This is a genomic window from Curtobacterium sp. MCLR17_055 (assembly GCF_003234305.1).
Lineage (GTDB): Bacteria > Actinomycetota > Actinomycetes > Actinomycetales > Microbacteriaceae > Curtobacterium > Curtobacterium flaccumfaciens.
Map to the genome: position 1 here is coordinate 1 of NZ_QKSX01000021.1, position 56,417 is coordinate 56,417.

54 protein-coding genes and 3 tRNA genes (1 of these 57 running past the window's edge) are annotated in these 56,417 nt (G+C 71.2%); 33 read left to right on the forward strand and 24 right to left on the reverse strand.

The annotated features are described in order from the left end of the window. Nucleotides 1–394 precede the first annotated feature (394 nt). From DEJ09_RS15770 to DEJ09_RS15810, 9 genes are all read left to right on the forward strand, one after another. Complete coding sequence (locus DEJ09_RS15770; protein ID WP_111089181.1) at nt 395–2,011, forward strand: ABC transporter substrate-binding protein; 1,617 nt, start codon at nt 395–397, stop codon at nt 2,009–2,011. Nucleotides 2,012–2,095: 84 nt separating this feature from the next. After that, nucleotides 2,096–3,205 (forward strand): ABC transporter permease, encoded by a 1,110-nt coding sequence (locus tag DEJ09_RS15775; protein ID WP_372439454.1) that lies wholly within the window; start codon nt 2,096–2,098, stop codon nt 3,203–3,205. Nucleotides 3,206–3,207: 2 nt separating this feature from the next. Continuing rightward, on the forward strand, nt 3,208–4,242 hold the full coding sequence (locus DEJ09_RS15780; RefSeq protein WP_111089182.1) for an ABC transporter permease: 1,035 nt from the start codon (nt 3,208–3,210) through the stop codon (nt 4,240–4,242). Continuing rightward, nucleotides 4,239–5,936, forward strand: coding sequence for an ABC transporter ATP-binding protein (locus tag DEJ09_RS15785; protein ID WP_110864663.1), 1,698 nt, complete (start codon nt 4,239–4,241; stop codon nt 5,934–5,936). Before DEJ09_RS15780 ends, DEJ09_RS15785 begins: the two co-directional genes overlap by 4 nt. A gap of 148 nt (nt 5,937–6,084) precedes the next feature. Beyond that, the gene (locus tag DEJ09_RS15790; RefSeq protein WP_110864664.1) at nt 6,085–7,014 is read left to right on the forward strand and encodes an ATP-binding cassette domain-containing protein; all 930 of its coding nucleotides are present in this window, start codon (nt 6,085–6,087) and stop codon (nt 7,012–7,014) included. After that, nucleotides 7,011–8,021 carry a D-isomer specific 2-hydroxyacid dehydrogenase family protein gene (locus tag DEJ09_RS15795; RefSeq protein ID WP_258373927.1) on the forward strand — a complete coding sequence of 337 codons (1,011 nt, stop codon included), beginning with the start codon at nt 7,011–7,013 and terminating at the stop codon, nt 8,019–8,021. The genes DEJ09_RS15790 and DEJ09_RS15795 overlap by 4 nt, the downstream gene beginning before the upstream one ends. A 115-nt stretch (nt 8,022–8,136) precedes the next feature. Next, nucleotides 8,137–8,209 (forward strand) — tRNA-Asn (locus DEJ09_RS15800). Nucleotides 8,210–8,295: 86 nt separating this feature from the next. Then, nucleotides 8,296–9,828, forward strand: a complete 1,533-nt coding sequence (locus DEJ09_RS15805; protein ID WP_111089183.1) for a hypothetical protein — start codon at nt 8,296–8,298, stop codon at nt 9,826–9,828. 131 nt (nt 9,829–9,959) lie between these two features. Then, nucleotides 9,960–10,535, forward strand: a complete 576-nt coding sequence (locus DEJ09_RS15810) for a pentapeptide repeat-containing protein (protein ID WP_244993470.1) — start codon at nt 9,960–9,962, stop codon at nt 10,533–10,535. Nucleotides 10,536–10,548: 13 nt separating this feature from the next. On the opposite strand, the gene DEJ09_RS15815 is transcribed toward DEJ09_RS15810, so the two are convergent. Beyond that, the gene (locus DEJ09_RS15815) at nt 10,549–12,051 is read right to left on the reverse strand and encodes a glycosyltransferase family 39 protein (RefSeq protein WP_111089184.1); all 1,503 of its coding nucleotides are present in this window, start codon (nt 12,049–12,051) and stop codon (nt 10,549–10,551) included. 52 nt (nt 12,052–12,103) lie between these two features. Between DEJ09_RS15815 and DEJ09_RS15820 the strand changes: the two genes are divergently transcribed. Further along, a complete protein-coding gene (locus DEJ09_RS15820; RefSeq protein WP_111089185.1) occupies nt 12,104–12,592 on the forward strand; it encodes a hypothetical protein in 489 nt (162 codons plus the stop codon). 74 nt (nt 12,593–12,666) lie between these two features. Here the strand turns inward: DEJ09_RS15820 and def are convergent, their stop codons facing one another. Then, nucleotides 12,667–13,242: a peptide deformylase gene (def, locus tag DEJ09_RS15825; protein ID WP_071405349.1), complete on the reverse strand. Its 576-nt coding sequence runs from the start codon at nt 13,240–13,242 to the stop codon at nt 12,667–12,669. Between the two features lie 39 nt (nt 13,243–13,281). Here def and DEJ09_RS15830 point away from each other — a divergent pair, with 39 nt between their 5' ends. From DEJ09_RS15830 to DEJ09_RS15855, 6 genes are all read left to right on the forward strand, one after another. Continuing rightward, nucleotides 13,282–14,196, forward strand: a complete 915-nt coding sequence (locus DEJ09_RS15830; protein WP_171907811.1) for a DMT family transporter — start codon at nt 13,282–13,284, stop codon at nt 14,194–14,196. Nucleotides 14,197–14,354: 158 nt separating this feature from the next. Beyond that, nucleotides 14,355–15,566: a glycosyltransferase gene (locus DEJ09_RS15835; protein ID WP_110864667.1), complete on the forward strand. Its 1,212-nt coding sequence runs from the start codon at nt 14,355–14,357 to the stop codon at nt 15,564–15,566. Between the two features lie 13 nt (nt 15,567–15,579). Then, nucleotides 15,580–15,654, forward strand: a tRNA-Ile gene (locus DEJ09_RS15840). 7 nt (nt 15,655–15,661) lie between these two features. Then, nucleotides 15,662–16,786 (forward strand): AI-2E family transporter, encoded by a 1,125-nt coding sequence (locus tag DEJ09_RS15845; RefSeq protein ID WP_181433383.1) that lies wholly within the window; start codon nt 15,662–15,664, stop codon nt 16,784–16,786. Next, nucleotides 16,783–17,628 carry a DUF1684 domain-containing protein gene (locus DEJ09_RS15850; RefSeq protein ID WP_111089186.1) on the forward strand — a complete coding sequence of 282 codons (846 nt, stop codon included), beginning with the start codon at nt 16,783–16,785 and terminating at the stop codon, nt 17,626–17,628. Before DEJ09_RS15845 ends, DEJ09_RS15850 begins: the two co-directional genes overlap by 4 nt. 158 nt (nt 17,629–17,786) lie before the next feature. Next, entirely contained in the window at nt 17,787–18,287 is a 501-nt protein-coding gene (locus DEJ09_RS15855; RefSeq protein ID WP_027465337.1) for a DUF3145 domain-containing protein, read from the forward strand. A 240-nt stretch (nt 18,288–18,527) separates the two neighbouring features. Here DEJ09_RS15855 and DEJ09_RS15860 read toward each other — a convergent pair whose 3' ends face one another. The 6 genes from DEJ09_RS15860 to aceE form a co-directional block, all read right to left on the reverse strand. Continuing rightward, on the reverse strand, nt 18,528–19,772 hold the full coding sequence (locus DEJ09_RS15860; RefSeq protein WP_027465338.1) for a beta-ketoacyl synthase: 1,245 nt from the start codon (nt 19,770–19,772) through the stop codon (nt 18,528–18,530). A gap of 87 nt (nt 19,773–19,859) precedes the next feature. Next, nucleotides 19,860–20,108: an acyl carrier protein gene (locus DEJ09_RS15865; RefSeq protein WP_017886710.1), complete on the reverse strand. Its 249-nt coding sequence runs from the start codon at nt 20,106–20,108 to the stop codon at nt 19,860–19,862. Between the two features lie 122 nt (nt 20,109–20,230). Further along, nucleotides 20,231–21,283, reverse strand: coding sequence for a beta-ketoacyl-ACP synthase III (locus DEJ09_RS15870; protein ID WP_071405345.1), 1,053 nt, complete (start codon nt 21,281–21,283; stop codon nt 20,231–20,233). Next, a complete protein-coding gene (locus DEJ09_RS15875) occupies nt 21,280–22,221 on the reverse strand; it encodes an ACP S-malonyltransferase (RefSeq protein ID WP_111089187.1) in 942 nt (313 codons plus the stop codon). The genes DEJ09_RS15870 and DEJ09_RS15875 overlap by 4 nt, the downstream gene beginning before the upstream one ends. A gap of 95 nt (nt 22,222–22,316) precedes the next feature. Then, nucleotides 22,317–23,543 (reverse strand): CdaR family transcriptional regulator, encoded by a 1,227-nt coding sequence (locus DEJ09_RS15880; RefSeq protein ID WP_027465341.1) that lies wholly within the window; start codon nt 23,541–23,543, stop codon nt 22,317–22,319. 7 nt (nt 23,544–23,550) lie between these two features. Beyond that, complete coding sequence (gene aceE / locus DEJ09_RS15885) at nt 23,551–26,295, reverse strand: pyruvate dehydrogenase (acetyl-transferring), homodimeric type (RefSeq protein ID WP_111089188.1); 2,745 nt, start codon at nt 26,293–26,295, stop codon at nt 23,551–23,553. Nucleotides 26,296–26,536: 241 nt separating this feature from the next. Between aceE and DEJ09_RS15890 the strand changes: the two genes are divergently transcribed. Both DEJ09_RS15890 and DEJ09_RS15895 read left to right on the forward strand, forming a co-directional pair. Next, nucleotides 26,537–27,025 (forward strand): peroxiredoxin, encoded by a 489-nt coding sequence (locus DEJ09_RS15890; protein ID WP_071248033.1) that lies wholly within the window; start codon nt 26,537–26,539, stop codon nt 27,023–27,025. A gap of 56 nt (nt 27,026–27,081) precedes the next feature. Then, on the forward strand, nt 27,082–28,008 hold the full coding sequence (locus tag DEJ09_RS15895) for an alpha/beta fold hydrolase (protein ID WP_181433384.1): 927 nt from the start codon (nt 27,082–27,084) through the stop codon (nt 28,006–28,008). Nucleotides 28,009–28,023: 15 nt separating this feature from the next. Here DEJ09_RS15895 and DEJ09_RS15900 read toward each other — a convergent pair whose 3' ends face one another. From DEJ09_RS15900 to DEJ09_RS15920, 5 genes are all read right to left on the reverse strand, one after another. Beyond that, the gene (locus DEJ09_RS15900; RefSeq protein ID WP_181433385.1) at nt 28,024–29,610 is read right to left on the reverse strand and encodes an alpha/beta fold hydrolase; all 1,587 of its coding nucleotides are present in this window, start codon (nt 29,608–29,610) and stop codon (nt 28,024–28,026) included. Further along, entirely contained in the window at nt 29,607–30,584 is a 978-nt protein-coding gene (locus DEJ09_RS15905) for an amino acid--[acyl-carrier-protein] ligase (protein ID WP_220034950.1), read from the reverse strand. The genes DEJ09_RS15900 and DEJ09_RS15905 overlap by 4 nt, the downstream gene beginning before the upstream one ends. Next, nucleotides 30,581–31,756, reverse strand: a complete 1,176-nt coding sequence (locus DEJ09_RS15910) for an acyl-CoA dehydrogenase family protein (RefSeq protein ID WP_111089190.1) — start codon at nt 31,754–31,756, stop codon at nt 30,581–30,583. The genes DEJ09_RS15905 and DEJ09_RS15910 overlap by 4 nt, the downstream gene beginning before the upstream one ends. Next, nucleotides 31,753–32,052, reverse strand: a complete 300-nt coding sequence (locus tag DEJ09_RS15915; RefSeq protein ID WP_111033509.1) for an acyl carrier protein — start codon at nt 32,050–32,052, stop codon at nt 31,753–31,755. Before DEJ09_RS15915 ends, DEJ09_RS15910 begins: the two co-directional genes overlap by 4 nt. An 81-nt stretch (nt 32,053–32,133) precedes the next feature. Further along, nucleotides 32,134–32,508, reverse strand: a complete 375-nt coding sequence (locus DEJ09_RS15920) for a holo-ACP synthase (RefSeq protein WP_171907809.1) — start codon at nt 32,506–32,508, stop codon at nt 32,134–32,136. A 106-nt stretch (nt 32,509–32,614) separates the two neighbouring features. Here DEJ09_RS15920 and DEJ09_RS15925 point away from each other — a divergent pair, with 106 nt between their 5' ends. Both DEJ09_RS15925 and DEJ09_RS15930 read left to right on the forward strand, forming a co-directional pair. Continuing rightward, nucleotides 32,615–33,652, forward strand: a complete 1,038-nt coding sequence (locus DEJ09_RS15925) for a hypothetical protein (protein WP_111089223.1) — start codon at nt 32,615–32,617, stop codon at nt 33,650–33,652. Then, nucleotides 33,649–35,223 (forward strand): phenylacetate--CoA ligase family protein, encoded by a 1,575-nt coding sequence (locus tag DEJ09_RS15930; RefSeq protein WP_258373928.1) that lies wholly within the window; start codon nt 33,649–33,651, stop codon nt 35,221–35,223. The genes DEJ09_RS15925 and DEJ09_RS15930 overlap by 4 nt, the downstream gene beginning before the upstream one ends. Before the next feature lie 18 nt (nt 35,224–35,241). On the opposite strand, the gene DEJ09_RS15935 is transcribed toward DEJ09_RS15930, so the two are convergent. From DEJ09_RS15935 to DEJ09_RS15955, 5 genes are read right to left on the reverse strand one after another with little or no spacing between them, the layout of a single operon-like run. Beyond that, complete coding sequence (locus DEJ09_RS15935; protein ID WP_111089192.1) at nt 35,242–35,793, reverse strand: hypothetical protein; 552 nt, start codon at nt 35,791–35,793, stop codon at nt 35,242–35,244. Next, a complete protein-coding gene (locus tag DEJ09_RS15940; protein WP_111089193.1) occupies nt 35,790–36,770 on the reverse strand; it encodes an aldo/keto reductase in 981 nt (326 codons plus the stop codon). Before DEJ09_RS15940 ends, DEJ09_RS15935 begins: the two co-directional genes overlap by 4 nt. Before the next feature lie 35 nt (nt 36,771–36,805). Further along, nucleotides 36,806–37,339, reverse strand: a complete 534-nt coding sequence (locus tag DEJ09_RS15945) for a hypothetical protein (RefSeq protein ID WP_111089194.1) — start codon at nt 37,337–37,339, stop codon at nt 36,806–36,808. Nucleotides 37,340–37,382: 43 nt separating this feature from the next. After that, the gene (locus tag DEJ09_RS15950) at nt 37,383–38,249 is read right to left on the reverse strand and encodes a hypothetical protein (protein WP_111089195.1); all 867 of its coding nucleotides are present in this window, start codon (nt 38,247–38,249) and stop codon (nt 37,383–37,385) included. Continuing rightward, complete coding sequence (locus DEJ09_RS15955; RefSeq protein ID WP_111089196.1) at nt 38,249–38,893, reverse strand: SatD family protein; 645 nt, start codon at nt 38,891–38,893, stop codon at nt 38,249–38,251. Before DEJ09_RS15955 ends, DEJ09_RS15950 begins: the two co-directional genes overlap by 1 nt. 248 nt (nt 38,894–39,141) lie before the next feature. On the opposite strand from DEJ09_RS15955, the gene DEJ09_RS15960 reads away from it, so the two are divergent. Further along, nucleotides 39,142–41,319 (forward strand): hypothetical protein, encoded by a 2,178-nt coding sequence (locus DEJ09_RS15960; protein WP_111089197.1) that lies wholly within the window; start codon nt 39,142–39,144, stop codon nt 41,317–41,319. A 54-nt stretch (nt 41,320–41,373) separates the two neighbouring features. Further along, nucleotides 41,374–41,446, forward strand: a tRNA-Val gene (locus DEJ09_RS15965). Between the two features lie 47 nt (nt 41,447–41,493). On the opposite strand, the gene DEJ09_RS15970 is transcribed toward DEJ09_RS15965, so the two are convergent. Next, nucleotides 41,494–41,850, reverse strand: coding sequence for a putative quinol monooxygenase (locus DEJ09_RS15970; protein ID WP_111030246.1), 357 nt, complete (start codon nt 41,848–41,850; stop codon nt 41,494–41,496). A gap of 172 nt (nt 41,851–42,022) precedes the next feature. Between DEJ09_RS15970 and DEJ09_RS15975 the strand changes: the two genes are divergently transcribed. Next, entirely contained in the window at nt 42,023–42,955 is a 933-nt protein-coding gene (locus DEJ09_RS15975; protein ID WP_111089198.1) for an AraC family transcriptional regulator, read from the forward strand. Between the two features lie 8 nt (nt 42,956–42,963). Here DEJ09_RS15975 and DEJ09_RS18435 read toward each other — a convergent pair whose 3' ends face one another. Next, nucleotides 42,964–43,089, reverse strand: a complete 126-nt coding sequence (locus DEJ09_RS18435) for a hypothetical protein (RefSeq protein WP_258370575.1) — start codon at nt 43,087–43,089, stop codon at nt 42,964–42,966. Nucleotides 43,090–43,111: 22 nt separating this feature from the next. Between DEJ09_RS18435 and DEJ09_RS18440 the strand changes: the two genes are divergently transcribed. Next, the gene (locus tag DEJ09_RS18440; protein ID WP_258370574.1) at nt 43,112–43,237 is read left to right on the forward strand and encodes a hypothetical protein; all 126 of its coding nucleotides are present in this window, start codon (nt 43,112–43,114) and stop codon (nt 43,235–43,237) included. A 233-nt stretch (nt 43,238–43,470) separates the two neighbouring features. On the opposite strand, the gene DEJ09_RS15985 is transcribed toward DEJ09_RS18440, so the two are convergent. Beyond that, nucleotides 43,471–44,253, reverse strand: a complete 783-nt coding sequence (locus DEJ09_RS15985; RefSeq protein ID WP_181433386.1) for an NAD(P)-dependent oxidoreductase — start codon at nt 44,251–44,253, stop codon at nt 43,471–43,473. A 52-nt stretch (nt 44,254–44,305) separates the two neighbouring features. On the opposite strand from DEJ09_RS15985, the gene DEJ09_RS15990 reads away from it, so the two are divergent. Beyond that, nucleotides 44,306–44,788, forward strand: a complete 483-nt coding sequence (locus DEJ09_RS15990; RefSeq protein ID WP_181433387.1) for a MarR family winged helix-turn-helix transcriptional regulator — start codon at nt 44,306–44,308, stop codon at nt 44,786–44,788. A gap of 15 nt (nt 44,789–44,803) precedes the next feature. Here the strand turns inward: DEJ09_RS15990 and DEJ09_RS15995 are convergent, their stop codons facing one another. Further along, entirely contained in the window at nt 44,804–45,958 is a 1,155-nt protein-coding gene (locus tag DEJ09_RS15995) for an acyltransferase (protein ID WP_111089200.1), read from the reverse strand. A gap of 117 nt (nt 45,959–46,075) precedes the next feature. Here DEJ09_RS15995 and DEJ09_RS16000 point away from each other — a divergent pair, with 117 nt between their 5' ends. The 6 genes from DEJ09_RS16000 (at nt 46,076) to DEJ09_RS16025 (ending at nt 50,173) form a co-directional block, all read left to right on the forward strand. Further along, complete coding sequence (locus tag DEJ09_RS16000) at nt 46,076–46,762, forward strand: response regulator transcription factor (RefSeq protein WP_181433388.1); 687 nt, start codon at nt 46,076–46,078, stop codon at nt 46,760–46,762. Continuing rightward, nucleotides 46,759–47,922 (forward strand): HAMP domain-containing sensor histidine kinase, encoded by a 1,164-nt coding sequence (locus DEJ09_RS16005; RefSeq protein WP_111089202.1) that lies wholly within the window; start codon nt 46,759–46,761, stop codon nt 47,920–47,922. Before DEJ09_RS16000 ends, DEJ09_RS16005 begins: the two co-directional genes overlap by 4 nt. A gap of 10 nt (nt 47,923–47,932) precedes the next feature. Further along, nucleotides 47,933–48,175 carry a hypothetical protein gene (locus tag DEJ09_RS16010; protein ID WP_111089203.1) on the forward strand — a complete coding sequence of 81 codons (243 nt, stop codon included), beginning with the start codon at nt 47,933–47,935 and terminating at the stop codon, nt 48,173–48,175. A 102-nt stretch (nt 48,176–48,277) separates the two neighbouring features. Then, complete coding sequence (locus DEJ09_RS16015; RefSeq protein ID WP_111089204.1) at nt 48,278–48,817, forward strand: GNAT family N-acetyltransferase; 540 nt, start codon at nt 48,278–48,280, stop codon at nt 48,815–48,817. Nucleotides 48,818–48,906: 89 nt separating this feature from the next. After that, on the forward strand, nt 48,907–49,572 hold the full coding sequence (locus DEJ09_RS16020; protein WP_111089205.1) for a hypothetical protein: 666 nt from the start codon (nt 48,907–48,909) through the stop codon (nt 49,570–49,572). A 67-nt stretch (nt 49,573–49,639) separates the two neighbouring features. Next, on the forward strand, nt 49,640–50,173 hold the full coding sequence (locus DEJ09_RS16025; RefSeq protein WP_111089206.1) for a hypothetical protein: 534 nt from the start codon (nt 49,640–49,642) through the stop codon (nt 50,171–50,173). Nucleotides 50,174–50,315: 142 nt separating this feature from the next. Here the strand turns inward: DEJ09_RS16025 and DEJ09_RS16030 are convergent, their stop codons facing one another. Beyond that, the gene (locus DEJ09_RS16030) at nt 50,316–52,487 is read right to left on the reverse strand and encodes a phosphocholine-specific phospholipase C (protein WP_111089207.1); all 2,172 of its coding nucleotides are present in this window, start codon (nt 52,485–52,487) and stop codon (nt 50,316–50,318) included. Between the two features lie 238 nt (nt 52,488–52,725). Between DEJ09_RS16030 and DEJ09_RS16035 the strand changes: the two genes are divergently transcribed. After that, complete coding sequence (locus DEJ09_RS16035) at nt 52,726–53,481, forward strand: GntR family transcriptional regulator (protein ID WP_111089208.1); 756 nt, start codon at nt 52,726–52,728, stop codon at nt 53,479–53,481. Between the two features lie 83 nt (nt 53,482–53,564). Here DEJ09_RS16035 and DEJ09_RS16040 read toward each other — a convergent pair whose 3' ends face one another. Further along, nucleotides 53,565–54,893, reverse strand: a complete 1,329-nt coding sequence (locus tag DEJ09_RS16040) for a nucleotide disphospho-sugar-binding domain-containing protein (protein ID WP_111089209.1) — start codon at nt 54,891–54,893, stop codon at nt 53,565–53,567. Between the two features lie 235 nt (nt 54,894–55,128). On the opposite strand from DEJ09_RS16040, the gene DEJ09_RS16045 reads away from it, so the two are divergent. After that, nucleotides 55,129–56,417, forward strand: the 5' portion of a protein-coding gene (locus DEJ09_RS16045; protein ID WP_111089210.1) for an FAD-dependent oxidoreductase. Its footprint extends 211 nt past the window's final position; 1,289 of the gene's 1,500 nt are visible here — the first part of the coding sequence; the start codon lies at nt 55,129–55,131; its stop codon lies off the right edge, out of view.

Genomic DNA, 56,417 nt, shown 5'->3' on the forward strand with positions numbered 1-56,417 from the left:
GTCACGACTCACCGCCCGCCCCACCGCGCGCGGTCACGTCCCGTCGGCCGGACCCCGGCCAGCCGACGATCTGCGACCACTCGACGCCCCACACGCGGCACGTCCTGACCACCCACGCACCGCCGAGGTCGCACGAACCGCCGCTCGACAGGCGCTCTCGAGTGCCAGACCGCCTCGGTTGCACCACGCAACTTTCGTGCGTGACGCGCCGCTCGACTCCGGCGGAATCATGCATCACGCGGCGGGCCCGTGCATTACAGCGGTGTAAACAAATCGCCCCCGGTTCGTTCTGTTCCGTGACAGGGTGATACCAATGAGCGTTCCTGGCCGGGCACACAGACGTTCCACCCTCCGGCTCAGGACTCTTGCAATCATGACCAGAGAGGCAGCGGACATGGCATCCGTGACCAAGTGGGGCAAGCGCGGCATCGCGCTCGGCGCCGGTGCAGCAGCGACGGCGCTGGTGCTGACCGGCTGCGCGAGCAGCAGCGTGAGTGACACCGAACTGAACGGCCTGAGCATCGGGACGACGGACAAGATCACGTCCCTCGACCCGGCCGGTTCCTACGACAACGGCTCCTTCGCCGTGCAGAACCAGGTGTTCCCGTTCCTGATGAACACGCCCGTGGGGAGCCCGGACGTCGAACCGGACATCGCCACGAAGGCGGAGTTCACGAACCCGACCACCTACGAGGTCACCCTCAAGGACGGGCTCGAGTTCGCGAACGGCAACAAGCTCACGTCGAGCGACGTGAAGTTCTCGTTCGACCGCGAGCTGAAGATCAACAACGAGAACGGTCCGCAGTCGCTGCTGGCCAACCTCAAGAGCATCGACACCCCGGACGACACCACCGTGGTGTTCAACCTCGACCACGCCGACCAGACCTGGCCGCAGGTGCTCTCGAGCCCCGCGGGTCCGATCGTCGACGAGGACGTCTTCAGCGCGACGAAGCTCACCAGTGCCGACGACATCGTCAAGGGCAAGGCGTTCGCCGGGCAGTACCAGATCAGCTCCTACAAGGAGAACGACACGATCCAGTACAAGACGAACCCGAAGTACGACGGCCTCCTCGGCAAGGCGAAGACCGACGAGGTCACCGCCAGCTACTACACCAAGGAGACCGACCTCAAGCTCGCCGTCCAGAAGGGCGACGTCGACGTGGCGTACCGCTCCCTGACGCCGACCGACATCTCGGACCTGCGCAAGGACGACTCCCTCAAGGTCACCGACGGCCCCGGCGGCGAGATCCGCTACGTGGTCTTCAACTTCAAGACGCAGCCGTTCGGCACCGGGCAGGACGACGCCGACGAGGCGAAGGCCCTGGCCGTGCGTCAGGCAGCCGCCGACGTGGTCGACCGCGCCCAGCTCGCGAAGGAGGTCTACAACGACACCTTCACCCCGCTGTACTCGATGGTCCCGGACGGCCTGACCGGCGCGGTCCAGCCGTTCAAGGAGATGTACGGCGACGGCGCCGGCGGCGCGGACGTGTCCAAGGCGAAGAAGACGCTGTCTGACGCCGGCGTCACGGGCAAGGTGCAGCTCGACATCCAGTACGCGCCCGACCACTACGGTTCGGCCTCGGACGACGAGTACGCGCTGCTCAAGCAGCAGCTCGAGGACTCCGGTCTGTTCACCGTCAACATCCAGTCGACGGTCTACACGACCTACGCCCAGGAGCGCACCAAGGACGCCTACCCCGTGTACCAGCTCGGCTGGTTCCCGGACTTCTCCGACGCCGACAACTACCTGTCGCCGTTCTTCACCAAGGAGAACTTCGTCCAGAACCACTACGACGACCCGGAGATCCAGGACCTCATCGCGAAGGAGCAGGCCGAGTCCGACCCGGACAAGCGTGCTGACCTGATCGAGCAGGCCCAGGAGCGCGAGGCCACCCAGATCTCGACGCTGCCGCTGCTGCAGGGCAAGTCCGTCGCGGTCGCCGGCAAGGACGTCAAGGGCCTGACCCTCGACGCCTCGTTCAAGTTCCGGTACGCCACCCTGAGCAAGTAGCACCAAGCCCCACGTGCAGGCCGCGGGCGTTCCCACGAGGAGCGCCCGCGTGCCTGTGCAACGGCGACGAAAGGCACACACCCCGTGACCCTCAGCACTCCCGAGGCGACGCAGGACGTGAACGGCACCGATCCCACCAAGCCACAGGCACAACGCAGTGCCAAGAACAGTGGTGGCGGACTCGGCCGGTACATCCTCGTCAGGTTCCTCCTCATCATCCCGACCGTCTTCATCCTGGTGACGCTCGTGTTCTTCCTGATGCGCGTCATCGGGAACCCGATCACCGCATCGGTCGGCGGTCGACTCACGCCGAGCCAGCTGCAGGAACGCCTGCACGCCGCCGGGTACGACCGGCCGGTGCTCGTGCAGTACTTCGAGTACCTCGGCAACATCCTGCGCGGTGACTTCGGCACCTCGTCGACGGACAACCGTCCGATCACCGACATCATCGTCACGTACGGCGGTGCGACCGCGGAGCTCGTGTTCTACGCGCTCATCGTCGCGCTCGTGCTCGGCATCCCCCTCGGCATGCTCGCCGCGTACACGCGTGACAAGTGGCCGGACGTGCTGCTCCGCGCGCTGGCGATCCTCACCTACGCCACGCCGGTGTTCTTCGGCGGTCTGCTGCTCAAGCTCGTCTTCTCGGTGTGGCTCGGCTGGCTGCCCCTCGGTGACCGTGCCTCGACCCGGGTGTCGCTCATCCTCGACGGCATCCCCGGCGCGAGCGGCATCTACATCATCGACGCGCTCCGCACCGGCAACGCCCAGGTCATCGGCGACGTGCTCCAGCACGCCGTCCTGCCCGCGCTGACGCTCGGCCTGCTCACCGCCGGCATCTTCCTGCGCCTGGTGCGCGCGAACATGATCGGCTCACTCGGCTCCGAGTACGTCGACGCCGCCCGGTCCCGCGGTGTGCGCGAATCGCGGTTGGTGCGCACCCACGCGTTCCGTCCGGCCCTCGTGCCGATCATCACCGTGATGGGGCTGCAGATCGCGATGCTCCTGGGCGGCTCGGTGCTCACCGAGACGACCTTCGGGTGGCGTGGGCTGGGCTTCGAGCTCAACCAGTACCTGTCGGCCCGTGACTTCGTCGCGGTGCAGGGCATCGTCGCGATGCTGGCGGTGATCGTCGCGGTGACCAACTTCATCGTCGACGTCGTCGCCGCCCTGATCGACCCGAGAGTGAGGTTCTGACGATGGCCGACACCACCCTCGTCGACCGCCACGAGCCGCTCTGGAAGCGGCTCCCCGTGGTGGTCCAGCTGCGCCGGAGCACCGGTTGGCAGCGCGCCATGCTCATCGTCGGCGTGGTCATCTGCGCCCTCTACCTGCTGGTCGCGGTGTTCGCCCCGCTCCTCGCCCCGTACGGCTTCGGTCAGCTGCAGGGCGCGGACGGGCAGAGCTTCCCGCGCACCGGTGCACCGAGTGCCGAGCACATCTGGGGCACGACGGTCGGCGGCTTCGACGTGTTCAGCCGCGTGCTCTACGGCGCCCGCACGGCCGTGCTCGTCGTCATCGTCGCCGTGATCGTCTCGATCATCGTCGGCGTCCTGCTCGGCATGGTCTCCGGGTACCTGGGCGGCTGGCTCGACCGCGTCCTGGTGGTCGTGGCCGACGCCATCTACGCGTTCCCGTCGCTCCTGCTCGCGATCATCGTGTCCATCGTCATCTCCGGCGGCAACTCGAGCTACTCGGGCGGCATCATCGCGGCGGCGATCTCGATCACCGTCGTGTACGTGCCGCAGTACTTCCGCGTGGTCCGTGCCGAGGCCGTCCGGCTGAAGAACGACGCGTTCGTCGAGTCGGCGCGCGTGATGGGCACGAACCCGTGGCGCATCATGACGCGGCACGTCCTGCGGAACTCGACCCGTTCCCTGCCGCTCATCCTGACGCTCAACGCGAGCGACGCGATCCTGACCCTGGCCGGCCTCGGCTTCCTCGGGTTCGGCATCGGCCCGACGTCCGGCGCCGAGTGGGGCTACGACCTGAGCCGTGCACTCTCGGACGTCGCGAGCGGCGTCTGGTGGACAGGTGTCTACCCGGGTGTCGCGATCGTGGTGCTCGTGCTCGGTGTGACCTTCATCGGCGAGAGCCTGAACGACATCTCCGACCCCCGCCTGCGGGCACGCCGACGCCTGAAGCAGCTCGTGTCCACGAGAGAAACGCGCGACACGCGCAACCCCGAGGCACCGCGCACCGCCGGGAACGACACGGAAGGGACGGGCGCATGACCCCGACCACCCGCCTGCAACCGGGCGACACCACCACCGAGCCGGTCGTCGTCGTCGACGACCTGACCGTCACCTTCGCGACCGACGGCGGCGCCGTCGACGCGGTCAAGGGCGTCAGCCTCGACGTCCGCCCCGGCGAGGTCCTCGCCCTGGTCGGCGAGTCCGGCTCCGGCAAGTCCGTCACGGCCCGCAGCATGCTGCGGCTCATGCCGGAGACGGCGACACTCGGCGGCGCGGTGCTGCTCGACGGCACCGACGTCGTGTCGGTCGGCTCGCAGAAGCTCCGCGAGCTCCGTGGGACCGCCGGTGCGATGGTGTTCCAGGAGCCGTCGACCGCGCTCAACCCGGTCTTCACCGTCGGGTGGCAGATCGCCGAGGGGCTCCGTGCCCACGGCGGCGTGTCCAAGAAGGAAGCACGGGCGAAGGCCATCGACTACCTCGGTCGCGTCGGCATCCCCGACCCCGAGACCCGCGTCGACCACTACCCGCACCAGTTCTCCGGTGGGCAGAAGCAGCGCGTGGTCATCGCGAGCGCACTGGCCCTCGAGCCGAGCGTCATCATCGCGGACGAGCCCACCACGGCACTCGACGTCACGGTGCAGGCCGAGATCCTCGACCTGCTGCGCCGCTGCCGCGACGAGTTCGGCACCGCGATCGTCGTCATCACGCACAACATGGGCGTCGTCGCCGACCTGGCCGACCGCGTCGCCGTGATGTACCAGGGCGAGATCGTCGAAGAGGCCACGGCGACGGCACTGTTCGCGACGCCGCAGGCCGACTACACCAAGCGGCTGCTCGCGGCGGTGCCCCGGCTCGAGGCGTCCACCGGGGTGGCCCGGCGCGCCGCGATCTCCGAGGACGTCACCCCGCTGGTCGAGGCGAAGGGGCTCGAGATCGAGTACCCCGGGCGGCTCGGCTCGCCCGCGTTCAAGGCGGTCAAAGGCGTCGACCTGGCGATCCGTCCGGGCGAGGTCCTCGGCCTGGTGGGGGAGTCCGGCTCGGGCAAGACCACCATCGGCCGGGCCATGGCGGGCCTGACGAAGGTCACCGGCGGCTCGCTCAAGGTGCTCGGCGCCGAGATGCTCGGGTACCGCGAACGCGACTTCAAGCACCTGCGCAAGGACATCGGGTTCGTGTTCCAGGACCCGGCGACCTCGTTCAACCCGCTGCTGACGATCGCCGAGTGCGTCGCCGAGCCGCTGGTCGTGCACAAGGAGGTCTCGAGCCCCCGTGCCGCGCGCAAGCGGGTGGACGAGCTGCTCGAGGCCGTGCAGCTGCCGGCCGCCTACGGCGACCGCTACCCGCACGAGCTCTCCGGCGGGCAGCGCCAGCGTGCATCGCTCGCCCGGTCGCTCGCGCTCCGGCCGAAGCTGCTCATCGCCGACGAGCCGACGAGTGCGCTCGACGTCTCCGTGCAGGCCCGGGTGCTCGAACTCTTCCTCGAGCTGCAGCAGGACCTCGGCTTCGCCTCGCTGTTCATCAGCCACGACCTCGCGGTCGTCGGCGCGCTGTCCGACCGGATCGCGGTGCTGTACCGCGGCGACCTGGTCGAGACGGGTACGACGGCGCAGGTCCTCGGCGCGCCGCAGCACCCCTACACGCAGCGGCTCCTCGCGTCGCTGCCGGTGCCGGACCCAGCCGAGCAGGCGGAGCGACGGCGTACGCTGGAGCGACTGGAGAACGTCGGGTCCTGACCCGACGTGACCCGCCCTGGAGGCCCGGCCAGCGTCGTCGACGCACGCCGGGCCTCCAGGGCGGTCGTCTCCACTGCTGCACGCACGACGGACCTGCCAGGGCGGCCCGTCGCGAACCGCCGCCAGGGGGCGGCGTGGAAGGGGACCCATGATCGCGGTCAACGGACCGGCGGTCGTCGCGGACGACGTGTCGATCGAGTACCGGGGCGGACGCGGGGGCGAGTCCATCCGGGCCGTCGACGGCGTGAGCCTCACGGTCCGGCAGGGGGAGATCCTCGCCCTGCTCGGTGAGTCGGGATCGGGTAAGTCGACCTTCGCCGCCGCCATCGCCGGCCAGCTCGGATCCCACGGTGAGGGCGAGGGCGCCCTCCGTCGGCACATCGTCGGCGGCGAGCTGACCGTGCTCGGCCAGAAGACCCGGGGCCTCCGCCCTTCGTCGCGCAAGCTCGAACGGCTGAGCGGCCGGATCGGGTACCTGCCGCAGGACGGCGCCGACCGGCTCAGCCCGGACCTGACCGTCGGCGAGGCCGTCGCCGAACCGATCTACGCCCGCGACCGCCGGTTCGACCGGCGCGAGGCCGGGCTCATCGTGGCCCGGCTGCTCGACGCGGTGCACCTGCCGCTCGGGGCGATGCGCCTGAACACCTGGGAGCTCTCGAGCGGGCAGCGTCAGCGTGTCGCCCTGGCGAAGGCGCTCGTGCTCGAGCCCCAGCTGCTGGTCGCGGACGAACCGGCGCGTGGCGTCGACGTACTCGTGCGGCAGTCCGTGCTCGAGGCCCTGGCGACCCTGCAGCGCGGCCGGCAGTTCTCGGCCGTCGTCGTGTCCAGCGACCTGCGCGAGGCCCGCGCCCTCGCCGACCGCGTCGCCGTGATGGCCGATGCCCGGCTCGTCGGGCTCGGCACCTTCGACGAGGTCCTCGACAACCCCGTCGACCCCTACGTGAAGACCCTCGCCTCGACCGCGGCCCGCGGCGTGAAGCGTCGTCCGGCACCGACGACGGCCCGCCGTTCGTCCGCGCCGCGCCGTCCGCTCGCCGCCGGCACCGGCCCGCGCACCGACCGTCAGGAGAACGCGTGAGCACCACCGACCAGGGCCCCCGCGGCCACCGCGCCGTCGTCCCCACGTCGGGTGCACCGCTGCCGATCGACGCCCCGCAGCCCGGGCCGGTCGCCGTGCTGCCGGAACCGACGGACCTGCACGTGGACGCCGTGACCGAGGCCGGCGGCACGGTCGCGCCGCTCGACGCCGACACCCGCGGGATCGTCTGGCTCGACCCCCGCGACCCGGCCGGACTCGCCGACGCGCTGTCGTCGGCACCGGGTGTGGGCTGGGTGCAGCTGCCGTTCGCCGGCGTCGACGCCTTCGCGCACCTGATCCAGGAGCACGGCGACCGCGTGCTGTTCACCTCGGCCAAGGGTGCCTACGCGGAGCCGGTCGCCGAACACGCGCTTGCGTTGACCCTCGGCACGCTCCGGGTCCTGCAGAAGCGCGCGCGAGCATCGTCGTGGGCCACCGAGCCCGAGGGTGTCTCGCTGTACGGGCGGAACGTCGTCGTGATCGGTGCCGGCGGGATCGCCCTCGAGTACCTCCGGCTGCTCGCCCCGTTCGACGTCGACGTCACCGTCGTGCGCCGCTCGCCCGAGCCCGTGCCGGGAGCCTCGCGGACCGTCACCACCGACGAGCTCGACCGGGTCCTGCCCGACGCCGACGTCGTGATGATCGCGGCGGCGATGACCTCGGGCACCGCGAAGCTCTTCGGCGAGCAGCAGTTCCGGATCATGAAGCCGTCCGCCCGGCTCGTGAACATCGCCCGCGGTGGACTCGTGGACACCGACGCACTGGTCGCCGCCCTGCGCGCGGGGGAGATCGCCGCGGTCGGCCTCGACGTCACCGACCCCGAGCCGCTGCCTGACGGGCACCCGCTCTGGTCGGAGCCCGGCGTGATCGTCACCCCGCACCAGGCGGACACCCCGGAGATGGTCGCACCGCTGCTCGCCGAGCGCGTCCGGCTCAACGCCGCGGCGTTCCTCGGGGGCGACGGCGAGGGTTTCGTCGGCGTCGTAGACCCGGTCGCCGGGTACTGACACGGGTGCCTCGGGGCGCGGCGCGCCCGGGCGGCGTGTCCGATGCGGTGGAGGGCCTCGGCGTCCTGCTATGCTGTTACCCGTTGTTCGCACGTCATTCGCCAGCGGACAGTGATCCTCGATAGCTCAATTGGCAGAGCAGCCGGCTGTTAACCGGCAGGTTGTTGGTTCGAGTCCAACTCGGGGAGCGACAGGTCCTCATCCCTTCGGGGTGGGGATCTTTTGCGTTGCTGTCGTCGTGCGCGTTCGGGGCTCCCTGTACGATCGTTCCGTCATGACGAACACTCGGGAGTCCCGCCGCGGACGTTCGGAGCGAACGGAGCGGCGGTCCGTCGTGCAGGCGGTGGACGTCGCACTGTCGTCACGAGCGTCGTTCGTGGTGGTGCTGACGGTCTTCGTCGTCATGGGGTTCGCCTTCGCCGGGTGGTTCCACGTCCACGTGGCCGCGGCCCCGGACGAGCGAGGGCACGTCTGGAACATCCTGCTCTACGCCGAGCGCCCCGTGCTCGCGGGCCCCTACCTGCAGCAGGTCGACCCGTCGCAGCTCTGGATGGGCGAGCTCGTCCGGTCGCCGCTGTACCTGTACCACTACCTGATGTCGTTCCCCGCGCGCGGAGCACTCGCGATCGGGCTCGACTACGAGCAAGTCGTCTTCGTTCTCCGTGCCGTGGACGTGCTGTGGGCAGCTTCGGGGCTCATCGCGCTCCGGTCGCTGTTCCAGCACGCTCGCGTCCCCGCGTCGATCGGGCTGCTCGCGATCGTGGCGACGGCGTTCACGGGGCGGTTCACCTGGCAGGCCGCGTCGGTGAGCTACGACGCCCCGGCCATGGCAGCGCTCTTCGTGTTCGCCGCCGTCGCGGTCCGTTTCGTCCGCGGTGGGGGACTACGCACGCTGGCCTGGATGGCCGTCGCAGCGCTGTTCGCCCTCCTGATGAAGTACTCGCAGGCACCGTTCGTGCTCGCGGGAGGGTTCTTCGCCATCCTGCTGCGGTACCGCGCCGCCGGCTGGTCGTGGTTGCGGCACCCGGTGCAGCGAACCGTCGGGGGACTCCGCGCGCGACCCGGACAGTCGATCGTGCTGCTCGTGATCGGCGGTGTGCTGACCGCTCTCGCGATCGAGCGCTTCGGTCTGAACCTGTTGCAGTTCCACGCGGTGAACCCCGCCTGTACTGCCCTGCACAGTCGTGCCGATTGCATGGACTACGCGATCTTCCGCCGGAACTACGCCGCTTCCCGCGCCCACGACCTGGCCGAGGTGAACGGAACGCTGCCGGCATTCGCGCCGCTGTCCTTCCTGTGGTCATGGGTGACGATCTACTTCCAGTCACTGTTCTTCTTCTGGGGCGCCTCGTTCCCGTGGCGTCCGAACCCGTCGGTCGTCGTGTTCGGAGCCTCGAGCGCCGTCGTCGGCATCGGGATCGCGCTGACGCAGGCCCGACGGATCCTGCACGATGCGGCGCTCACGTGGTGCGCCGCGGTCGCGGCGACCTACACGTTCGCCGTCCTCTGCTTCAACGCCGCCACGATGGTCAACTTGGGGGAGTCGTACGCATTCTCCGGTCGCTACCTGTTGCCAGCGATGCCGTTGGCCGTGGTCGTCGTCCTGGTCGGTGTCCGGACGTGGCTCCGACGTCTCCGACCGCGAACGCGTTCCGTCGCGACGGCCGTGGTCGGCGTGGTGCTCGCCGCGCTCTTCGTGTTGTACAACCCGCTGAGCGCGTTCTTCCCCTACGCACACTCCGCCGCGTGGTACTCCGATTGGGGGCTCGACGTCCTGCCGAGATGGCTGACCGGGGTCGAGTCGTGAGCGCGTCCCGTCGCGCCCGTGGGGTGAGCGTCGGAGTCGCCTCAGCTGCCTTCGTCGTGGTGATCGGTGTCGCAGCCTTCCTCAGGCCGGGCGACGACGGGGGTACGAGTCACGATGTCGACGGTTGTGCGGTGGTGTCCGAGCCGGGGCCGGCCACGGCGACGGCGTGCCCCGGAGCCGACCTGTCATCGGTCGATCTCTCGACGGCCGACCTCCGGCTCGCAGACCTGCGTGGTGCTGACCTCCGTGACGCAGACCTCTCCGAGACCGTGTTCTTCGGAGCCGACCTGCGCTCGACCGACCTGCGCGGCGCGGACCTCCGGGAGGCTGATCTGCACGCCGCCGATCTGCGCGGTGCTGATCTGCGCGGAGCCCGGCTCGCGGACGCTGATCTTTCCTCCGCCCGGATCGACGGTGCAGACGTCTCCGGTGCCGACCTGTCGGGCGCTCGGATCGAGCAGATGAGCGTCCGGGGCACAGCACTGGAACCCGGAGCGCTCTCGGTCCGGAGCACCGACGGCACAGCAGTCCGCGTCGTGCTCCGACTGGAACTGCCACTCGGACTGACTTCTCCGAACTGCAGTGACCGTGTGGTCACCGCGCCGGTCGGCACGACGACCGTCCGGTGCCAGATCCGCACGGACGCACGACACGGCGGTCGTCTCGAGGCGCCGGTGGACGTCGTCGTCGCCGGACAGGACAGCTGAACCTCGATCGCGGTCAGCGAGCGTCGGGCTCGACCCTGAGCGTGCCGTCCCGGTTGTTGTCCTCGATGATGCCCTGTCGGGGCACGTAGACGTCGAGGTAGTCGAGCCGGAAGTGCTGGAGTTCTGCAGCGTGTTCGTCGAGGAACGTCCGGACCTGCTCGGGCATGGTCCGCCGGGTGTCCGAGCCGACGACGACGGCGTCGAACGGTCCGTTCTCCGGGCGCATGGAGCCACGGTCCCCGAAGTAGATGCGCCAGGTGTTGGCGCTGAACTGGCTGAAGAGGACGCCTTCGGAGTCGTGTCCGCGGACCTTCAGAGCATCCGAGAGCAGAGCGATGCCGCTTGGACGGGTCTGCACGACGGCGACGCCGAGCCGGGCGACGGGGATGAGCAGCGCGGCGACGAGCACTGCCGCCGCAATGCGTCCGACGGGCGGCCGGACGGTCGCCAGTCGCCCGTACCCGATCGCCGCCAAGGCGATGATGAACGGCATCCACGCGTCGTAGTAGTACGGCAGCGAGACGTTGGCGACGATGACGTAGAAGACGAGGAAGACACCGAGGGCGATGCCGAGGTACGCGACCAGGCGGTCCGGTCGGATGACGAGGGCGGCGACCACACCGATGGTCAGGACGGTGAGCAGCAACCAGCCCGTGCCGTCGGCGAGGAAGGCGAAGTTCGCCCACCACGGTGCCGCCGGGTAGATCGTCCCGAGGATGGTCGTCGGGTGCCCGTGGGCGTTCTGCTGCGCCTGGAACCGGAGCATCTGCCCGATGGCCCCGAAGAGCCCGACCGGCAGGTAGACGACCACGAACACGACCACGAACGCGATGCCGCCGTACAGTGCACCGACCCCCAGGTCGCGCCACCGACGGAACAGCAAGGGGAGTGCTCCCACGGCGAGGACGAGCACTGCCGTCGACACCTTCGAGGTCACGGACAGTGCGAGCAGCGCACCCGATGCGGCCACCCACCACCGGTTGCCTGTCCGCATCCAGCGCCAGGCCGCGGCGAGCGAGGCGACGGCGAAGAAGACCATGAGGGGTTCGAGCATCGCGAACCGGTCGATGCGGACACCGATGACCGACCCGGCTTCCGCCCAGGACGAGCCCGAGCCACGCGGCGTCAGCCACCACATCGCCGCCGCGGTCAGGCCGGTCCAGAAGCCGACTTCGCGTCGCAGCCAGAGGAACAGGACGACACCCGTGCCGAGCATCGCGGTCGCAGCCACCAGCCTCGGTCCGAGCGGCCCCTGTCCCACCAGGAGCTGCGCCACGCCGTACACGTACTTCGCGAGCGGCGGGTGCTCGAGGTTGAGCGAGAAGTTCCCGTGCACGTAGGCCCAGCTCGCGCGGAGGTACACGAACTCGTCGTTCACGATGGTCGGACGGCCGAGGTGCCAGTAGGCGACGAACACAGCAGCCAGGGCGACGACCACGAGGGCCGTCGCACGGACGGGGCGGGAGTGCAGGCGGGGGATGAGGACCTCCAGGACAGGGCGATGCCGGACCATCATCGCAGGAGCCGCCGTACGGGTCGTCCGCAGCGCTTGCTGTTAGCGTTCACAGGTGCACCGTTCCCGTTCGCCTCGACTCACGCTCGTCGTCGTCGTCGTCGCCGTGACGGCGGTGCTCACCGGCTGCAGCAGCGTCGGCCCGGACACCGACGCGTCCGAGGACCCGACGAGCTCCGACACCGGCCTGGGCTCGGGCGCGTCGCCCGTGGTCTTCGCGTTCGTCTGCGCCGCCGACGGATCGGAAAGCGAGACCTACACCACCTACTCGGCGGTGTGGGAGGCCGAGCGCGCCGACTGCTCGGCGAAGCGCCTGACCGGGTCGGTGCCGTCGAGCCAGCAGCAGGCCGCGGTGGCGGCGGCGCGCGGTGACGCGACCCTGGTCGAGCTCGCGAGCACGTGCGCGGTCCGCGGCTCGGCGCCGTGGACGTCGGCGGTCGCCGACGCGCGCGGTGCGCACGTGGCCGCCGGGCTCCTGCGGTACTGCCCCGGGCACCCGGAGACCGACCGCCTGCGCGACGCACTGGCCGCCTACCGGGGCTGAGCCGGGCCTCCAGGCCGCCCGCCGGACCAGCGACGGGCTGGACGGCACGGGGTGCCGACGCCGACGGGCGTCAGTCAGCCCTCGGGGTGGTCGCGACCCGGCAACCAGGACTGGCCGGGGCCGCCCCAGCTGCTCTTGCGGATCGCCTTGGCGACCTGCTTGCCGTAGGGGTGCACCAGGCGGTCGGCGTAGAGCCAGCCGTCCAGGTGGTCGTACTCGTGCTGGAAGATCCGGGCCAGCCAGCCGTGCGCCTCGACCTCGAACGGGGTGCCGTGCTCGTCGAAGGCCCGCAGCAGGGCGCCCTCGGAGCGGCGGAGCGGGAACCGCTCGCCCGGGATCGACAGGCAGCCCTCGGACTCCTCGTCCTCGTCGAGCTCCTCGACGGATTCGGGCACCGGGGGCGTGATCCACAGGACGGGGTTCACGGCGGCGCCCCGGTGCAGGACGTCGTCGTCGTCGGTGTAGGAGTACACGAACAGGCGCTTGCCGACGCCCACCTGCGGACCGGCCAGGCCGACGCCCGGTGCCAGGTCCATGGTCTCGAGCATGTCGGCGACGAGGGTGCGGAGGTCGTCATCGAACGCGGTGACCTCGGCTGCACGCTCGTGCAGGACGGGTTCGCCGGTGATGCGGATCGGGAGAACGGCCATTCACCCAGGTTATCCGGCGGGGGACGGTAGCCTCGACGCGTGACGACGGACCTCCAGCTGCCCGACGCCGTGAGCAACCTCACGCCGTTCCAGGCGCTGATGATCCCGGTGGCGCTGATCGGTGCGGTGTTCCTGTCGCTCGGGGCGCAGTTCCAGAGCCGCGGGGTCCAGCGGGTCGAGGCGCGTCTCGGTCGGCAGTCGAAGGGGCTGAGCGTCCGGCACGTCGTCGGGCTCGTCTCGAGCGGCTACTGGGTGCTCGGCACGCTCATGCTCGGCATCGCGGTGGTGCTCCAGCTGATCAGCATCACGTTCGCGCCCCTGATCGTCGTGCAGCCCCTGGGTGCCGTCGCCCTCGTCATCACGACGTGGTTCTCGTCGCGGTCGTCCGGTGTGCCACTCGGTCGCCGTGCCCGGCGGGCCGTGTGGACGTGCATCATCGGTGTCGGCATCTTCGTCGGGATCGCGGCGTTCGTCGGACACGAGAGCGCGATCACCCGTCAGCAGCTCGTCACCGTGCTGGTGATCCTGGCCGTTGTGCTGGTGCTCGTGCTGGTGTCCTTCCGCCTGGTCGCCAAGCACCGCAGTGCGCTGTACTACATCGTCGGGGCGGGAGTGCTCTACGGGTTCGTGGCGACGCTGGCCAAGGTGGTGCTGAACCGGTTCGTGAACGGCACCTTCGACTGGTTGACCGTGCTCGCCATCGTCGGGGTGGTCGTGGCGGCGTCGCTCGGCGGGTACTTCGTGCAGAACGCGTACTCGAGCGGCTCGGCCGACCTCGTGATCGCGGGGCTGACGGTGATCGACCCGATCGTCGCGGTCGGCATCGGCGTGATCGTGCTCGGCGAGGCCTCGGGGGCGCCGTGGTTCGCGGTCGCGGGCTTCGTGGTGGCCGCGGGCATCGCCATCACCGGGGTGTTCCTGCTCGCCAAGCACCACCCGCAGACCCGGGCCTGACGCCGGCCGGCGCGGGCGACCGGCGCGCACGCGGCGGTGCACTCGCCGCGCACCCCGGGTGGTCGCCGCCCTCATCCGCGCGGCTGACGCGACCGTCGATCCTGGTGCGATAGCGTCACTGCCGACCAGCCATCGCCCACGAGAGGACGAACTCAGCCGTGTCAGGAGACGCCACCACCGCCACCGCCGGACCGACGGAAGCGACGGGCGGTCACCGACCGTTGCGCGTGCTGATCGCAGCGGACACCTTCGCCCCCGACGTCAACGGTGCCGCCACCTTCGCCGAGCAGCTCGCCGTCGGCCTGGCCGAGCGCGGGCACGAGGTGCACGTCGTGGCCCCGGCCTCGAGCCGCCACTACGGCACCTTCGACGAGGAGCACCACGGCGTCACGCTCGTCGTGCACCGCCTGAAGTCGTACAAGTGGCCCCTGCACCCGTGGCTGCGCTTCGTCTGGCCGTGGAGCGTCCGGAAGTGGACCGGGCCGATCCTCGACGCCGTCAAGCCCGACGTGCTGCACATCCAGTCGCACGTGGTCATCGGCCGCGGCATCGTGCACGAGGCGAACGACCGCGGCATCCGGGTCATCGCGACGAACCACTTCATGCCGGAGAACCTGCTCGAGTACACGCCGTTCGGCAAGTGGACGCTGCCCCTCGCGCTGAAGATCGCCTGGAGCGACGCCGCCAAGACCTACCGGCTGGCGGACACCATCACGACGCCGACGAACCTGGCCGCCGACTACCTGCGGAAGGCCATCGCCGGCCAGCAGGTCCTCGCGATCTCGTGCGGCATCGACGCGTCCCGGTACGTGGCGCGCGAGGGACGCCCGGTCAACAACGACATCGTCTTCGTGGGTCGTGTGGCCCCCGAGAAGAACCTCGACGTGCTCGTCCGCGCGGTGGCGCTGCTGCCCGCCGAGCTGTCCGCGACGCTGACCATCGTCGGCGACGGCGAGATGATCCCGAAGCTGACCGCGTTGGCGAAGGAGCTCGGGCTCGAGGACCGCGTGCGGTTCCTGGGCTTCGTCTCCGACGAGCGCAAGCAGGAGGCCCTGACCAACGCGACGGTGTTCGCGATGCCGTCGACGGCGGAACTGCAGAGCATCTCGTCGCTCGAGGGGATGGCCTCGGGGCTGCCCGTCGTCGCCGCCGACTCGATGGCGCTGCCGCACCTGATCGACGGCAACGGGTACCTGTTCACCCCGGGCGACGTGGACGACCTGGCGGCGAAGCTCACGACGGTGCTCACCGCGCCCGAGTCGGAGTACGTCGCGATGCGGGATCGCAGTCTGACCATGATCGAGGCACACGACATCAACCGCACGCTGTCGACGTTCGAGTCGCTGTATCGTGGTGAGCCGGTGGCCTGAGGGTCTCCGGCGAGGGGCGGTAGCCAAGCTGGTCAAGGCAGTCGGCTCATAACCGAACGATCCGCGGGTTCGAGTCCCGCCCGCCCTACGTGCACATGCCAAGGAAGCGCGACACGTCGCAGGACGACCACGCACCGACACCGAACGTCACCTTCGAGGTGACCCGTGGCGGTACCGGCGTGCGCGTGAACGCCTTCCGCCTCGGGTTCATGGGCGCCATCGGGGTGCTCGTCGCGCTGCTCGCCGGTGCGATCATCAACGAGCTCAGCACGGTGCTGGTCTACATCGGGGTCGCGCTGTTCCTGGCACTCGGCATCGACCCGCTCGTGTCGTTCCTGGAGCGGATCATCCCGCGCTGGTCCGCCATCACGATCGTCGTGGTCGCGGTCCTCGGGGCCTTCGCTGGCATCGTGTTCGCCGTCGTGCCGATCCTGGTGGAGCAGGCGTCCAACCTGATCCAGAACTTCCCCGACATCGTGCAGGACATCTCGCAGCAGCAGTGGGTGCAGGACCTGTCGAAGCAGTTCGCCGGGTCGTTCGACATCGACCACGCGCTGCAGTCGCTGCAGTCGTTCGTCGAGAAGCCGGGCAACCTGCTCAGCGTCGGCGGCGGGATCCTGGCGGTCGGCAGCGGCATCCTGTCCGGGGTCACCGGGGCGCTCATCGTCATCATCCTGATGCTCTACTTCCTCGCGTCGATGCGGGGCATGAAGCGTGCGACGTACCGGTTCGTGCCCGCGTCGCGCCGCCAGAACTTCATCGACGTGAGCGAGCAGATCACGCAGGCTGTCGGCCGCTACGTCGTCGGGCAGGTCTCGCAGGCACTGATCAACGGCATCCTGAGCTTCTTCTTCCTGCTCATCATCGGGGCCCCGCTGCCCGTGCTGCTCGCGTCGTTCGCGTTCCTCGGCTCGCTCATCCCGCTCGTCGGCACGCTCGCCGCCGCGATCGTCATCTCGCTGCTCTGCTTCTTCGCGTCGCCGGCCACCGCCCTCGCCGCCGCCATCTACTACCTCGTCTACATGCAGGTCGAGGCCTACCTGATCTCCCCGCGCATCATGTCGCGTGCGGTCCAGGTGCCCGGCGCGCTCGTGGTCATCGCGGCGGTCGCGGGCGGCACGATCGGCGGAGTGCTCGGCGCACTCGTGGCGCTGCCCGTCGCGGCGTCGGTCATCATCATCGTGCAGAAGGTCATCTACCCCCGCCAGGAGCAGGCGTGACGAGCGGCACCGGCGCACCGGACGACGCGGTCGTCGCCGCCTTCGCCGAGCACGTCCACGATCGTGACCGCTGGGCGCGCAGTGCCCGTGGGCCGCTCGCCCTGGTGAACGCCCAGCACGTCGACCACCCGCAGCCGGTCTGGCCGGTCCCCGGGACGTGGGCCCCGGCCGTCGGCGGACTCACCGTGACGGCCGAGGCCTCCGACGGTGTCGTCGTCGACGGCGTCCCGGTCGACGGTACGGTCCTGGTGGCCGGGGACACCGCCGTCGTGCCGTCGACCGTCGCGCTGCCGGACGGCTTCGCCGGCACCGTCAGCGGCGACACCCTGCGCGTCTGGGACCCGTCGTCCGAGGCGATCGCCCGCTTCGCGCAGATCGCCCGCTTCGCGTGGTCCGGCGACTGGGTGACGTCCGGCACGTACGTCCCGCTGGCGGGAGACGCCCTGGAGGCCCGTGGCAGCGTCCGCGACGCCGCCGGCGACGCCCTGCCGGTCGCCGGACACGTCGAGACCGTCGTGGGTGGTGCCACGGTGCGGTTCGTCGCCGTCCGGTCGGCTGCCCACCGCGGAGCCCCGCGGCTGCAGCTCATCGTGCAGGACGCCACGAGTGCCCTGCCCGAGGACGACCCGGGCAGCAACTACTCGATGGGTCGGTTCCTGTACCTCGACGACCCCGGCACGGAGGCCACGGTCGAGCTCGACTGGAACCTGCTGGTCCTGCCGCCGTGCGCGTTCTCGTACCAGTACGCGTGCCCGATCCCACCGGAGGACAACCGCGTCCCGGTGCCGATCACGGCGGGGGAGCGACACCCGGTCGACGCCAACGGTGCCGTCCTGCACTGATCGGGGTCGGTTCCTTGCCGTTCCCAGCCGCAGCGCTGCATAATGGGCGTGTCCCGTCGGGACATCACAATCGCATACCGATGGTTCCGTGGCCCCTCGGGTCAGGATCCTCCGCACCAGGTCGATGGGGAAGTCGCACCTGACGTATCGGAGGAACCGTGAACGGAACGACGACAGGAGTGCTCTACGTGCACTCCTCACCCCGCGCGCTCTGCCCGCACGTCGAATGGGCAGCAGGTCGCGCGATGAACCGCGCCGTGAACTTCTCGTGGCTCGACCAGCCCGCGCAGGACGGTGCGCGCCGGACCGAGTACACGTGGACCGGTGCGGTGGGCGCCGGTGCCGCGATCGCGTCGGCCCTGCGCGGGTGGGAACACCTGCGGTACGAGGTCACCGAGGAGCCGACGAGCGCCTCGGACGGCGGTCGCTGGATGCACACGCCCGACCTCGGGGTGTTCTACGCGCAGACCGACGTCACGGGCAACATGGTCATCCCCGAGGACCGGGTGCGCTACGCGATGGAGGTCGCGGGCAGCAACGCCCTCGAGCTGCACCGTGAGCTCCGGCTCGCCCTCGGGCAGGCCTGGGACGACGAGCTCGAGCCCTTCCGCCACGCGGCCGAGGGCAACCCGGTCGTCTGGCTGCACCGCGTCGGCTGAGCCAACTCGCAACACGCCGGCGTCTCGGGTGCGCCGGACGCCGACGTCGGGTGCGCAACACGCCGGCGTGCTGTCCTGACGCCGCCGAAGACTCGAGACGCCGCCGAATACGGCGGCGTCTCGTCGTTTCCGGGGCGCCTCAGCGACACGACGGCGTGTTGCCGGGACTCCAACCGGCACCGGAACGACGGAAGCCCGCCCCGACGACGCGGGACGGGCCTCCTGGCAGGGTGGGACGGATCAGACGCTGCGGAACGCGACCACGGCGTTGTGGCCGCCGAAGCCGAACGAGTTGCTGACCGCGAGCAGGTCACCCTCGGGCAGTGCGCGCGGCTCGCGGGCCACGTCCATGACGATCTCCGGGTCCTGGTCGTGCAGGTTGATCGTCGGCGGGGCGACGCGGTTGTGCAGCGCGAGGACGGTGAAGACCGCCTCGATCGCACCCGCACCACCGAGCAGGTGGCCCGTCGAGGCCTTGGTCGCGGACACCACGACGTCGTCCAGGTGGTCGCCGAAGACCCGACGCATCGCGTGGTACTCGGCGACGTCACCGACGGGGGTCGAGGTGGCGTGCGCGTTGACGTGCACGACGTCCTCGATGCTCGCGTCGGCGTGCTCGAGGGCCTGCAGGACCGCACGGGCGGCGGCGCTGCCCTCGGGGTCCGGCGCGGTGATGTGGAAGGCGTCCGAGGTGATGCCGGAGCCGGCGACCTCGGCGTAGATCGTCGCACCGCGGGCCTCGGCGTGCTCCTTCGACTCGAGGATGAGCGCCGCTGCGCCGTCACCGAGCACGAAGCCGTCACGCGTGACGTCGTAGGGACGCGACGCGGTCTCGGGGGAGTCGTTGCGGCGCGACAGGGCCTGCATCGCGGCGAACGCGGCCAGCGGGAGCGGGTGCAGCGCGGCCTCGGCGCCACCGGTGATGACGATGTCGGCGTCGCCGTCGGCGATGTGTCGGTACGCCTCGGCCAGCGACTCGGTCGAGGACGCGCAGGCGGACAGGTAGGTGCGGGCACCACCGCGGGCGCCGAACTCCATCTCGATGGCGGCGGCGGGACCGTTCGCCATGAGCATCGGGACCGTCATCGGCAGGACGCGACGCGGCCCCTTCTCGCGCAGGGTGTCCCAGGCGTCGAGCAGCGTGTTCACGCCGCCGATGCCCGTCGCCCAGTCGACGATGAGGCGCTCGGGCACGACCGATTCGTCGTCGATGCCGGCGTCGGCCCAGGCCTCGCGTGCCGCGACGAGCGACAGCTGCGACGAGGGGTCGAGGCGCTTCGACTCGGGGCGGGTGAGCTGGTCGGTGAGGAACCGGCGCGCCTGGCCGGCGAACTCCACGGGGAGTTCGAGCTCGGCGTAGCGGGGGTCCTCGATGCGGGTGATGCCGGACTTGCCGGCGAGCAGCGCGTCCCAGGTGTCCGGGGCGGTCGCGGCGAGGGGTGAGATCGCACCGATCCCGGTGACGACGACGGTCTTCTTGGTCATGGGACGACGTGCTCTTTCGTTGGGGTGAACAAGATGAGCGCCACGGCCCGCAGGGGTCCGCGGGCCGCGGCGCTCAGGAAGCTCGTGTCAGGCCTGGGCCTTGACGATGTAGTCGACCGCGTTGCCCACGGTCTTGAGGTTCTTGACCTCTTCGTCCGGGATCTTCACGTCGAACTTCTCCTCGGCGTTGACCACGATGGTCATCATCGAGATGGAGTCGATGTCGAGGTCGTCCGTGAAGGACTTGTCGGCGGCGACGGTGTCGGTGGCGATACCGGTCTCGTCGTTGATCAGCTCGGCCAGGCCGGCGAGGACTTCTTCGTTGGACAGGGCCATGAGTGTTCTCCTTGAAGGGGGGTGTCGTTTGACCGTTGACCAGCCTAGGGCACGCGGGGTCCGGGTGCGCGGAGGCTCGTCGGGATGGGGACCGGGCGCGCGGTTGCGCGACCGGACGGGGATCAGGGGAGGACGACCACCTGGGCACCGAACACGAGTCCAGCGCCGAAGCCGATCTGCAGGGCGAGGCCGCCCGACAGGTCCGGGTGCTCCTCGAGCAGGCGGTGCGTGGCGAGCGGGATGCTCGCGGCGGAGGTGTTGCCGGTGGTGGTGATGTCGCGGGCGATCGTCACCGTCTCGGGCAGGCCGAGCTGCTTGGCGAACTCGTCGATGATGCGGATGTTCGCCTGGTGCGGCACGAACGCGGCGAGGTCCTCGGGGCGGACGCCGGCGGTCTCGAGCGCCTGGCGGGCGACCTTGACCATCTCCCAGACGGCCCAGCGGAACACCGTCTGCCCGGCCTGGCGCATGGTCGGACGCGGTGCTCCGGCCTCCCACTCGTTGTAGGTCGCGGTCATGCCGATGGCGTCCCACTTCGAGCCGTCGGAACCCCAGATGGTGGGGGCGATGCCCGGGAAGTCGCTCGGGCCGATCACGGCGGCGCCGGCACCGTCCCCGAGCAGGAACGAGATCGAGCGGTCCGTCGGGTCGACGACGTCGCTGAGCTTCTCGGCCCCGACGACCAGCACGTGGTCGGCGAGCCCGGACTTGATGAACGAGTCGGCCTGGGCGATTCCGTAGGCGTACCCGGCACAGGCGGCGCTGATGTCGTACGCGGCGGCCGGGGTGGCGCCGATGCGCTCGGCGAGCAGCGACGCCATCGACGGGGTCGCCACGGTGTGCGTGACGGTGCTCACGAGCACGACGCCGATCTGGGACGGCTCGATGCCGGCCTTCTCGATGGCCTCGCGTGCGGCGGCCTCGGCGAGGTCGACGGCCTCGACGTCCTTGCCCGCTCGCTTGCGGGTGATGATGCCGGTGCGCTGGCGGATCCACTCGTCGGACGAGTCGATCGGGCCGACGAGGTCGTCGTTCGGCACGACGTTCTCGCCACGGGCGGCGCCGAACGCCAGGATCCGGGTGAACTCGTGGCCGCGGCGCTGCTGGAGCAGCGGGCGCGCGGATCCGGTCGGGAGGCCCGTGGGGGCGTCCGTCGGGGTGGTCGGGTCGGTCATGCGGTTGCGTCTGCTTCCTGGCCCGCGCGCTGCAGCAGGTCGATCGCTGCAGGCAGGTCGTCGGGGGTCTTGATGGCGACGGTCGGCGTGCCGCGGAGGCCGCGCTTCGCCAGGCCGACGAGGGCACCGGCGGGTGCGAGCTCGATGATGCCGGTCACACCTGCGGCGGAGAAGGACTCCATGACCGCGTCCCAGTGCACGGGGCTCGCGATCTGCTGGACCATGAGGTCGACGAAGCGGCGCCCGTCGTCGACGCGGGAGCCGTCGGCGTTGGTCCAGATCGGCAGGGTCGGGTCCTGCACGGTGGCGGCGGCCGCGACCGGGACGACCCGCTCGACGGCGGGGGCCATGTACCGGGTGTGGAACGCACCGGCCACGGCGAGCGGGATCACCCGGGCCTTGGCGGGCGGATCGGCGGCGAGGGCCGCGATGGCGTCTGCGGCACCGGCGACGACGGTCTGGCCGCCACCGTTGTGGTTCGCGGGCACGAGGCCGTGCTCGGCGAGGGCTGCGGCGACCGCGTCGGCGTCGCCACCGAGGACGGCGGCCATCGAGGTCGGCTCGAGCGCTGCGGCGTCGGCCATGGCCCGGCCGCGCTCGGCAACCAGGGCGACGGCGTCGGTCGGCTCGAGGATCCCGGCGACCGCGGCGGCGGTGAACTCGCCCACCGAGTGTCCGGCGACCCCGCCCACCAGGGCACGACGGCCCTCGGCGAGCAGTGCTTCGGCGGTCACCAGGCCGGCGGCCACGATGAGGGGCTGTGCGAGCGCGGTGTCCTTGATGGTGTCCGCGTCGGAGTTCGTGCCGAGCTCGGCGAGGTCGACGCCGATCGACTCCGACCACTGCCCGACTCGTTCACGAACGGTGGCGTCCTCGAGCCAGGGGGCGAGGAAGCCGGGGGTCTGGGAGCCCTGTCCGGGCGCGACGACGACGATCACCGGACAATCCTCGCGTTCTCGCCCCGCGGGGCCCGTGTGGACTTCCCACACGAATCCCCGCGGGACATTGTCGGTTCTCTACCGTCCGGAGCGCTCTAGCGTCGGGGCGTGATGCGGCGACGGCCGGTCGCGGACTCGGACATCGCGCCGAGGATGAGCGCCGACTGCACGATCAGGGCGTCCCGGGCGTGCGTGGCGTCCCACCCGATGATGTCGGCGACCCGGCGCAGGCGGTAGCGCACGGTGTTCGGGTGCACGAAGAGCTCGCGCGCCGTGGCCTCGAGCGACCGGCCGGTGTCGAGGTAGCACCACAGCGTCTGCAGGAGCTCGGTGGACTGGTCCTTGAGCGGGACGTAGATGCGCTGCACCAGGGCGGACCGGGCTAGGGGGTCGCCGGCCAGGGCACGTTCGGGCAGCAGGTCGTCGGCCAGGGCCGGGCGGGGCACGCCGCGCCAGGCACGCGCGACGGCGAACCCGGCGAGGGCGGCCTTCGCACTGGTCGAGGCGTCGACGACCCCGGGGACCTCGTTGCCGAGCACCAGGTGCCCCTCGCCGAACAGTGGTTCGAGGGCCTGCGCGATGGTCGTGAAGGAGACGGGCTCCTCGCCCTCGGGGACGTCGTCACGGGGGGTGGCGCGGCCGATCACCACGACGAGCCGCGATCCCTGGACCCCGACGAGCACGTCGGCGTCCATGTGCCGTGCGGTGCGGCGGACCTGGTCGACCTCGAGCTGCTTCGGTGCGGTGCCGACGAGCACCGCGACCTCGCCGTGGCCGTGCCACCCGAGGGCGGCGATGCGGGACGGCAGTTCGTCATCGTACTCGCCGGAGAGGATCGAGTCGACCACGAGCGCTTCGAGCCGGGCGTCCCACAGACCGCGGGCCTCGGCCGCGCGGGCGTAGACGTCGGCTGCGGCGAACGCGATGTCGCGGGAGTACTTGAGGATCGCCTCCTGCAGCATCTCGTCGTCGGCGGCGCGTTCCTCGACCACGGTCACCACGACGCGGATGAGCTGCAGGGTCTGCTGCAGGCTCACCGAGCGCAGGAGCTCCCGCGGGGCGGACCCGAAGACGTCGGCCGCGGCGATCCACGGCGTCGACGCGGTGCCCTCGAGCCAGCTGATGAACGAGGTGATGCCCGCCTGGGCGACGAGGCCCACGGCGGAGCGGCGCCCCGGCGGCATCTCGCTGTACCAGGGGAGCGTGTCCTCGAGCCGCTTGATCGTGGCGGTGGAGAGTTCTCCGGACACCTGACGGAGCCAGGAGAGCGCTCGCTCGCGCGCGCTCTCCTGGCTCTCGTGGTCCGGGCGGACCGTCGTCACGGGTTGATCAGCTCTCGCCGCCCGCGCTGCCGGTGGTGCCGGCGGTCACGTCGTGCAGGCGGTACTTGTCGATCGCCTGCTGGACGAGCGCGCCGTCGACCCTGCCCTGGCGGGCGAGCTGCTGCAGCGTCCGCACGACGACCGAGGGGCCGTCGATGTGGAAGAAGCGGCGAGCGGCCGGACGGGTGTCCGAGAAACCGAAGCCGTCGGCGCCGAGCGTGGCGTAGTCGGTCGGCACGAACGGGCGGATCTGCTCCTGCACCAGGTGCATGAAGTCGCTCACGGCGACGACCGGGCCCTCGGTGCCGAGCAGGCGCTCGGTGACGAACGGCGTGCGGGCCGGCTCGTTCGGGTTGAGGAACGCCTGCTGCTCGGCGGCCACACCGTCGCGGTACAGCTCACCCCAGCTCGTGACGCTCCAGACGTCGGCCGACACGCCCCAGTCCTCGGCGAGGAGCTGCTGCGCCTCGAGGATCCACGGCACGGCGACACCGGACGCGAGCAGCTGGGCCTTCGGGCCGTCGTGCTCGCTCGCCTTGAGCAGGTACATCCCCTTGAGGATGCCCTCGACGTCGACGCCCTCGGGCTCGGCCGGCTGCACCAGCGGCTCGTTGTAGACCGTCAGGTAGTACATGACGTTCGGGTCGGCGTGCTTCGGCGAGCCGTCCTCGTTCGTGCCGTACATGCGGTCGAGGCCGGCCTTGACGATGTGGCCGATCTCGTAGCCGTACGCCGGGTCGTACGAGACGACGGCCGGGTTCGTCGTGGCGAGGAGCGGCGAGTGGCCGTCCGCGTGCTGCAGGCCCTCGCCCGTCAGCGTGGTGCGGCCGGCGGTCGCGCCGATCATGAAGCCACGGGTCATCTGGTCGCCGGCGGCCCAGATGGCGTCGCCGGTGCGCTGGAACCCGAACATCGAGTAGAAGACGTAGACCGGGATGAGCGGCTCGCCCTGCGTCGAGTACGAGGTGCCGACCGCGGTGAACGCCGCGAGGGCGCCCGCCTCGTTGATGCCCACGTGGATGATCTGGCCCTGCGGGCTCTCCTTGTAGGCCAGGAGGAGCTCGCGGTCGACCGACGTGTAGTGCTGGCCGTTCGGGTTGTAGATCTTCGCCGACGGGAAGTAGGCGTCCATGCCGAACGTGCGTGCTTCGTCCGGGATGATCGGGACCACGCGGTCGCCGAAGTCGGGCGAGCGCAGCAGGTCCTTCAGCAGGCGTGCGAACGCCATGGTGGTGGCGACCTCCTGCTTGCCGGAGCCCTTCTTGACGACCTGGTACTTCGAGTCGTCCGGCAGCGTGAACTGCGTGTACTTCGTGCGACGTTCCGGCACGTAGCCACCGAGCGCGCGACGACGCTCGTGCATGTACTGGATCGCCTCGTCGTCGTTGCCCGGGTGGTAGTACGGCGGCGTGTAGGGGTTCTCCTCCAGCTGCGCGTCGGAGATCGGGATGCGCATCTCGTCGCGGAACTGCTTGAGGTTGTCGAGCGTGAGCTTCTTCATCTGGTGGGTCGCGTTGCGGCCCTCGAAGCTCGGGCCGAGGCCGTAGCCCTTGACCGTCTTCGCCAGGATGACGGTCGGCTGGCCCTTGTGCTCGGTCGCGGCCTTGAACGCGGCGTAGACCTTGCGGTAGTCGTGGCCACCGCGCTTGAGGTTCCAGATCTGGTCGTCGGTGTAGTCCTTGACGAGTTCAAGCGCCTTCGGGTCGCGCCCGAAGAAGTTCTCGCGCACGTAGGCACCGTTCTCGGCCTTGTACGTCTGGTAGTCGCCGTCCGGCGTCTGGTTCATCAGGTTGAGGAGCGCGCCCTCGGTGTCACGGGCGAGCAGGTCGTCCCACTCGCGGCCCCAGACGACCTTGATGACGTTCCAGCCCGCACCGCGGAAGAACGCCTCGAGCTCCTGGATGATCTTGCCGTTGCCACGGACCGGACCGTCGAGTCGCTGCAGGTTGCAGTTGATGACGAAGTTCAGGTTGTCGAGGCCGTCGTTCGCGGCGACCTGGAGCTGCCCGCGGGACTCGACCTCGTCCATCTCGCCGTCGCCCAGGAACGCCCAGACCTGCTGGTCCATGGCGTCCTTGATGCCGCGGTTCGACAGGTACTTGGCCTGCTGCGCCTGGTAGATCGCGTTGATCGGGCCGATGCCCATCGACACGGTCGGGAACTGCCAGAAGTGCGGCATGAGGCGCGGGTGCGGGTACGACGACAGGCCGCCGCCGGCGTGCGACTTCTCCTGCCGGAACCCGTCGAGCTGGTCCTCGGAGAGGCGACCTTCCATGTACGCGCGGGCGTACATGCCGGGGGAGGCGTGGCCCTGGAAGAAGACCTGGTCGCCACCGGAGGGGTGGTCCTGCGCGCGGAAGAAGTGGTTGTAGCCGACCTCGTACATCGCAGCGCTCGACGCGTACGTCGAGATGTGCCCGCCGACCCCGATGCCGGGACGCTGTGCACGGTGCACCGTGATGGCCGCGTTCCAGCGGATCCAGCGGCGGTACCGGCGCTCCAGCTCTTCGTCGCCGGGGAACTCCGGCTCGTTCTCCGGCGCGATGGTGTTCACGTAGTCCGTCGTCGGGACCATCGGCACACCGAGGTGCAGTTCCTTGGACCGCTTGAGCAGGCTCAGCATGATCTCGCGACCGCGCTGGTGTCCGTGGGTCTGGACCAGCCCGTCGAGGGACTCACGCCATTCGGCGGTCTCCTGCGGATCCTGGTCGTTCGCCCCGGCGCTGTACGGGTCCTGGTCGTTCACCGTCACCCTTGACCTCGTTCGTTCTCGTGGTGGTGGACATGGTGGCTCCGGTGGTCGGGTCGCGACCGGCTGGGGCCCCGTCCACTCTAGGCCCCAGGACCGACGCTGATGCTGATGGTGACGTGCAGGTGGACGGGTGCTTGCATTCGCGTGTCGTCGGCGTAGCATGGCCGATCGTGCACACGCGATCCGCGGCGCACGGACCCGACGGGCACACCCCACGCCCGAGGAAGAAGCACACGTAGCGATGGCACTGGAGATCGGCTCACTCGCGCCGGACTTCGAGCTCCCGAACCAGTTCGGTGAGCACGTCCGACTCAGCGACTTCCGTGGCAACCGCCCGGTCGCACTCGTCTTCTTCCCGCTGGCGTTCTCGTCCGGGTGCACGAACGAGCTCTGCACCCTGCAGGACAACATCACGATGTTCCAGGACCAGCGCATCGAGCTGCTCGGCATCTCGGTCGACTCGAAGGCGACGCTCCGCTCGTTCGCCGAGACGAACGGCTACGACTTCGAGCTGCTCGCCGACTTCTGGCCGCACGGCGCGGTCTCGAAGGAGTACGGCGTGTTCCTCGAGAACAAGGGCTTCGCCACCCGCGCGACCTTCGTCATCGACGTGCAGGGCCGCATCAAGGCCTCGATCATCACCGAGCCCGGCCTGCAGCGCGACGTCGCCGAGTACAAGGCGGCCCTCGACCGGCTCGCCGCCTGTTCGGCACCCGTCCCCGTCGGCTAGCGTTCCGAATCCCTCCTGACGGACGCGTCCGCGTCGACGGTCGGACAGGAGGCCCGGTGCACGCCATCGACACCGACCCACGTGGTCACGGGGTCACCGCTGATGCGTACGCCCCGTACCCGGTGCGCGTCACGCCCGGCGCCTGGGGGCTGTCCCGCACGGTCGTGGAGGCCCCGACCGGGCCAGTCGTGGTGCACCACCGCGCCGGCCCGGACCCACTCCTGCTGCTGCACGGCGTCGCCGGCTCCTGGTCGACGTGGACACCGTTGCTGCGCGCCGCGGACGGGATCGGGGACCGCGGGCTGGTGCTCGTCGACCTGCCCGGCTGGGGGTCCTCGCCGGCTCCCGACGGTCCGCTCGGGCTCGACGCTGTCACGGGTGCCGTGTCGGCGGTCCTCGGTGCGCTGGGCCTCGGCGCGGTCGACGTGGTCGGGCACTCCATGGGAGCGTTCGTCGGGTTGCACCTGGCGGTGGTGGCGCCTGAGCGGGTGCGGTCGCTCGCCCTCGTGTCCGGCACCACGGTCGCGACCGCCGGTGCGGCTCGGCACCCGGTGCGGGCGCTCGGCACCCTGCCGGCGTTCACCCTGCTGCGTGCGGGCCTCACGGTGACCGGTGGCACCGCTCGTCCGCTGCTCCGGGGGATCGCGCGGATCGGTCTGTTGCCGCTCGTCGCGGCGCCGGTGTTCACGCACGTTCGACGTCTGGACCCGAGCGTGCTCGAGGCCTTCGTCGAGGAGCTCCGGCCGGAGCAGTTCACGGAGGCGGCACGGTCGGCGGCGGCGTACGACGTCGACCGGTGGCGTTCGATCACCTGCCCGGTGACGGCGATCGCCGGGCGCGACGACGTGTTCGCCCGCGTCTCGGACCTCGAGGCGCTGCGGGCGTTCGTGCCGCAGGTCCGGACGGTGCTGCTCGACGACTGCGGGCACTTCGCCCACGTCGAGCGTCCCGACGCCGTCGCGCGGGAGCTCGGCCTGCGCTGAGCAGGTCGAGGAGCGTCAGGTGTGGACGGGGAACGTCGCCGCGACGCGGGAGCGCACCTCGGCGACGACGGCCTCGCGCATCGTCGGGGAGAACAGCGCGTGGTCCCCGTCCTCGACGCGGACGACGGACACCGAGCCGCGACGGTCGTCACCGGGCCAGCGCCGGACGGCCTTCTGCCCACCGAGCCGGTCGAACAGGGCGGCGTCCTCGGGAGCGACGATCACGACGACGTCGGTGCCGTGCTCGACGAGCGGGCGGACGTGGCCGACGACCCCGCCCATCCGGTCGCGACGGGCGATGCGGTCGCGGACGGCCTTCGGCACGAAGCGGTTGTACCGCTCGCGCACCCACATCCGGGCGGGCGACGGGGCGTCGATCGCCCGGACCCCGTCGGCGTACGAGCCGGGCTCGGCCGGGACGCGACGGTAGTCGTTCGGGCTGATCTCGACGACCAGGCGCGGGGCCTCCTCGACGGCGCGGCCCGCGACCCAGGCGCCGGCGCACATGCCGACGAGCACGAGCCGGTCCGAGGGCGTGGCGAGTGCGGTGACGACGGCGGACTGGTCCTCCACCCACTCCTGCGCGAACAGGAAGCTCCGCTCGTCCTCGTGCACGCCGGTGCTCTCGCCGGTGGCACGACGGTCGACCCGGACGACCCGGGCGCCGTCGCGGGCGAGGGCGCGGGCGAGTTCGACCTGGTAGTCGGTGGCCCCCACGCGGTGTTCGGCGCCGCCGCTGTGGAGGACGACGACGGGGGCGTCGTGGTGCTGGGCGGACGAGACGGTCTCGATCCCGAACAGGCCCTGATCGCCGAGGTGGACGATGCGCTCCGACACGCGGCCGTCGACGTCGAGGACCTCGTCGAGGACGGGCACGCGGACGGGCACCGCCGTCTCGGGCGCCCAGGTGTCGAGCCAGGCCACGACGGTGTCGACGGCGGCTCCGGGGATGCGGGCGTGGATGCTCGTGCCGTCGAGGAGCTCGGCGCTGCCGGTGACCTCGGTCACCTCGAGGCCACCGAGGGGCTTCGGCGGCCGGGCACCCGGACGGACGAGCGCGACGGTGGGCCCGGTGCGCGGGGCGAAGGCGAGGTCCGCGAGTGCGGCGGCCTCGTCCGGCGCGACGTCGAACCCGATGAGGCTCTCGACGCCGTCGACCACGCGGTCGGCACCGATCGTGATGGTCGCGAGGGCGCGCTGCCGGCGGAGCCACCCCTTGCCCGATGCCGGGGCGTCCCAGACGACGAGGCCGTCGGTGTCCGCGGCCGCGTTCGCGGCGACGAGGGCCGCCGAGGCCAGCCCGACGAAGGCGACGTGCTGCACCCCCGTCGTGCGGAGCACGGCGGCGGCGTGGCGTGCGGACCGGACCTGCGCGTCCGGCGTGGTGTCGGGGGCGCCGTCACCACGTCCGGACGGGTCGTAGCGCACCGAGGCGATGCCACGGGCCTCCAGGCGGTCGGCCAGCAGACGGAGCGTGCGGTACGCGATGACGCCCTCCTGCCCGAGCGGCGGGCAGATCACGACGCCGGCGCGCGCGGCGGCGGGGAGCTGGACCGCTGCGCGGATCGCCGGCGATCCGGACCAGCCGTGCAGCGTGGTCACAGGGCGAGGGCGGCGCGGGCGGACGCCGGCCAGGCGTCGAGGTCCGTGCCGTGGGCGGCGAACAGGGCGATGGTGATGCGTTCCAGGCCGAACGCGATGCAGGCGCTGTGCGCGACCTGTCCGTCCTCGGTGCGGAGGCCGAACGAGGTGCCGAAGTGGTCCTCGTGCAGGTTCGCGGAGCTGATCGCGGTGGCGTCGTGGTCGGGACCGTAGACCTTCGTCACGAACTCGAACTTGAGCGCCTGCTCGACCTGGTTGCGGGCGAGCATCTGCCCGACGCGGCCGAAGAAGGGGTCGTTGGCGGGGACGACATCGATCTCGAGCCCGAACGACTCGAGCAGCGCGCGCATCACCGGGATGCTGCCGTCCCGGTGGGCCGCTGCGGACGCGGGGGTGCCGACGTGCACGAACTCGTGCATGTGGAAGGCCTGCAGGCGCATCGGGTCGAGCGAGGGCTCGCGGCGGAAGGAGTCGCCGAGGACGTCGAAGAACCGGCCCTGCCGGGGCACGGTGTCGCCGATCAGGCCGTAGACCGGGTGGCAGACCGCGGGGGTGAGCATGAGGTCGGCCGGCTCGAGGAACCCCTCCCAGCGCTCACCGCGCTCGCGGGCGGCGAGCAGTGCGCGGTGGGTGCGGTCGTCGCCGGTGAACCCGGAGATCGACGCGGCGAGGTCCGGGAACGACGCGATGTAGTCGGTGCGCTCGAAGGACGCGAGCGGCTCGACCGGCGGGAAGCGCAGGACCTCGGCGCCGAGGTGCTGCTGGCTGCGGACCGCTGCGGCGTCGACCGCGGCGTACACGCGCTCGAAGACCCCGGTGCGGCCGTAGAGGCCGGGCGTGCCGAGGTCGAGGAGCACGCCGTCGGTGAGCAGGCGGGTGCGGAGGGCGGCGCGGGCGGCGTCGAGCGCGGCCGCGGCGGCGGTGTCCGCGGTGGTGGTGTCGGTGGTGTGCGTGGTGGTGTCCGTGATGGTCACAGGATCACTCCCGTCATGATGGCCAGGTCGGCGTCGTTCTTGAGGAGACGGTCGTTGCTCACCATGACGGCGGCCCCGTGGGCGTCTCGGAGGTGTCGGGCGATGCTCATCGGACCCGAGGCGGCGTAGCCCGCGATCCCGACGATGCGCAGCGCCTTCGTGACGATGTCGGTGACGCGTTCGGACGCACCGATCTTCAGGGCGTTCGCGGCGAGGGCGTACGCGCTCGAGGCCAGCACGTCCGGGTCGTCGGCTGCGGCGTCGAACCGTTCGGCGGCGTGGCGCACCGAGTCGGCCAGGGCCTGCAGGTCGACCAGGAGCTCGGCGAGCCGGAGGGCACCGGGCGGGGTCGTCCCGACGGCGGCGCGGGCCTGCTTGCGGACGGCGCTGCGGGCACGTTCGGCGGACGAGACCGCGATGCCGAGCCAGACCGAGGCCCAGAGCACGTGCGACACCGGCAGGACGGTCTGGGCGGAGATCGTGGCGTAGTCGTCGCGGAACACGCGGTCGGTCGTCGTCTCGGTGTCGAGGATCCACCCGTTGCTGCACGTGCCGCGGAGCCCCATGGTGTCCCAGGTGGACGTCTGCGACAGGACCATCGTGTCGGTGCGGCAGATGAGCAGTCGCTGGTCCGACGCCGGGGCGTCCGGGTCGCGGCGGGCGGTGACGAACACCGCGTCGGCCTCGGTGGCGTACGAGATCACCGGCGCGTCCTTGCGCAGGCGGATCCGGCCGTCGTCGGTCGGTTCGATGGAGCAGGTGGACCGCCGGGCGTCGCCGCCGACGCCGCGCTCGGTCGTGGCGGACGCGACGAGTGCCCCGCCCCGGACGGCCTCGATGGTCTCGAGCACGCCGGCACCGTCGCCGCCGTGCCGCCAGAGCGCCATGACCTGGCCCTGGTGCATCGCGAACACCATGCCGGTCGCGGCGCAGGCGCGGCCGAGTTCGGTCGCGATCGCGGAGAGCTCCGCCACGGAGGCACCCTCGCCACCGTGCTCGGTCGGCACCGCTGCCGCGAGCAGGCCGTACTCCCGCATCGCGGCGATGGCCTCGCGCGGGGGCCGGGCGTCGCGGTCGACCTCGTCGGCGAACTGTGCGGCGACCTCGGCCACCGCGCTCGCACGCTCGGCGAACCGGTCGACGACCGACGGTGCCGGCAGGACCAGGGTCACGAGGCGAGCTCCGCGGCGAGCTCCGCCGCGGCGACGATCGACTCGACGGTCGCGAAGGTGGACCGGTTCAGCACGGAGTCGGGGAACTCGACGTCGAGGTCCGACTCCACCGCGAGCATCACGTTGACGGTGGCGTGCGAGGTCAGGCCGAGGGCGTAGAGGTCGGCGATCGACGCGACGTCCCACGCGTCGACCGTCAGCCTGCCGTGCTCGGCGAGGGCGCGACGGACGGCCCGGTCGGTGGCCGGGTCGGCGATCGTCGCGGTGGTGCTGGAGGGGTTCGGGTCCTGTTCCATGACTGCAACCGTAAAGAGGAACGGCCCTCGGGAAACCGCCGTGCCGGTGCGGGAAACCGCACCCCTGTCCGGAGCGCCGGGTCAGCGCTCCGAGAGGGCCACCGCCGTCGCCACCGCGAGCCCCCGTTCGTGTGCCAACGAGACCGCGATCGGGCCGCACCCGATCGACTCCGCCAGGGCCGCGGCCGCCCCGGACAGCTCGACCGTCGGGGCGCCGCCGGCGTCGAGCACGACGGCGACGTCCCGCAGCGGGATCGCCTGGTCCGGAGCCGGCCGGAGCAGCTTCACGACGGCCTCCTTGCCCGCGAACCGGGCAGCGAGGCGCTCCGGGTCGTCACCGGTGTCGGTGCGCTCCCGCAGGGTGAACACCCGGTCCAGGTACCGCTCGCCGTGCGCCGTCACGGCGTCGACGACGTCCTCGACCGCGGCGAGGTCGGTGCCGGTGCGGATGGTCATCACGAGGAGCAGGCTACGCACGAGTTCTCCACAGCGCATTCCCCGAGGGTCATGGGGCGCCGAGGGGGTTCGTATGATCGTCGCCAGGGACCACCGAGGGGGAACGATGGCATCACCGTGGACGGGCATCATCGAGGACGCGCGGCACTACCCGTCGCCGCACAACTCGCAACCGATCGTCGTGCGCGTCGAGGACGACCGCACCGCGACCGTGTTCTACGACCTGCGACGGGGGTTGCCGGCGGAGTCGTTCGGCATCCCGTTCGGCCACGTCTGCGCCGGGGTGTTCCTGGCCGGGCTCGACGTGGTGGCACGAGCGCACGGGTACACCGTGCAGGAACGGCTCGACCACGCCGAGATGGACTTCGGTCGGCTCGACGCCGGCGCGGACGACCGCCTGCACCGGCTGGGCACGGTGACGTTGCGTCCGCACGTGGTCACCGCGGACGACCGGGAGGCCCTGGCCGGCTTCCTCGCACGGCGCACCTCACGCAGGCCCTACGACGCAACGCTCGTCGACGCCACCGCGATCGAGGCCGCGTCCGCCATCGCGTCGGCGGCCGGGCAGCGCTTCCGCACCACCGACGACCGGGCCACCGTCGACGAGATCGTGCGCGTCAACCAGGAGACCCTGTTCGACGACCTGCAGCACGACGCCGTGCACGACGAGATCCTGCACTGGCTGCGGTTCTCGAAGCGACAGGCAGCGGCCACCGGCGACGGGCTGTCCGCCGAGACGATGCTCATGCCCGGCCCGGTGCTCCGGTTCGCCATGGAGCACCGCGGACTCTGGCAGGCCCCGGGCATCGGCGGGGTCTTCCGCAAGGTGTACCTGTCCACCATGCGGGGCGTCCGACAGCTCGCCTGGCTCGAGGGACCGTTCAGCACCCCGGCCGAGTACGTCGAGGCCGGACGGGTCTTCATGCGCATCTGGCTGGAGCTCTCCGCCCGCGGCATCGCCATGCACCCCTTCGGCACCGTCATCACCAACCCGCGGTCACACGCCGCGTTCGTCGAACGCGCGGGCGTCGACGAGTCCGACGGGCGGATGGCCTGGATGCTGTTCCGCTTCGGACACAGCGACCCACCACCCCTGGCACACCGCCGACCCGCAGCAGCGATGACCGTCGGGGGGACCCGGTGAAGCGCGCAGCGGTGTTCTCGGTGGTGTGGGTGGTCGAGACCTTCGTCGCACTGTTCATGCCCCGCGTCGGCACCCACAAGCTCCTGCTCACGCCCGGCATCGAGCCGCTCCGCTGGACCCTCGGACGCTGGCGCGCCTGGCGGACCGCGGAACGGGCTGCGAAGCGGGTCCCCGCGTACCGCGCGTTCCTGGCGGAGTCGGGACGGGCCTCCCGGCTCGACACCCGTGGCGGGATCGCCGCAGCGATCTCGGCGCTCCCCGAGATGGACAAGGACTCCTACGTCAAGCGCTGGAGCATCCCCGACCGCTGCATCGACGGACGCCTGCCCCGACGCGGCGTCGTCGTCGACGAGTCCAGCGGGTCGAGCGGCACCCCGACCAGCTGGGTGCGCGGCCCCGACGAACGCCAGGCCACCCGACAGCTGCTGCAGCTCGGGTTCTCCCGCACCGCGAAGGACCTGTCGAAGCAGCCCTTCGTGCTCAACGCCTTCTCGCTCGGGGCCTGGGCCACCGGGATGAACGTGACCGCCTCGCTCACCGAGTCGTCCATGATCAAGTCGATCGGCCCGGACCGCGACAAGATCGTGCAGACGATGCGCGAGTTCGGCACCGACTTCACCTACATCATCTGCAGCTACCCGCCGTTCCTGAAGGCCCTGTTCGAAGACGACCGGCTCGACTGGAGCCAGTACACGATCGTCGCCGCGTTCGGGGGTGAGGGCATCAGCGAGAACATGCGCGCCCACATCGAGCAGTACGCGCAGGCCGTGCTCGGCTCCTACGGGGCGAGCGACCTCGAGATCAACCTCGGCATCGAGACGCCGTTCAGCGTGCAGCTCCGCCGGGCGATCGCCGCCTCACCGGAACTCTCCGCCGCCCTCACCAAGCAGGGCGAGTACGGGGTGCTGCCGATGGTGTTCCAGTTCAACCCGTTCGGTTACCTGATCGAGACGAACGACCTCGGCGAACTCGTCGTGACCATCGCCCGCTCCGAGAACATCAGCCCCCGCATCCGCTACAACATCCACGACCGCGGACACGTCGTGCGGATGAAGGAACTGCGGTCCGTGCTGCGTGCGACGGGGCACGCGGCGCTCGCCGCCGAGGCCGAGCTCGACCTGCCGCTGCTGTTCCACTACGGCCGGTCCGACCTGTCCGTCGACTACAACGGGGCGGTCGTCGCACCCGACGTGGTGCGGGACGTCGTGTACGGCGACCCGGAGCTGCTCGAGGCCGTCGAGAACCACCGGCTGATCAGCTACGAGGACGACCGCGGTGACCGGCAGCTGCACATCGCGTTCCAGCTCGCCTCGGGTGCCGGCGGGTTCGACGCGGACGCCGCCCGGGGCGACGTGATCGCCGAGCTGCGGCGGTTGAACAAGGACTTCTCGAACGCGATCCGCACGGCGCCGCCCGGCACGCTGCCGACGGTGGCGTTCTACCCGTACCGGACGGGGCCGTTCCGCGAGGACGGCAAGAAGCTCAAGAACGAGTACGTGTGGCAGCTGCCGGCCGGGTCGGTCGAGCAGTGGGACCTCGACCTGTCGTGGGTCGCGGCGAAGGAGGCCTGAGTCGAGCCGGCTCCGGCGCTAGTCGTACTGCGGCGGCCAGTCGAAGGGCGCCGGCAGGTGCGGGACCTCGCCGACGGTCGTGACGACGAGGACGACCTGGCGCAGGTCCGTCAGCTCGATCGAGCGCGGGTTGCCGATCCTCCGGTGCCCGTCGACCCACACCGTCAGTTCGCCGCGCAGGCCACCGACGTGCTCCGGACCGAGCGAGACACCCCACTCGTCGAAGAACTGCCCGAGCGTGAACGTCTGCTCCGTCGGGGACTCGACGTGCACGATGCCCGAGGTGTCGTGCGTGTGGATCTCCGCGGCGAACTTCCGGTCGTCGGAGTGCCCGATGTTCGCCGGGACGGTCACCGGTTCGTCGCCGTCCAGGATCGTCAGGTGCGTGTGCACGTGCTCGGCCAGCCGTTCGCCCCAGACGTTCCGGAGCCCGGCGGACTCGGCGCGGGCCGTCAGGTCGGTCGGCCGTGGCCAGGGTGGAGCGTCGCGGGTGGTGACCGCTCCGGGTGCGGCGCACCCGGACAGCAGCAGGAGTGCGGCCACCGCGACCGCGACGCTCCGCAGGTTCACCAGCGGTCGTGGACGCTCGCGCGGAACCACGTGTCGTACAGGTCGTGCACGGTGGCGTCGAGGCCCTCGATCGGCGGCAGGTCGCCCGCTGCGGCGTTCGAGCGCGCCTGCTCCGGGTTGCGCGCGCCGGGGATCGCCGCGGTGACACCGTTCTGCGCGAGGATCCACGCGAGCGCCGCCTGCGGGACCGAGACGGCGTCCGGCAGGGACGCCGCGAAGGTCTGCGCAGCACGCACGCCGTCGTCGTAGTCGACGCCGCTGAAGGTCTCGCCCTGGTCGAAGGCCTCGCCGTGGCGGTTGTAGTTGCGGTGGTCGCCCTCGGCGAACGACGTGTCGGTCGTGTACTTGCCCGAGAGCAGCCCCGAGGCCAACGGGACGCGCGCCAGGATGCCGACCCCTGCCTCCCGGGCCGCCGGCAGCACGTGGTCGAGCGGCTTGAGCCGGAACGCGTTGAGGATGATCTGGACACTCGCGACGCCGGGCCGGGCGATCGCGGTGAGGGCCTGGTCGGCGGTCTCGACGCTGACGCCGTAGGCGGCGATGGAGCCGTCGGCGACCAGCGCGTCGAGGGCGTCGTAGACGGCGTCGTCCTCGTACACCGGGGTCGGTGGGCAGTGCAGCTGCACGAGGTCGAGGGTGTCCTGCCCGAGGTTCTTCCGCGAGCGGTCCACCCACTCACGGAAGTTCGCGGCGACGTAGTTCTCGGGGACCTGGTCGGCGCGACGGCCCATCTTCGTGGTGATCGTCAGCGGCACGTCGGGGTTCGCGGCACGCCACGCGCCGATGAGCTGCTCGCTGCGACCGTCGCCGTAGACGTCGGCGGTGTCGAACAGGGTGACGCCCGACTCGACGGAGGCGTCCATGACGGCGTTCGCGTCGGCTTCGGAGACGGGACCCCAGTCACCGCCGAACTGCCAGGTGCCGAGGCCGATGGGGGAGACGGAGCGGCCGGTGCGGCCGAGGGTGCGACTCTGCATGGGTCCGAGCGTAGTCAGACGCGCGCGGGCGGGGTTCAGCCGATCGTCGAGACGCCGCGGCGCAGGAGCGCTCGCGCTGCCCGGGCGCGGGGGATGACCCAGACGGCTGCCCACAGGGCCATCGCGCTCCACAGCAGGATGAGCATCGTCGTGATGAGCGTGCCGTGCTGATCGCGCATCGACCAGGTCATCGCGATCCACAGCACGCCGAGGACGACCTTGCCCCAGCCGGCGCCCTCGCGGTCGGCCTGGGCCTGCACGAGCGGGATCCACTGGTCCGCCTGCACACCCGTGGGCACCTGCCCGTCGGCGATCCACTCGCGGACGACGATCGACCGTTCGTAGCCGCCCTCGGCACGCCAGGCGCGGCGCTGCAGGACGACGGCGATCGCGGCACCGGCCACGGCGGTCGGGATGCCGGCCGAGACCAGGACGGTGGTGGTCGCCTCGGTCCACGAGGACAGGACCAGCATGACCAGGACGACGGCGAAGGCCGCGCCCGTCACACCGGCGCCGAGCAGGCGGAGCCGCCCGGCTTCGTCGAGGACACCGACTCCGACACCGTTCACGGGGGAGAGCGTACCTGCGGTGATCGGGGGCCGGGGGTGTTCGTCAGCCCAGTGCCAGCAACCAGCACATGCCGGCGGCGGCGAAGGCCATCGCCCAGCTCACCAGGCTGCCGATGAGGAAGTACTCGGCCTGGTACCCGGTCGTCTCGCGGCGGATCTCGGGGAACCGGACGATCCCCTTCGCGGCGATCAGCGCGGCCACGACGGGGAAGGCGCCGGCCAACGAGAACCCGGCGAGCAGCAGGCGCTCGATCGGGCCGATCATGCGGCCGCCCTTGAGGGTGACCGTGCGGTCTCCGGGTTGGTCGTCGTCTTCGTCCGACGCCCTGCCGGTGCGTCGTCGGCCGAAGCGTTTCGGTCGGCCGGCTGCTGCTGCTGCCGCCGCCGCTGTGCGCTGGGCGTCCGGGGAGAGTTCTGCTGGCAGTGCCTGGGCGACGACCACGTTGGCCGAGTCGACCAGGAACAGCGCCGATCCGATCCCAGCGACGATCGCGGCGAGCGGCACCGCGCCGACGAAGGACGGGCCGATGTCCCGGTGCCAGTCCACCACGAAGCCCGAGGGGTCGGCAGCCGGCGCCCAGAGCAGCAGCACGGCGACGGCGACCGCGAGCAGGACGGCCGGCCAGGACCCGGAGCGTCGGAGCCAGGGGAGTGCCCGATCGCGACCGCCTGGCGCGCCACCGGACCGCACCGGGATCGTCGTCGCGACCCACAGGGCTGCGAGGACGACCGTGACCAGCACCGACCAGACGGCGAGGCCGAGGCCGAGCACCGCCACGGCCGTCACGGCGGCCCAGAGCAGGACGATCACCGTGGCGGTCAGCCCGCGCCGTGGAGCCGCATCGGTCCCGGTCCGTGCGCGGACGACGTCGGCGAGCCCGACGAGGGTCAGGAGGACTCCGGCGAGCATCAGCGGCCCCCGTCCCCGAGGACACGCAGGCCCTCGACCAGGGCGGCGACGCCCGACTTCTGCACGGACTGGGACACCGCCGACGGGGTGATCCCCTCGTCCGCGGCGATCTGCGCCTGCGTGCGGCCCTGCACCAGTCCGAGTGCGATCCGGCGGGCGCGGGGTGCGAGCCGCGAGACGACGTGGTCGCGGCTGAGGAAGTAGGCGTTCACGAGTCGCTCCGTCGTTCCGTGGCGGTCGTCGGCGTCGTGGTACCAGGACCGCAGGAACGCGGTCCGGCCGTCCTCGCGCCGGTGGGTCTCGTTGATGGCGTCCCGAGCCGACCACCAGCCCGGGCCGTCCTGCAGAGGTCCGGTGCCGCCGGTGCCGATCGTCCGGACCTGCCCGCGGCCGATGCCGAGGCGGATCTGCACGGTCGGGGGGAGTGCGAGGGTCGCGGCCGTCGTGGCCAGCAGCGCGTCGGTGAGCGTGGCGTAGATGACCTGGAACTCGTCGCCGACCGTCGCGCGCAGGGGGTCGAGCGCGGTGACGCCCGGGGTACTGTCGAAGGCGTGCTCGACGTCCTGCTGGGCTGCGGAGCGGTCCTCGAGCGTGCGGGAGTCGACCAGGTCGACGATCACGGCGATCACGGGCTCGGGCTGCATGGGTTAAGCGTAGAGCTTCATATCGTCGAAAGTAAGCCTGGGGCTAAACCGATTGGGGTGGACACTCTCGCCAGCGCACGGGTCCGCGGCTGAAATGTCACCTTCTGGACGTCTGGCGTCGAACCTGCCAGCATGGGCGGACGCTGTCGGAGGGGGACGAGCAGATGGATGGTGCACGACCGGGGACGGGTGTCGCCAGGACGGGTTCGACCGAGACCGCGGTGCGGCGGCAGTACGGTCCACCACCCGTGCCGTCGATCGCGTGGAGCGGGGGCCGCGGGGTGCTCGCCCTCGTCGTGCCGTTCACGGCCGGGCTGCTGCTGGCCGGGGTGGTGCTCCTGCTCGGCGTGCCGGGCGGTCGCGTCGCCCTGGTGAACGGTGCGTTCGCGGCGCTCGACGGCGCCGGGGTACCCGTGGCCCTGCTCGCCGTGGGCACGGTCATCGCGGCGCTCGGGCTCGGTTTCGGGGTGACCGCAACCACCGTGGTCATGCTCGCGGCCACGGATGATGCGACCGCGGGGCCGCCCGACGCGTGGCGGTGGTCGGTCCACCACTGGCGGCTCGTCGTCGAGGCCGCTCTCGTCGCGTTGGTGGCGGTGGCGGCGGGGACAGCCACCGCCGTGTCGTGGCGGGCGGGTGTCTGGGGCGCCGTCGTGATCGTCGTGGTGCTGGCGGTCGGTGTCGTCATCGTGGCGCCGCTGCTGCTCGGGTGGGCGTTGCTCGTGGCCGGTGTGCCCCGTCGATCGGCCTTCCGTCGCGCCTGGGGATCTGGTCGGGTCATCGTCCGTGGTGGGCACGAGGCGACGGCGACGCCGCGTCGTGCGCTCGTCGGGGGAGCGACGCTGGTGACGGTGCTCGGGGTCGGTGTCCTGTTGTTGCTGCGTCTGTTGCCGCCGTCCGCGCTCCGGAGCAGCGTTGTCGTCGCGTGGTGCTGCGTCGTCGTGACCGGTCTGGTGCTGGTCATCGTCGCGATCGCGGTGCGTGGGGCCGCAACACGGAACGAAGGCGGTCGGCTTCGGTCACCGCTGGCGGTCGACCCGGCCGATCCGATGGCCCGGGGACGACGGGCGCGGCCTGGACTCGTCGGAGCGGGCGTGGTGCTCGTCCCGGCGGTGGTGTTCGCGGTGATCGTCTCGAGCAACCCGCTCGGCATGGTCCAGTACGACGTCGCGCAGGTCGATGCACGCGTCCTGCGGGGTGGCGACGTCGCGGACGTCAGTGGGCGTACTGCCGTCGTGAGCGCGCCGTACACGCCGCCGAGCAGTCTGCGGATGTGTCGGAAGGCATCGTGCGACGACGCCACCGAGATGCCCGGCCGGACACTCGGATCCGCGGTCGGCAGCGCGGGTGACGGCGGGCTGCTCACCGCCCAGTGGAAGGTGCGGTTCGACGGCGAGGAAGCGCAGCAGTACGAGCTCGAAGTCGTGCACTCCCGGGCGGACCAACTCGATGCGGCGCCGAAGTCGGACGGTGCCGCCTGGCCCGCGGGGAGACGGACGGACCAGCGCGACTCTGCCGACGAGGCACCGGCCGTCGATCGCCCGGAAGGGCACCACACCACGGTCGCCGCCGTCGACATCGTCGACGGAGACCGGGATCACGTCAGCCACTGGATGACGGACGTCGCAATCGCGGGTTCCGTCGACCGGCCGGTGGTGGCCGGGATCGCCCGCGGCGGCGAACCGGACGCGCGCTCGCACCTGGTCACCGTGTTCTGCGAGGACGTGGCATGTACGGACCACACGGTCCGGAAGGTTGCGCTGCCGTGGATGCCGCCGCTTGACCACCAGGGAGTGGACGTCGCCGTCGCCCCGGACGGCACGGCCGTGGTCTCGCTGGTGTCCGAGACCTACGAGGACTCGACCTTCTCCGCCCTGCGGCTGGTGTCGTCCGGTCCGGACGGCGGACAGCCCGTCGTCAGTGATCTGTCCGACGCGATCCCACCCGGGGCGCCCGTCAGACCGTGGGACGAGGCGTACGACGCACGGGTGGCGATCGGCGGCGACGGGAACCCGGTCGTGCTCGCGCGGTCGAACGGGATCGCGACCCAACGGCTGACGTTCTGCGCGGATGCGTCGTGCTCGTCTTCGTCGCACACGGACATCACGCCGAACGGGCCGACGAACCTGCTTCCGGCGTTCGTCATCGACCGATCGGGGCGGCCACTCGTCGCGGTCCGTGACGAGGAACGCGGCACTCTGGGACTGCTGTCGTGCCGTGATGCGCGGTGCACCAGCTCCGAGCAGACGACGATCGCCCGGTTCCCGCCGGTGCAGGACGAACGGTCGAGCACCAGCACGCTGGCGATCGGCCTCAGCGCCGACGACACCCCGATCGTGCTGTCCGGGGGCGTGTCGGAGGACCGGGACGAGGACGCGAAGGGACTCGTGATCCGCTGCGATCGACCCCGGTGCGGGGTGTCGTGACGTGCCCGCTCGGTTCGGCGACGATCGAGCGCTGACGCCCTAGGATCGTGGTGAGGGCCTTTAGCTCAGCTGGTAGAGCGCCACGTTTACACCGTGGATGTCGTCGGTTCGATCCCGGCAGGGCCCACTGAGCCACCGCTGGCAGGTCTCCCACCGGGACCGGCCAGCGATCCGTCAGTCGCCGAGGGGCCACAGCCATTCGGCTTCGAGGTCGCCTTCGACGAGTTCCGCGAGCTTGCCGAAGTAGTCCTGCATGTGCGGCTGCTGCACGTGGCGCGCGATGTCCGCCCCGGAGGACCACCGCTCGTAGAACGCGAACGCCCCGGGCTGCTCCTTCGTGGTGTGCACCGAGTACTGCTCGTAGCCGTGCTCGGACCGCACCGTGGGGATGATCGCGCGGATCGCGTCTTCGAGTGCCTGCTCCTTGCCGGCCCGGGCGCGGGCGAACCCGTAGACGGCCACCGGGGTCGTCGAGGCCAGGACGTCGGCGGGCATCAAGCCATCGGGGACGGTGTCTTCGGTCGTGCTCATGATGACTGCTTCCTTCGTGTCGTTGCCGTCCCGAACGAGTGCTCCGGACGTCGCCAACGCTAGGAGCGGTCAGTGGGACGTTCAATGCTCCTGAGGAGCAGGTTCATGTCCGCGAGGACCAACCGAAGCGGTTCCATGGTCCATCCGGAAAGACAGGCGTACGTTCGTCGAAGTGGACGTCCTCTCCGAAGTGCTCGACGTCTCCGGAGTCCGGGGAAGTGCCGGCGCCCGGATCGCGGCCGCCGGCGACTGGGGCGTGGAATGGGTCCGGGATCGCGACGCCGTCGTCTACGCGGTCACTGCCGGTGTCGCCTACCTGATGGTCGAGGGCGGTGCCCCGAGGCTCCTGACGACGGGCGACGTCGTCGTCCTGACCACCGGCGCCGCACATGCGCTCTCCAGCGCGCCCGGTGTCGACATCCACTCGTGCGACGTCGCGGCCGCGGACGAGGCACGCCGCAACGGTGGCCTCCTGCGTCTGGGTGACGGGGACGAGCAGACGCAGATCCTGGGCGCTTCGTACTCGCACGACCCCGCTGGATCCACACCGGTCTTCGCCCTGCTTCCTCCGGTGATCCACCTCCGGGCCCAGCAGCTCGACGCGAGCCTCTCAGACATCGTCCGGCTCATCGGACACGAACTCGCTCGTCCCGGCCTCGCGACCCACCTCGTCCTCGATCGTCTCGTCGACGTCCTCCTCGTCGCGATCCTGCGGACCTGGCTCGCCTCCTCGCCAGAACCCGGCGCCTCGTGGTGGGGAGTCCTCCGCGACCCGCTCCTGATGCGGGCTGTCACGAGGATCCACGAGGCTCCCGGTCACCCCTGGACGACCGAGGCGCTCGCACGTGACGTCGCAACGTCGAAGCAGACGCTGGTGCGCCGCTTCCGGACGTTCGCGGACACCACGCCGGGGGAGTACCTCACCCGCTGGAGGATGGACCTCGCAGCGCGTCGACTCCGTGACACCGACGACGGCCTCCAGAAGATCGCCGCCGACGTCGGGTACACCTCCGTCTACGCGTTCAGCCGAGCCTTCAGCCGCGATCGGTCGCTCCCGCCCGGGCGGTACCGAACGGTCGCCCGCGCAGGTGAGCGCCCCGATTGACGGGAGCACTACTCGCTGATCGTCGATGTGCTCGCCGCGCCCATGGAGAGCAGGATCAGCGCGCGCGCCGTTGCAGAGCCGGCCTCGCAGCCGTAGACGACCAGCTGCAGGCCGGGTGACCCCTCGACGATCACCGACCCCTCCGCCGCGGCCGCGATGGTCGACTACCGTGCCGAGTCGATCTCCGCCGACGCGATCGCCCGCGCCGTTTCCTACGCGGTGGCCGAGCGACCCGACGTCGACGTGAACGAGATCGTCGTGCGGCCTGCGGCCCAGCGTTGAGTTGCTTCGCAGCGTCGCAGCGAGCCGTCGGGCGCGGCTTGACGCGTTGCCGTCGCCCCGGGAGGGCCATGTCTCGATCGGCGATCGTCATCGAACGCGAGAGGCTCTGCGTGCCCGGTCGGCTGGGCAGGACCTCGACGATGCCGTCCGCGGGTACGAGGACCGGAGACCACCCGGGCCGCGTGAAGCTGAACGCTCGGTTACGTGCCTGACGACGCTGGTGTGATCGGTGCTCAGGGACGCCACTCGGTCAGCTGGAGCTCCGGGAAGGCAGCCAGCAGCGCGGTGGGATCGCCAGGAGTGACCGGGTTGGCGAGGAGGTCGTCGATCGCTGGCGGGAGATCGTCCCGCCGGGTCGTGGGAGTCGGGCCGCCGTGGGCGATGTCGACCCATTCCTGCATCGTGTGCTGCTGGGGCCCGACGAGGTCGAACACGCCACTCGGTGCACCGGGCCGGGTCGCGAGCAGGATCGCCGTGACGACGTCGTCGATGTGGATCGGACGGAAGACCTGGGAGCCGTCCCCGGCGATCGGGACCGGATCGCCGTCCGTGCCGCCACGCACCATCAAGTCGAACGGCTGGGGGTTGTCTCGGCCGCCGACGATCGCGCTGATGCGGAACACGGTGGCGTTCATCGGGGCGAGGATCTCTTCCGCCATGCCCTTGGCGCGCTCGTACCAGTTCTCGGCGGAGGAGTCCGCGCCGAGTTGGGAGAGGTAGACGATGCGGGTGCCTTCGCTGACCGAATCCGCGACCAGGCGGGTGGTCTCGACCGTGCCGGCGAGGTAGTCCTCCCAGTGCGGCGCGCCGAAGTTGCCGGCGAGGTGCGCAACGGCGTCGACCCGGCCGAGGGCGGTCTCGGCGGCAGTCGACGTCGTCCAGTCCGTGATCACCGCGGCGGCATCGACCCGGCCACTCCGGCGAACGAGCGCGATGGCGTCTCCGTGCAGTTCGGCGAGCATCTGCTGACCGGTGCGACTGTTCGCGCCGGTGATGGCGAGGCGAGGGCGATTCATGTGCGATGTCATCATGTGCTACAGCATATGCCTATTGTGGGAGGATCGGGGGATGGATGACCTCGAACGACTGGGATTGCTGACGAAGGCTGTCTCGCGGGAGTCGGACAGGCGCCTGACCGAGCTCCTCAAGCCGCTCGGCGTGACGCCCAGCCAGGCGGAAGTGCTGCAACTCCTCGACCTGTACGGACCGATGTCGTTGGGAGAGCTCGGCGGGCTGGTGCTCTTCGAAGGCGGGCACCCGAGCAGGCTCGTCGACCGCATGGTCACGGCGGGGATGGTCGATCGCCAGGAGAGTGCGGATGATCGGCGCCGGATCCAGCTCAGCTGCACGCCTGCGGGACGGCAGCTCGCCGCGGCGGCCACGGCGGCGAAGGAACAGTTTCGAGTCTGGCTCCGTGCGCAGCTGGAAGGTGTCGAACTCACACCGGCCTTGGACGCCCTCGCAGCCGTCATCGTCGGTACGTCGATGCAGGACACGGTGTCGTCGCGTGCAGCACGTTCGCTCGTCCGTTCCGACAGCACCCAGACCTGATGCAGGCACGAGCAGTCACTGTCTCGACGGGGTCGTGGCGATGCTGGTGGGGACGCGTGGGGAGCTGATGCCAGCGCGTGGCGCGCGGTTCCTGAGGCCGTGCAGCAGGAGCCGGCGCGCCGGGACCTCGACCGCGTCGTGCAGGACGGTCGCGACAGCCAGCGCGATCACCAACGCGAGCAGGGTCAGGATGGCACTCGTGACGCCTCCGACGGTGCCGTGGGGTCGGAAGCGCAGCACGACGTCGATCGTCAGGAGATGGACGAGGTAGAACGCGAACGACCTGCTCCCCAGGTGCACCAGCAGCGGAGACGACAGGCCGGTGGAGCGTCCTTCGGCGTCCGCCCTGGCGAGCGCGGGCAGGAGCAGGGAGAACCCCACGACCGTGCAGCCGGTCAGCGCGAAGCCCGAGGTGGGATGCAGGTCTGCGGCGAGGAGTCCTGCGACCGTCAGCAGGACGGGGACCGTGAGTCGTGGTCCACGCCAGGCCCCCGAGCGCACCAGGGCAGCGGTCAGGACGCCGAGCAGGAACTCGGGAAACCGTGCCGGGGGCCAGCTCGCCGGGACGGGAGAACCCGGGAGGTGCGGCACGAGCACCGGTGCGACCAGGACGAGGACGGCTGCGAGCACGGCGAGTGCCGCGAGCACGGCAGGGTGGGCGCGTCGGAGCAGCCGGATGAGGAACGGGAACGTCAGGTAGAAGAACGCTTCGCAGGCCAGGGACCACGACACCGGGTTCCCGGCTTGCCACCACGGGGCGTGCCAGGCGTTGACGAGCAGGACGTTCGCCACGAGGGCTGCCGGCGACGTCGTCCGGATGCTCGGCATCAGTGTCGCTCCCACGACGATCGCGGCGAGGACGGCGACCAGGTGCAGCGGCCAGATCCGCGCGGCACGGCGGTACCAGAAGTGCAGTGCTGCTCGCAGCGGTCCTGCGCTGTCCCCGTCCGTGCGGTCCGACCAGGCCAACACGAAGCCGGAGAGCATGAAGAACAGCGAGACGCCGGTGTCGCCGCTGCCGACCACGGCGCTCAGAGTCGTCTGCGCGTTCCCGTCGAAGTACCCGAGGTTCCGCACGTGGTAGGCGAAGACCCCGAACGCAGCGACCCAGCGCAGGCCGGTCAACGACGGCAGGACAGGGGTCTCGAGCGCGGGGTCGGTTCTGGACATGCCCTCATCGGAACAGTCGGCACGTCAGCCGAGCGTCTGGTCGAGCGCATACGCTCCGCATACATCCGATCTGCTGTGCTGACCGGGTCCGGATCGGCCGGGGCAGCGAGGAGCGACGTGCGGGTACTGGTGGTGGAGGACGAGCCGTTCCTGGCGGAGGCGATCCGCGCGGGCCTGCGGCTCGAAGCGATCGCCGCCGACACGGTGGGCGACGGCTTCGCCGCGCTCGATCTGCTGGCCGTCCACGCGTACGACGTGGTCGTGCTCGACCGGGACATCCCCGGTCTGCACGGCGACGAGGTCTGTGCCCGGATCGTTGGTGATCCGGAAGCGCCGAGCGTCCTCATGTTGACCGCGTCGACGACACTCGCGGAGCGGGTTCACGGCCTCCAGCTCGGGGCCGACGACTACCTGGGCAAGCCCTTCGACTTCGAGGAGCTCGTGGCACGGCTCCGCGCGCTCAACCGGCGAGCGCGTCGCGCGGTCGCGCCGGTCCTCGAGACGGCTGGCCTCCGGCTCGACCCCTTCCGACGTGAGGCCTACCGCGATGGACGCTACCTGCGCCTGGGGCGGAAGGAGTTCGCGGTCCTCGAGGTCCTGCTGCGTGCGGACGGTGGCGTCGTGAGTGCCGAGCAGCTGCTCGAGCAGGTGTGGGACGAGCACGCTGACCCCTTCACCAACGCGGTCCGGCTGACCATCTCCACGCTGCGCAAGAAGCTCGGCAGTCCCGATGCCATCCGGACGCTGCCCGGTGTCGGGTACGCGGTGGCACAGGGGCCTGTGCGCGAGGGTGACGGAGCATGAGGATCCCTGCGCTACACCGTCTGTCGATCCGGACGCGGCTCACCCTGACCTACACGGCCCTGATCCTGCTCACCGGCGCCGTCATGCTCGCGGTCGTCTTCGCAGTCCTCGCCATCGTCCCCGGCTACGCGTTCACGGCAGGCCCGTTCCCCTACGGGTCGACGCACGACGTGTACGAGATCACCGGCCGCGACGACGTCCTCCGCCTCTTCGTCATCGTCTCGGTCCCGGCGCTGCTCGTGGTCGGGGGCATCGGTGGTGTCGTCAGCTGGCTCGTCGCGGGCAGACTCCTCCGCCCGCTGCGCGACATCATCACGACCGCCGACCGGCTCGGTGCCGGGACGATGGACGCCCGAGTGGACGTCTCTGGTCCACCGGACGAGATCCGCGACGTCGGTGCGACGCTGAACCGGATGCTCGGCCGCCTGGAGACCGCCTTCGTCAGTCGGTCGCGGTTCGCGGCGAACGCCTCGCACGAACTGCGGACCCCGCTCGCCACGATGAAGACGATGCTCCAGGTCGCCCTCCGCACACCCGACGGTCCGGACCGGACGCAGACCCTCGAACGACTGCTCGTCACCACGGACCAGATGATCCGGATGACGACGGCGCTGCTCGACCTGGCACGGGGGGACGAGCCCATCGACGCCCGCCCGGTGTCGCTCCGCGACGAGGTCGCGGCCGCGCTGCTGGCAGTGGACGCGGAACGCCTCGCCCGGCGGATCGTCGTGTCGGTCCAACTCGACGACGTCGTTGTGCTGGGCAACCGACCGCTGCTCGGGCAACTCGTCGGCAACCTGATCCGCAATGCCGTGGTCCACAACGTCTCCGGCGGGAGCCTGCGGGTGGTGCTCGACGATCGGTCGTCCGAGCTCCGGGTCGAGAACGACGGCGAGGTGATCCCGGCCGACGAGGCGCACGAGTTGACGGAGCCGTTCCGACGACGCCACCGCACGCGGACCAACGGGAGCGGGCACGGACTCGGCCTGCCGCTCGTGGCGATGATCGCGACCGTGCACGGTGCGGAGCTGACCCTGACGCCGCGCGCTGCCGGCGGGTTGACCGCTTCGGCGCGCTTCCCGGAACGGCAGCCACCAGATCCGGAAAGATCCAACCGATCGTCGCCCCGGATCCTCGGCGATCACCCTGGCGTCCGGTAGCGTCAGCGCCATGACCGAGATGCAGCGACGCAGTCTGCTGGAACGGCTGATCGGCAAGCCCCTGCCGTGGCTCGCCTGGGTGTGGGCGGTCATCGCGCTGGTCTGGCTCGTCCTCGCCGTCGTCGAACCGTCCCGGTTCCACACGCAGATGGCGGTCCTCTGGATCATCCTCGCCGCCGTGCAGATCGGCTCGGTGTCCTACGCCCGTGCGCAGGTGCGGAAGCGTGCTCGGAACGCAGGCGACGACTCGTAGCCGGCCCGACGCAGGCGCCCAGAGCACGCCCACGCCCGCCCAGTGCATGAGCGTGCGCAGAGCTCGGCGAGATGCCTGTGCGCTGCGTGAGAGCATGCGGTCGTGACAGACGAACCCCTGCTCGAGATCCGGTCGGCGTCCGAGACGGACGCGGCATCCGTCGCTGCGGTCGTCGTCCGTGCGTACGCCAACCAACAGGGTTGGGTGAGCGACGCCGAGCTGGTGACCGGGGAGCGGACGAGCCCGGACCAGGTGCGTGCGATGATCCGTGCCCCGCGGTCGGTGGTGCTCGTCGCGGTCCACGACGCCACCATCGTCGCGACGTGTCACCTGCGGGCCTCCGACCGGGCGACGGCGCACCTCGGCATGCTCGCTGTGGACCCGGCGTGGCAGTCCCGAGGTGTCTCCCGGCGGCTCCGGACCGCGGCGATCGCGTACGCCGAGGAAGCCTTGGCGTGCGATTCCGTCGAGCTCGAGGTGCTCAGCGTGCACGAGGGACTGCGACGCGTGTACGAGCGAAGCGGGTTCATCGCGACGGGGGAGCCCCGACCGTTCCCGGCACACGTCGCTCGCGTCGCGGGGCTGCACTTCGTCGTGCTCCGGAGATCGCTCGGCGCGTCTGGACAGACCCCGGACGTGTGACCCGAGCGGCGCGCCGCCGCCGGGACCCGTAGGCTCCAGGCGGACCCACCGGTGCACGGGGCGCACGGCGGGATCCGAGGGGGAACCACATGTCCATCACATCCAGGATCACCACCGCGGGGACGGCGACCGTGATCGTCGTGCTCGCGCTCTCCGGCTGCGCCGGGACCGGCACCACGGCACCGGGGACGGAGCGGGCGGCAACGCAGTCGTCAACACCGACACAAGCGCCGACCCAGGCACCGACGGAGACGCCGACCGCGCCGGCCACCGTCGACTCGACCACGAAGGACCTCACGTTCGAGGACGGCGACGCGCTCTCGGCGAGCACGCTGCCCGCCTTCGGGCTCCAGATCTCGGCACTCGACGGCTGGGAGCAGACCGGCGAGGACCCGACCACCGGGTCGCGTGAGTACACGAACGCCGACGGCTCCGTGGCGACGATCACGCAGCAGCGGCTCACCGACCTCGACCCGACGATCGGGGACCGTGCCGCCACCGAGCAGCTGTTCACCGCGGCGGGGCTCCCGGCCGACCGGCTCGAGGAGCAGCTCCTGCCGACGATCACCGGCGGCACCGCGCAGTTCCTGTCGATCGCCGGGCACAACACGGACGGGTCCTGGTCGGCGACGGTCGCACGCGCCTTCGCGAAGCCCGGAGCGGCGCTCATCGTGAAGGTCCGGACGACCTCGCAGGATGCGCTCCGTCCCGACCTGCACGACATCCTGGTCAACGCGCAGGTGGTCGTCGCCTAGCGAGTCGAGCCGGTGCGTCGGGGGCGCCGCGACGGGCGCCCCCGACGGGTCCCTATGCTGAGTCCTCGTGCGCCCCTCCGTCCGTCTCCTGACCGTCATCGTGATCGTCGCCCTGTTCGCCGTCGGGGTCCTTGCGGCAGTGGTGTTCATCCAGCGTGTGCTGGCGGATCCGGCAAGCGACGTCGCGTGGGTCGGCACCGTCCGGGCGATGGGGTTCATCGTCATCGGGGTCATGCTGACACTGCTCGGACGGCGAGGGCTGCCCGCGGCCGTCGACGCGATCAACTTGCTCGCCGACGCCGGTCCGGTGCGGCCGCTCACGGTCGTGGTGTGGGTCGTCCTCGGCGCCACCATCTACTCGATCCTGCGCGGCTGGACGGTGATCGTCCCCGTCGCGGCCGTCATCGGTGCGATCGTGGTGGCGTTGCCGTTCGTCGAACGCTTCCTGGACGCGGCGCTGGCCCGACAGGCTGCGCGAGCCGACGCCGACGCCGACGCCGACGCCGACGCCGACGCCGACGCCGACGCCGACGCCGCCGACGCCGACGCCGCGACCCCGGTCACACCGGTGGCACCCGCCGGGACCGCCGCCGACGCGTGAGACGGCAAGCGAGACGGCACGCGGGACGGACGTGAGACGGTCACGAGACCGACGGGAGGCCCGGTGCCAGCTGGCACCGGGCCTCCCGTCCGTCGTGGACGCGGCCTGACCGCCCCTGCCGACCCACGCGGGTCGGCCCGCCTCAGCGCTCCGCGCGCCCGGCGAAGCGGTACCGGAACCCGGGCACACCGTCGGCGGTGACGACCACGTCGTAGTACCCCCACTCGTCGAGCGGCCAGTGCATCGTCTTGTGACCGGAACCGCGGACGTGCGCGGTCTCGCGGTGCTCCACGAAGTCGTTGGCCACGAGCACGAAGCGGAGCTCGGCCCGGCCGGTGTTCTCGAGCAGGAGCTGCAGGGTGCGCCGACCGCGGGTGTCCCGGACGACCGAGACGTGCGGGATACCGCCGGTCGCCGGACCACCGACCTCGACGGTGCCGGCGAAGCGCCGGAGGAACCGGTCGGGTCCGTAGACGCTCACGTCGTAGGCGCCGGCGGTCGTCGTGGTGTCCCATGCCCAGTCGGCGGTGGCGCCCACCGGGACGGTCTTCGGGTGGGCGGCGAACGGCATCGCGGTGTTCGGGTACACCAGGAAGTTGACCCCCTGGCGACCGTCGTTCGCGAGCGTCACGGTGACCCGACCGGTCCGGTGGTCGACGGTCGCGTCCGCGTGCTGTCGGTAGGGCAGGCTCCGACGGCGGACGGTGCCGGGCTCCTGGACGGGCACGGTCTGCGCACCGATCGCCGGTTCCTCGATGGGCGGCTTCGCCTGGTCGGCGTCGGCGGCCGCGACCAGCGCGCGGGTCTGCTCGATGCCGGGGACCACGTCGGCGCCGGGGATGCTCGCGTCGGGGGCGCTGAAGTCGAAGCAGCTCGTCAGGTCCCCGGAGACGGTCCGCCGCCAGTCGGAGATGTTCGGCTCGCGGACGCCCGTGACGTGCTCGAGGAACTGGATCACGGAGGTGTGGTCCGCCACCTGCGAGTTGACCCACCCGCCACGGCTCCACGGGGACACCACGGTCATCGGCACGCGGGCACCCATGCCGATGGGCAGTCCGTCGACGTACTCGTCGGGGGTGCCGGGTTCGGCGAACGGGGGGACGACGTGGTCGAAGTACCCGTCGTTCTCGTCGTAGTTGACGAGCAGGACGGTCGAGGCCCAGGTGTCCGGGTTGCTGAAGAGCGCCTGCACGACGGCGTTCGTGTAGTGGGCGCCGTAGTCCGGGCTGGCGGCCGGGTGCTCGCTCCAGCCGTAGGGGGCGACGACGTACGACACGGTCGGCAGGCTGTTGGTCGCGCAGTCCTGCCCGAACTGGCTGAGCAGGTGGGTGACGTCGAGGCCCTTGCCCGAGTTCGGCTTCCACCCGTCGTGCAGCCCGGCACGCGCGGCGAGCTCCTGCTGGGCGGGGTCGGAGGACGCGAGCGCGCGGTGGTACTGCTCGAACAGCCAGAGCGGGTTGTCGCCGTAGTCGCCGACGTACGGGTCGGCGGAGCTGTCGCCGACCTCGTCGTTGGCGTAGGTCTTCCAGGTGACCCCGGCCGCCTGCAGTCGTTCGGCGTAGGTGGTCCAGGCGAACACCGGTTCGTAGTCCGCCGGGTTGTCGGTCGCCGGTCCGCCCTGGGTGCCGCGGGGGTCGATGGTGCCGGACCACTGGTACAGGCGGTTCGGCGTGGTCGGACCGTTGAGCGAGCAGTGGTAGTCGTCACAGACCGTGAACGCTCCGGCGAGTGCGCGCTGGTACGGGATGTCCTCGCTCGTGAAGTAGCCCATCGTCTGGGCGCTCTTCGCGTCGACCCACCGGTTCCAGGCCCCGCCGTTCCACGCGGTGTGCCCACCGCCCCAGGAGTGGTCGAGGCCGTCGGCGTTCTGCGCGTTGAACCGGGTGGTGTCGAGCCGGAACGGCAGCATCGCGCCTCCGTCGGTGCGGGCCGCCGCCGGCTGGTGGAAGACGTCGTGTCCGGTCGGCAGCTCGAGCGCCTGCTTGTCCGAGAACCCGCGGACCCCGGGCATCGTGCCGTAGTAGTGGTCGAAGGACCGGTTCTCCTGCATGAGCACGACGACGTGCTCGACATCGGCGATCGTGCCGGTGGGGACGGCACGAGCGGTCGCGGCGCTGGCGCGGTCGGCCGCGCCCGGTCCGAACGCCGACCCTGCGGCGACGCCGGCCATGATCGCTGCTGCGCCGCCGACCAGGACCGTCCGGCGGCTCAGGCCGGGGCGGACCGCTGCGGTGTACGCCGCGTCCGGGGTCAGCGGTGGTGCGGCGTCCAGGCTGACGTCGGGTGCGCCGTGTTCGGGCTTCCTCGTGCTCATCGCGGGCCTTCCAGGTCGTGGGAGTGCGGGCGCTGCGGGGGAGGAGCGCCCGTCAGCATGACAACGAGGTGCGCTGAACCGTGCCTTGCCCGGCCGTGGCGGCGGGGTGAACGCGTCCGGTGGAGTCAGGATCGACCTGTCCAGGTGCGCCGCGGCTGGGCCCTGTGGTTCCGGTGTCGATTCCGCGGAGACCCCGACGCACCTGGACAGCTCGGCCGCAGCGGGGGAGGATCACCGGGTGCGACCACTGTTCCGGGACATCGCCGAGGACCTCGCCGACCGGGTGCTCCGCGGTGAGTTCGACGCCACGGGTGTCCTGCCGGCCGAGCACGACCTGGCGGCCGACTACGCCGTCGCGCGCGGCACCGTGCGGAACGCGCTCGAGCTGCTCCGCGACCGGCAGGTCCTGACGGCACGTGCCGGCTCCCGCTGGCGCGTGCGCACCACGACGCTCGGCCACGAAGCCGGCGCACTCGAGTCCTTCGGTCAGCTGGCCAGGGCCAGGGGGCACGAGCCCGGCGGGCGGGTCGTGGCGGTCGAGGAACGACCGGCCACCGTGCGCGAGCGGCGCCTGTTCCGCGCCGCGCACGACGAGCCCGTCCTGCACGTCGTGCGGGTGCGCTCCCTCGACGGTGTGGACGTCATGCTCGAGCGCACCGCCTACGCGCCGTGGGTCGCCGCCGTCATCCGGATGATCCCGGGCGGGCAGACGTCGGTGTCGGCGACCCTGGAGGACCGGTTCGGCATCCGGGTCGGTGCCGCCGTCACCACCGTGGACGCGCTGCTGGCCGACGACGCCGACGCCGCGCTCCTCGGGGTCCGGCCCGGCGCGGCCCTCCTGCAGGTGCGCCGGTCCAGCACCGCCGAGGACGGCCGCTCGCTCGAGGCGGGCGACGACCGGTACGTCGCCGGGACGGTGCCGCTCCGGATCCGGACGGCGTCCGCAACGGCACCGGCACCGCGGACCGGCACCGGGCACGACGACGCGGGATGAGCCGGACGGGAGGCCCGGTGCCAGCTGGCACCGGGCCTCCCGTCCGTCTCCACGCGACCCCACGACGTGGGCCGGCAGGCGGGTCAGCGTCGCTGTGCGCCGTCCGCGGCGGCGGCCGCCGCCAACCCTGCTTCGATGACGTCGACGGGGTCCGGCAGGGCCGCGATCGACGCCGCGACCTGCCGGCTGCGGGCGCGGTGGGTCGGCGTCGCCAGGACCTCGCGGACCGCCCGGCGGATCGCCGCCGGCCGTGGCGTCCCGGAGCGCAGGTTCCGTCCGCACCCGGCCCACGCGACCCGGGTGGCGACCTCCGGCTTGTCCTCGGTCGACCCGGCGACCACGAGCGGCACGCCGTGTGCGAGGGCACGCTGCACGCCGCCGAACCCGCCGTTCGTGACGACGACGCTGCACCGCGGCAGCAGCTGGTCGTAGGGCAGGAAGGTCGCCACCCGGGCGTTGGCGGGCAGTGCCGTGCCGAGCGCGCGGTCGACCTGGTCGACGGGGCGGCCACCGGTGGTCGCGACGACGAGGACGTCCTCGTCCGCCAGCGCGCGGAGCGTCGGCGCGATGAGCCGGCCGAGGTCGACGGTGTCGATCGTGCCCTGGGTCACGAGCACCACCGGAGTGTTGGTGTCCAGGTCGCCCCACCACGCGGGCAGGTCGGCCGCGGGCGTCGGTGCCGCGCGGGCCACGACCGGACCGACGAACCGGACCGAGTCGGGGAGCTCGCGGCGGGGGTACTCGAGCTCCGCGACGCTCAGCTGGAACAGGGTGTCGAAGCAGCGGTAGGCGAAGTCGAACGTCCCGGTCTGCGACGGTGGTGCCCCCACCTCGGCGAGCACGGCGTCCACCGCTCGACGCAGCGGCCGGGTGAGCACGGGGTGGATCGCCGCCGTGAGCAGTCGGTTGCGCACCCGAGCCAGTGGCCCGCGACCCGGCGCGAGCGCGGTGCCGAAGGGGGCGGCGTCGACGCTGGTGAGCGTCACCGGGGTGGTCGCGATCCCGAGCACGGGCAGGCGGTCGCCCCGCGGCAGCGCGAGGTACGGGGCGAGCCCGGTGAACGTCGCCTCGCCGAGCACCGCGTCGAACCGGCTCGTTGCCTGCAGGGCGGTCAGCGCGCGGTACTGGGAGGGGATCGGCCGGACGAACATCGCGATGATGCCCTCGCGGACGACTGCGATCCCGCGTGCAGCAGTGGCGTCGGCGAGCCGGTCCTGCAGGTCGGCGTCGTCGAAGTCGACATCGGCCGGGAGCCCCACGAACCGGAGCCCGGCGCCGACGACGAGCTCGCGGTACTTGGACCCCGTCAGCACGGTGATCTCGTGGCCGCGTTCGGCGAGGTCGCGCCCCACGTCGACGAGGGGCGCGAGGTGGCCGTAGACGGGCGGGGCGCAGAGCAGGTACGAGGACACGGGGGCCGCTTCCGTCGGAGGGATGGCCGGACGTTCGGAGCGTAGGCGCGGCGAGCAGGCGCGTGGCGCGGCACGGACTGGGAATGGGTGAGAGTCCTCGAGCACGCCACGGCACACACGTCGGCGCCTGGCTGACGTACTGCGTCCGCAGTAGTCGGGGCGCTCCCGCTGCAGTACCGCTCGCCCTCCGGATCGGCGCACGCTGAGGACCACCACACCCCGACGAGAGGACTCCATGGACATCGCAGTCGACATGACGAAGTGCCAGAGCTACGCCCAGTGCTGCTTCCTCGCACCCGGCGTGTTCCGGTTCGAAGGGGAGGAAGCGTTGGTCTACAACCCGAACCCGAGCGACGAGGAACGCTCTCGCGTCCTGGAGTCCGCGGCGGCGTGCCCGGTGCAGGCGATACGCGTCGGGGGAACGCGCCTCCCGGTCCGGCACGCCGACCCCGCCGTGCGCGGTGCCGCGCCGTTGACGTCGAGCGACGCGGTCGTCATCGTCGGCGCATCGCTTGCCGGCCTCCGTGCCGCAGAGACGGTGCGCGCAGCGGGGTTCACCGGCCAGCTCACGATCGTCGGGGACGAGCCGCACCGGCCCTACGACCGACCGCCGCTGTCGAAACAGGCGCTCACCGGCGTCGTCGGCACCACCACGACGACCCTCCCGCACGCGGACGACCTGGACGTCGACTGGCGCCTGGGCCACGCAGCGGTCTCGCTGGACACGTCCGGCCGGGAGGTCGTCCTCGACGGTGGGGAACGCATCCGGTACACCCGGTTGCTGATCGCCACCGGACGTCGCTCCCGGCCGTGGCCGGTCGAGTCCGAGGCCGCCCTGGACGGCGTCTTCGTGCTGCGGACGGCAGACGACGCCGCACGGATCCGCACCCGGTTGGAGGACCGGCCTCGTCGAGTGCTGGTGATCGGCGGCGGGTTCACCGGCGGCGAGATCGCGTCGTCGTGCAGCACGCTCGGCATCCCCGTCACCGTCGTCGATCGCGGGCCGGCTCCGATTGCGAAGGTCTTCGGGACCGCGATCGGACGGATGATGGCGGATGTCCAGCGCGAACACGGTGTGGACCTCCGGACCGGCACCGGCGTGGTGTCGTTGCTCGACGACGACAGCGGACGGCTCTGCGGTGCTCGACTCACCGACGGTTCCACCGTCGACGTCGACCTGGCGGTCGTCGCGGTCGGGGCCGTTCCCAACAGCGAGTGGCTCACCGGGTCCGGGGTCGCACAGGACGCCGGTGGAGTGCTGTGCGACGTCGCGCAACGGGCGCTCGACACCGACGGGCAACCGATGGACGACGTCTTCGTCGCCGGCGACATCGCGCGGCACCCGAACCCTTCGGCGGGCCCCGGCCCCTGGACGAGCGAGCACTGGGGTGCCGCGGTCAGCCAGGCCGACGTCGCAGCGCGGAACCTCGTGCACGACAGCCACGTGCCGCACGAGAGCACCGCGGTCTTCTGGACGATGCAGTTCGGCAACGTCCTCAAGGCCGTCGGAGAGCCGTCCGTCGC

Excerpts from the sequence above, each read along its gene's own strand:
- DEJ09_RS15970 (WP_111030246.1), bottom strand. The coding sequence starts at position 41,850 with ATGAGCACGACCGAAGACACCGTCCCCGATGGCTTGATGCCCGCCGAC.
- DEJ09_RS15925 (WP_111089223.1), top strand. The coding sequence starts at position 32,615 with ATGGCATCACCGTGGACGGGCATCATCGAGGACGCGCGGCACTACCCG.
- DEJ09_RS15860 (WP_027465338.1), bottom strand. The coding sequence starts at position 19,772 with ATGACCAAGAAGACCGTCGTCGTCACCGGGATCGGTGCGATCTCACCC.
- DEJ09_RS15815 (WP_111089184.1), bottom strand. The coding sequence starts at position 12,051 with ATGATGGTCCGGCATCGCCCTGTCCTGGAGGTCCTCATCCCCCGCCTG.
- DEJ09_RS16030 (WP_111089207.1), bottom strand. The coding sequence starts at position 52,487 with ATGAGCACGAGGAAGCCCGAACACGGCGCACCCGACGTCAGCCTGGAC.
- DEJ09_RS15915 (WP_111033509.1), bottom strand. The coding sequence starts at position 32,052 with ATGGAACAGGACCCGAACCCCTCCAGCACCACCGCGACGATCGCCGAC.
- DEJ09_RS15870 (WP_071405345.1), bottom strand. The coding sequence starts at position 21,283 with ATGACCGACCCGACCACCCCGACGGACGCCCCCACGGGCCTCCCGACC.
- DEJ09_RS15955 (WP_111089196.1), bottom strand. The coding sequence starts at position 38,893 with ATGCAGCCCGAGCCCGTGATCGCCGTGATCGTCGACCTGGTCGACTCC.
- DEJ09_RS15865 (WP_017886710.1), bottom strand. The coding sequence starts at position 20,108 with ATGGCCCTGTCCAACGAAGAAGTCCTCGCCGGCCTGGCCGAGCTGATC.
- DEJ09_RS18440 (WP_258370574.1), top strand. The coding sequence starts at position 43,112 with ATGGTCGACTACCGTGCCGAGTCGATCTCCGCCGACGCGATCGCCCGC.
- def (WP_071405349.1), bottom strand. The coding sequence starts at position 13,242 with ATGGCCGTTCTCCCGATCCGCATCACCGGCGAACCCGTCCTGCACGAG.
- DEJ09_RS15770 (WP_111089181.1), top strand. The coding sequence starts at position 395 with ATGGCATCCGTGACCAAGTGGGGCAAGCGCGGCATCGCGCTCGGCGCC.
- DEJ09_RS15990 (WP_181433387.1), top strand. The coding sequence starts at position 44,306 with ATGGATGACCTCGAACGACTGGGATTGCTGACGAAGGCTGTCTCGCGG.
- DEJ09_RS16005 (WP_111089202.1), top strand. The coding sequence starts at position 46,759 with ATGAGGATCCCTGCGCTACACCGTCTGTCGATCCGGACGCGGCTCACC.
- DEJ09_RS16010 (WP_111089203.1), top strand. The coding sequence starts at position 47,933 with ATGACCGAGATGCAGCGACGCAGTCTGCTGGAACGGCTGATCGGCAAG.
- DEJ09_RS16020 (WP_111089205.1), top strand. The coding sequence starts at position 48,907 with ATGTCCATCACATCCAGGATCACCACCGCGGGGACGGCGACCGTGATC.
- DEJ09_RS15780 (WP_111089182.1), top strand. The coding sequence starts at position 3,208 with ATGGCCGACACCACCCTCGTCGACCGCCACGAGCCGCTCTGGAAGCGG.
- DEJ09_RS15940 (WP_111089193.1), bottom strand. The coding sequence starts at position 36,770 with ATGCAGAGTCGCACCCTCGGCCGCACCGGCCGCTCCGTCTCCCCCATC.
- DEJ09_RS15785 (WP_110864663.1), top strand. The coding sequence starts at position 4,239 with ATGACCCCGACCACCCGCCTGCAACCGGGCGACACCACCACCGAGCCG.
- DEJ09_RS15845 (WP_181433383.1), top strand. The coding sequence starts at position 15,662 with ATGCCAAGGAAGCGCGACACGTCGCAGGACGACCACGCACCGACACCG.
- DEJ09_RS15950 (WP_111089195.1), bottom strand. The coding sequence starts at position 38,249 with ATGCTCGCCGGAGTCCTCCTGACCCTCGTCGGGCTCGCCGACGTCGTC.
- DEJ09_RS15985 (WP_181433386.1), bottom strand. The coding sequence starts at position 44,253 with ATGAATCGCCCTCGCCTCGCCATCACCGGCGCGAACAGTCGCACCGGT.
- DEJ09_RS15805 (WP_111089183.1), top strand. The coding sequence starts at position 8,296 with ATGACGAACACTCGGGAGTCCCGCCGCGGACGTTCGGAGCGAACGGAG.
- DEJ09_RS15920 (WP_171907809.1), bottom strand. The coding sequence starts at position 32,508 with ATGACCATCCGCACCGGCACCGACCTCGCCGCGGTCGAGGACGTCGTC.
- DEJ09_RS15790 (WP_110864664.1), top strand. The coding sequence starts at position 6,085 with ATGATCGCGGTCAACGGACCGGCGGTCGTCGCGGACGACGTGTCGATC.
- DEJ09_RS15995 (WP_111089200.1), bottom strand. The coding sequence starts at position 45,958 with ATGTCCAGAACCGACCCCGCGCTCGAGACCCCTGTCCTGCCGTCGTTG.
- DEJ09_RS15890 (WP_071248033.1), top strand. The coding sequence starts at position 26,537 with ATGGCACTGGAGATCGGCTCACTCGCGCCGGACTTCGAGCTCCCGAAC.